Below are 56818 nucleotides of genomic sequence, written 5' to 3'. Positions count from 1 at the left end.
GGTGGCGCCGTCGAGCATCGCCGCCTCATAGAGCGAAGGCGAGATGGTCTGCAAGCCTGCCAAGAGCGAGATCGCGACGAACGGGATGCCGCGCCAGATGTTGGCCGCGATCAGCGAGAACCGCGCCGGCCACGGCGTGCCAAGGAAGTCGATATTGCTGGAGCGCAGGTGCAGCACGTCGACCAGGAGATAGGAGATGATCGAGAACTGCGGATCATAGATCCACCAGAACGCCAGCGCCGACAGCACGGTCGGCACGATCCACGGCAGCAGCACGATGGCGCGGAGCAGGCTCTTGAACGGAAAATGGTTGTTGAGCAGCAGCGCGAGCCAGAAGCCGAGCGCGAATTTGCCGAAGGTCGCGATACCCGTGTAGAAGATCGAGTAGAACACCGCGTTCCACCACAGCGGGTCCTTCAGGAGATACTGGAAGTTCTCCAGGCCGATGAAGATGCCGCGCTGGCCGATCGTGGTGTCGGTGAAGGCGAGCCAGATGCCGAGCCCCAGCGGATAGGTGAGGAATACCGCGAGCAGGCCGATCGCGGGCGCCAGGCACACCACGATCAGGAACGGCTTGTAGTCGAACAGCCGCGCGATCCAGCCCGGTTGCCGGAGCGCCGCGCCGCGCGAGGGGAGGGTGGTTACAGACATCAACGTTGTCTCGATGCGAGCTGCAAGAAACCGTCATTGCGAGCGAAGCGACTTGTCCGCCGAAGCCTTTGGCGAAGGCGGAAGCAATCCACCTTCGAGGTCTCGTCGCTTCCGCCTTCGCTCGTTGAGCTACGGCGGACAAGTCGCTCCTCGCAATGACGGCTGTACTGTTTGTTGTTACCGGCCCTGCCGCCGGAAATATCGCTTGCAACGCTGCTCGGCTTCCGCGGCGGCGGCCTCCGGCGTCGCTGCGCCGGTGGCGACCGCTGCGCACATCTGAATCAGCACGTAATCAGCACTGACGGCCCCGGTCGCGGTCGAGATCGGGCCCTTGTAGCCGTCATAATAGGTGCTGTTCATCGTGTCCTTGAAGATCTTGACTTTGGGATCTTCCGACCACACCGCGGCGTCGGCATAGGCGGACAGCGGCTGCGCCCAGTAGCCGGAGTTGGCGTTGAGCCACGGCTCGTACTGTTCCTTCTCCAGCATGAATTGCAGGAATGCTTTCGCGGCGTTGGGATACGGGCTGTGCTTGAACGCCATCGCGTTCAGCGTCAGGCCGGCCATCGGCGAGATCTTGGCGAGGCCCTTCGGCAGCAGCTGATGCTCGCTGTCCTCCGCGATCGCGCGGGTCGCCGGGTCGTTCTTCAGCGAGAAATACAGCGACACGCCGTTGGCGGTCAGCGAGATTTCCTGCGAGGAGTAGGCGCGATTGTTAGAGACGTCGTTCCACGACGGCGTGCCGGCGATAAAGGTCGGGTACAGCTCCTTGACCCACTTCAGCGCGGCGATGGTTTCCTTGCTGTTGATGACGACATTGCCCTCCTCATCGAGCAGCGAGGCGTTGTGCGACCACAGCACCCAGTTGGCGAAGCCGTTGCCGTCGCCCTTGGCGTTGCCGAGCGCGAAGCCGGCGGGCTTGCCGGCCTTGTGCAGCTTCTGGCACAGGTCGAGGAATCCGGCATGATCTTCCGGGACCTTGTCGAAGCCGACCGATTGCACGATCGATTTGCGGTAGATCAAGGGGCGCCGGCGGTGGCCCCGAACGGCAGTCCGATCCAGGCGTCGCTCTTGTGGCGCTTGCCGTAGCGCTGCGCCAGCGGCAGCCAGCCGCCGTACCTCTTGCCGAGATAGTCGGCGACGTCGGTGAGCTCGATCAGCTTGTCGATGTAGATGTGCGGGGCGTCGGAAAAGCCGATGATGATGTCGGGGCCGGCGCCGGAGTTCGAGGTCACCGCGGTCTGCTGGTTGATGTCCTCCCAGCCGACGAAATCGACCTTGACCTCGACGCCGGTCTTGTCGGTGAATGTCTTGGCGTTGGCGCGGAACACGTCCTCATCGGCCTGGACGAAGCGCACCGGGCGCAGCATGCGCAAGCTCGCGCCCTTTTCGATCGCAAGCTTCGGCGCGGCCACATCGGCGGCCTTCACCTTCGATGCATCCTGCGCCGAAGCGCCGGTTGCGGCGAGTGCGGCCGCGGATAGGCCCAGCGCCAACGCATCACGACGGGTGAGGTCGTTCCTCATCAATTCCTCCTGGTTTCTTGTTGCCTTCCCGGCGTTGATCGCCGGTGAAGGAGTTTCCGGTCATGTCGCGCGTATCGAGGCGAACCTGCCGCCATCGCGCAGACCGCGTGGGACAGGCTCGCCTTCGATAACGCGTCGCCGCCTAGCTGTTCGGACCGCGATCCATGCTGACAGGCTGCCAGCGTCGCAGCGCGGTGGTTTGCAGCACCGACGGGTTGACGCAGCTTACCGGCCACATGCCGGAGAGGACCAGTGACAATTCGTAGCCCACCCGGCGCTTGCGTGCCTCGTCAAAACGTGCCGAGGCCGAGGCGACGTGGGCGGTCAAGGTAACATTATCCATCCCGAGCATCGGATTGTTGTGCGACGGCGGCTCGGTCTCCAGCACGTCGAGCGCGGCGTGCGCGATCCAGCCCTCCTGCAGCGCCTTGATCAGCGCCTCCTCGTCGACGGTGGCGCCGCGGCCGGTGTTGATGAAGATGGCGGATTTTTTCATCTGGCGGAAATGCTTCTCGCTCAGCATGTGGTGCACCTCGGGGCGGGCGGGCGCGTGCATCGAGACGAAATCCGACCGCGACAGCACCTCCGACAGCGTCGCCGGCATCACGCCGTGGTCGTACATCAGCGTTTCCTGGATGAACGGATCGTAGGCCATCATGCGCAGCCCGAACGGCGCCGCGCGCTTCGCCACCGCGCGTGCGACGCGGCCGAACGAGATGAAGCCGAGCGTCTGTCCCATCAGCCGCGGAATCTTCAACAGCGCGGGCCGCCCCTCGGCCCAGCGGCCGGTGCGCACGATCTTGTCCTGCTCGACCAGGCGACGGAAGCCTGAGAGCAGCAGCATCATCGCGTGATCGGCGACCTCCTCGATGAACGTGTCGGGGATGTTGGTGACGGGAATGCCGCGCGCGGTGGCGGCCTTCACGTCGACCGAGTCGACGCCGACGCTGCCGAGCGTGATCACCTTGCAGTTCTCGAGAGCGTCGATGATCGTCTTCGTGATCGGCATGCCCTTGGCGTAGATCGCATCCGCGGTCTTCGCGGCGGCGATGAACTCGGCCTCGTTGGCCGGCGCCTCGACGATCTCGGCGCCGATCGGGTCGAGCGCCTCGCGTTCATAGTCGTAACCGCCGCCGGCAACCGTGAAGCTCGCGCCCTTCGGCGTCACCACCTTGAATTTCGACATTCGGCTCTCCCAACGTTGAGTTTGATTTTGTGTTCTTGCTTCTTGCTCGTTTGATTCTTGCTTGGGCTCGCGGACTTGCGCGACCAACGTATGCTTCTACGCGACCTCCGATGCGTTCTCTACAATCGCTGGTTGGTGATGAGGCGCAGTCCTCCGGTCTTCTACGGTGGATGGCCGTAACCAACGGGTAAAACGTCTCACATTACCGTGAGCGGAATCAATCCGCCTATCGCCTCGCGTTCCCCACCTCCGGAGATCCCCGTGAAGCTGTCCAACATGAAGATCACCCCCAAGCTCGGCATTCTGGTGGGGGTGACGCTCCTCGGCCTGTGCACGGCCGGCCTTCTCGCCGGATATCTGATGCAGCGTGCCATGCTGGAGGGCCGCATCGCGCAGACCAAATCGATGGTCGAGATGGCGAAGAACATGGCGGCGAGCCTGAAGAAGGATGTCGATGCCGGCAAGATGACGAAAGAGGCGGCGCTCGCCGAGTTCGGCAAGCGCGCCAACGCGATGACCTATGACAACGGCTCCGGATATTTCTTCGGCACGTCCTATGACGGCATCACGGTGCTGGCGCCCGATCCGAAGCAGATCGGCACCAACCGCATGGACGTCGTCACCAATGGCCGCAAGCTGTCGATTGAGCTGATGGACGGCGTCAAGGCCAAGGGCGAGACCCTGCTGTTCTACGAATACATGAAGCCCGGCCAGGAGACGCCGATCCGCAAGCTCGGCTATGCCGTCGCTGTCCCCGGCTTCGACATGTATCTCGGCACCGGCGCCTATCTCGAAGATATCGACGCCAAGATGCGCCCGATCGCGTGGCTGCTCGGTCTTGCGATCCTCGGCATCGGCATCATCTCCGGCTCGGTCGCCTGGCTGATCGGCCGCAGCATCTCGAAGCCGCTCGGCCTGCTCGGCAGTCGCATGCGCGAGATCGCCGACGGCAAGCTCGACGGTGATATCCCGGGCGTCGGCCGCGGCGACGAAGTCGGCGCGATGGCGTCGACGGTGCAGATCTTCAAGGACAATGCGGTGCGGATGCGCGGTCTCGAACAGGCCGAGGCCGAGACCCAGGCCCGCGCTGCGACCGAGCGCCGCACCACGATGGAGAACATCGCCGGCGACTTCGAGCGCAGCGTCAACGGCATCGTCCGCTCGGTGGCGTCGGCCGCGGCCGGCATGCAGACCACCGCGCAGTCGATGACCACAACCGCGAGCGACGCCAGCGCGCGTGCCGCGACCGTCGGCGCGGCCTCCGACTCAGCCTCCAACAATGTCGGCACCGTCGCCGCCGCGGCGGAAGAGCTCTCCTCATCGGTTGCCGAGATCGCCCGCCAGGTGGCGCGCTCCAGCGAGGTCGCGAGCAAGGCGGTAGCCGATGCCGAGCGCACCAATGCGACCGTGCAGGCGCTCTCCACTGGCGCCGAGAAGATCGGCGAGGTGGTCAAGCTCATTCACTCGATCGCCGCCCAGACCAATTTGCTGGCGCTGAACGCCACTATCGAGGCGGCGCGCGCCGGCGAATCCGGCCGCGGCTTTGCGGTGGTCGCCTCCGAAGTGAAGGCGCTCGCCAACCAGACCGCGAAGGCGACCGAGGAGATCTCGGCGCAGGTCGCGGCGATGCAGGCTTCGACCGGCGAGGCGGTGACCTCGATCGGCGGCATCACCGAAACCATCGCCCAGATGAGCGAGATCACCTCCTCGATCTCGACCGCGATCGACCAGCAGGGCGATGCGACGCGCGAGATCGCGCGCAACATCCAGCAGGTCGCGGCCGGTTCGAGCGAGATCTCGGCTCATATCGGCGGCGTCACCACCGCGGCCGCCGCCACCGGCACCGCGGCGAGCGACGTGCTGGCGAATGCCCGCGAGCTCGACACCCAGTCCGGCATGCTCCGCGATGCGGTCGACGGCTTCCTGCAAAAGGTGCGCGCGGCGTAAGACGCTTTGTAGGGTGGGCAAAGGCGCCTCTTGGCGCCGTGCCCACCACTTCTTGCCTCGCTCTTGATGGTGGGCACGCTTCGCTTTGCCCACCCTACGATTTCACGCTGCGATCAGAACCGGTAGCATGGGTAGAGCGCAGCGAAACCCATCACCTTAGCCGAGGCGCGAGACGGTGGGTTTCGCTTCGCTCTACCCACCCTACGCACTTACTGCTTCTCGATCCCGGCGTCGGTGATCAGCCTTTCCCACAGCACGAGCTGCTCCTTGAGGAAGGCGTCGAACTCTTCCGGCGTGCCGGAGAACGCCTCCATGCCGCGCTCGGCGAGCTGGCTCTTGATGTCGGGCCGCTCGACAATCTTGCGGATCTCCGCGTTCAGGCGGGCGACGATCTCCTTCGGCATGTTGGCGGGGCCGAAATAGCCCTGCCACGAGGTGATGTCGAAGCCCTTCACGGTCTCGTCCATCGTGGGCAGCTCCGGCAGCAGCGCCGACTTCCGCTTGGTGGTGACGGCGAGCGCCTTCAGCGCCTTGGCGTTGACATGCGGCAGCCCGGTCGTGACATCCACGAACATCATCGAGACGCGGCCGGCGATGACGTCGGTGAGCGCCGGCGGCGAGCTCTTGTAGGGCACGTGCAACAGGTCGATGCCGGCGAGGCGGGCGAAGGTCGCGCCGGAGACGATCGCCGACGACGAGCCGCTGGCGTAGGAGTACTTGCCCGGCTCCTTCTTGGCGAGCGCGATCAGCTCGGCGACCGAGTTCGCCGGGATCTCCGGATTGATGACAAGCATGAACGGCAGGTCGCCGGTGCGCGCGATCGGCGTGAAGTCCTTGACCGGGTCGTAGCTCAGGGTCTTGAGCAGAAAGGGATTGGCCGAATGCGTCGTGTTCGTGGTGACGAACAGCGTATAGCCGTCGGCCGCGGAGCGCGCGACATAGCTCGCCGCGATCGAGCCGTTGGCGCCGGCCTTGTTGTCGATCACCATGCCGACCCCGAGCGCGACGCCGAGCTCCTTCGAGATCAGGCGCGTCGTGGTGTCGGTGCCGCTGCCGGCGGCAAACGGCAGCACCAGCGTGAGGTTGCGGTTCGGATAGGGGGCCTCTGCGGCGGCGAATGAGGTCGGCGCGAAAATGATGAGCGCCGCGGCTGCGGCGCGTGCAATGAGCTTGAACAATCCGATCATACCGGTGGCGTCTCCCCTGGCGCATTTGGACATATTGTTGGCCGGCAAGCTAGCCGGTCCGCGCCGAAAGCGGAAGCGCCGGCAGCGTCGCATTCAACCTTTGGCGGCCGACGCCTGCCGCGAGGCGATCACGACGCCGGCGAGCACCAGGGCGTAGCCGATCAGGTGAAACAGCGCGAGCTTCTCGCCGAGCAGCAGGATCGCCATCGCCGAGCCGAACACCGGCACCAGATGGAAGAACGGTGCGGCGCGGTTCGGGCCGATCAGCGCGACGCCGCGGTTGAAGAAGAGATAGGCGAGCGTGGAGGGGAAGATCAGCACATAGGCGAGCGTCGAGATGGTCAGAAGGTCGAGCTTCAGCGTCAGGCCGGCCGAAAACTCCCAGGCCGCAAACGGCAGCAGCATCAGCGCGCCGCAGCAGGTGGTGAACGAGATCAGCGAGAGCTGGTGGATCTTCGGCCGGCGCGGGATCAGCGCCGAATAGAGCCCGAACGACACCAGCGAGGCGCCGAACATCAGGTCGCCGCGGTTGAAGCCGATGCTGGCGAGTGCCGAGAAATCGCCGCGCAGGATGATGGTCAGCACGCCGGCGAGCGAGATCGCGATGCCGGCGAGCTGCGCGGGCGTCAGCCGCACGCCGAACAGGATCAGCGACCACAGCGCCACGAACAGCGGGCCCGCCGACTGGATCAGCAGCGCGTTCAGCGCCTCGGTATATTGCATGGCCCAGTAGGAGATCGCGTTGTTGAAGGCGAAGCCGACCGCGGACAACAGCAGCATCAGCGGCAGCGCGCGGCGCAGCTTCGGCCAGTCCTGCTTCAGATGCGGCCAGGCGAACGGCAGCAGGATCAGGAAGACGCCGAACCAGCGGATCGTGGTCAGCGTGATCGGCGGCACATGGCTGCCGACGTGCCGCGCCAGCACGATGTTGGCGGCCCAGAACAGCGACGTCAGGCTGAGCAGCAGATAGGGCTGGTTGTTGAGCCAGCCCAGCGGCGATCGATGCGTCGTCGGGACGGGTGCGGGCAAGGCGCGGAGATCGGTCATTATATTTGCGATGTTGCGCCCGAATCCGGTGCCGCGACAAGACGAAAGAAGGGATTGGTGCCATGCGCGCGGCCCCCGCTGCCAATCCGGCCAAGGCTGTCGTCACCCGCGAAAGCGGGTGATCCAGTATTCCAGAGACGCTGGTGACTCACTGAGATGTCGCGGCGTACTGGATACCCCGCTTTCGCGGGGTATGACGCCTGAGGGTGTGCGCCAGCCCGTCTATTTCTGCGGTCCCGACAACGAGATGTCGCGCTCGGCGCGGAACACGTTGCCGTAGAGATTGGCGATCCATTGCCGCCCCGCGGAGGTGACATTGAGATAGCGGATCGCCTTCGTCACCTGCGGCGCGACGCTGTTCCAGTAGAACTGGGGATAGAGGTTGACGATGTCGGCGGGCGATTCGTAGCCGAGCTGGCGGTTCAGCCCGGCCTCCTCGAACTCGTAATAGAGCGCGTTCGCCTTGCGGATGTAATTGGGATCGCCGAGTTGGCCGATCAGGTCGGCGGCGCGCAGCAGCGCGGCCTCCTCGTGGAATTCCTCGTCTGCGCTGGGAAAGCTCGCCGGGAAGCGCGTGCCCTCGATGGCGCGCGCAATCCGGCTCCGGTCGAGCTGGGCGATGCCCTTGATCCGCTCCATCACGAACATCTTCGAGCGGTCGACGTGATAGGGCAGCAGCGCAGCGTCCGACGCGCCGCGCGACAGCGTCACCTTGCGGCCGCTGGCATCGACCAGATAGCCGCCCTCGTCGTCGGCCTCGAACAGCCCGCGGACATAGCCGATGTCGTGGGTCAGGCAGGCGATGATGACATGCGCATAGTCCTCCGCCGTCATATGCGTGTGCAGGGCGCGGCCGCGCAGGATGTCGTGGCCGGCGAGCGTCACTAGCATGGTGTGCTCGACATTGTGATAGAGCGCGTCGCTGTTGCCGATGCATTCGAGCGCGATCCGCGCGATCGAGGGCACCATCTCGACGAGCTGAGTCTGCGAGGTGCCGAACCGGCGCTGCATGTAGTCGCCGAGAAACTTGCCGAGCGTGTCGGCCGCAAGTTCGGGCAGGGTCATCATGGCCTGGACCTCCGAAGGATCGCGTGGCTCAGCAAGCGTGAGGCCCGCAGCTCATTTCAGGGTAGCGGCGCGATGTGACATAATCTTTGCGGCCGGACCTTGTCCGGTCTTGCAGGGGAGTGGTGATGGGCGTCGATCTCTTGAACGTGAAGGGCCTGAGCGAGCTGGATCTCCAGGCGCCGGTGGTGATGGTCAACCTGATGCGGTTTCGGGAACGCTCGCTCGATGGCGACGGCTCCGGCTGGGACGCGTATCTGCGCTACAGCGCGCTGACCGTTCCAATGATCAGGGCGCGCGGCGGCACGCTGTTGTGGACCGGCAACGCCGAGACGATCGCGCTCGGCGATCCCACCAACCAGCAATGGGACTATCTCGCGCTGGTCTATTATCCCACCGTCTCGGCCTTCATCGACATGATGACCTCGGCCGATTACGAAAATCTCTGCGACCCGCACCGTCGCAACGGCTGCGCGGAGCATGTGATCATCGCGACCCGCGAGGCGTACAGCAAGTTCAAGCGCGGGTGAGCAGGGGCCACAGCCCTCGCCACGTCATTGCGAGCGAAGCGAAGCAATCCATGCCTCCACGCGCGCGGAGAGATGGATTGCTTCGTCGCTGTCGCTCCTCGCAATGACGGCTGGGCAAGGCACCCGCGCTCAGGGTGACGCCTTTGACAGCGGCGCAAGCGCCGCGTGGCAGGCCGTCTGGATCAACCGGCAGACCTGATCCCTCGACCGCCCCGCGCTCAGCGCGGCGAAGGTCGGATAGCTCGTCAGCGCGAAGATCAAATCGACCGCATCCCTGCGCGCCTGGCGCGATGCGGTCTTGTCTGCAATGCGGTCGACCAGCGCGGCGAGGCCCTTGCGGCGGCGCTCGTTGCGCTCGCGCACCGCTTCGGCGAATTCGGGATCGGTTGCCATCGCCTCGTTGAGCCGGGCCACCGCCGGGTCGCGGCCCCAGAATGCGCAGAAGATCTCGACCAGGCGGTCGAGCGCGGCGCGTGGATCGGCCATCGTCATGATGTCGGCGAGTTGAAACAGCCCGCCCTGTTGCGCGATGCCGTCGAACACCGCCTCCAGCAGCCCGCGCCGTGAGCTGAACTGGTTGTAGACCGTCAGCCGCGTCACGCCGGCGGCCTTCGCCACCGTCTCCAGCGAGAAGCGCGCGATGCTGTCGCCCTCGCGCAAGATCTTGGCGGCGGCCTCGATCACGCGGTCGCGCGTCTCGGCGGCGGCGGCGCTGCGCACCGAACTCACATAGGCGCGCGGCGGCATCCGCTTGCCTTCCTTTCGTCGAATTGATTATACATATTGTATATCTAATTTCCAGATCCCGTTTGGAGCCTTCTCATGCAAACCGTCCTCATCATAGCCCTCTCTTTCCACATCCTGTCATCGGTGTTTTGGGCCGGCTCGAGCTTCACGCTGGCACGTACCGGCGGCCTCGGCGGCGAGAAGCTGCTCGCCCCGCAGATCGGCGCCGCGACGGTCGCGATCGTGACCGGGGCCACGCTGTGGCAGCTCGTTCACGAGGGCTCGTTCGCGCTGGGCGAGAAGCTTCTGGCCCTCGGCGCAGTCGCCGCGCTGGCGGCCGCAGCAATCCAGATCATTGTCGGCGGCGGCGCGGTGCGGCGCCTGCGCAACGGCGCGGCCGACGAGGCCGGCGCCCGCGCGCGGCTCGCGATCGCGCAGCGCATCGCGGCCGCACTGCTTGCCATCACCGCGCTCTGCATGGGTGCGGCGCGCTACGCGTGAGCGCAGTCCCGCCATGGCTATCACGCGCGCGCCTAGAACTTCCGCACCAGGTCCGGCGTGATCTCCCTGAGGCTGCGGATGCCGAGCAGGGCGAGGTCGCGGTCGATCTCGGCATGCAGCAACGCGATCGCACGCGCCACTCCGGCCTCGCCTGCGGCCACGGCGGCATAGAGGAAGGGGCGGCCGATGAAGACGAAGTCGGCCCCGAGCGCGAGCGCCTTGATCACGTCGGTGCCGCGGCGGATGCCGCCGTCCATCATCACGGTCATGCCGCCGGCCTGCGTCGCGATCTCCGGCAGCGTCCGCAGCGCGGAGACGGCGTAGTCGAGCTGCCGGCCGCCATGGTTGGAGACGATCACGCCGTCGCAGCCGTGCTCGCGCGCCAGCCGCGCGTCCTCGGGCGAGATCAGCCCCTTGACCACGAGCTTGCCGCGCCAGCGCTTGCGGATCAGCTCGACATGCTTCCAGGCGAGCTGGTCGCGGTTGCCGATGTTGCGCATCAAATTCTTCGACAGCACCGGCGGACCCTGCTTGGCGTCCATGTTCTCGAAATGCGGCATGCCGTGGTTGAACAGCGTGCGCGCCCACGTGTTGAACAGCCAGTCGGGATGCGTGACCGTGTCCCAGGCGACGCGCGGCGTGATCGCGAGCGGCACCTGGAAGCCATTGCGGATGTTGTTCTCGCGGTTGGGCGGTACCGGCACGTCGGCGGTGACGACGAAGGTGTCGTAGCCGGCCGCCGCGACGCGGTCGACCAGCGGCTCGATGCGCGCATCGACGCCGGCGAGATAGGCCTGGTACCAGGCCTGCGGATTGGCGGCGCGGACCTCTTCCAGCGTGATCAGCGAGGACGCCGACAGGATCATCGGCACATTGGCCGCCGCCGCAGCCTTCGCCAGCACGATATCGCCGCGATAGGCAACCAGCGCGGACGAGCCCATCGGCGGAATGCCGAACGGCGACGCGTAGGTCTTGCCGAGCAGCGTCGTGGTCTGGTCGCGGCCGGAGACGTCCTTCAGCACCCGCGGCACGAAGCCGTATTCGTCGAACGCCTTGCGGTTGTCGGCGCGCGCCGCATCGGTCTCGGCGCCGCCGGAGACGTAGCCATAGAGGAATTTCGGCAACAGCCGCCGTGCCTGCGGCTCGAAATCATCGAGCGTGAGGTAGCGCCGCAGGCGCCGCGGCACCGCGCTGGCGGCGCGGGTCACGGTTGCGGGCGGAGGGGAGGGCGCAGCGGTTCGGTCGTGCACGGTCGCGTGTTCCGTTGTTCTTGGTTCTTGCTTTTACGTTAGCGCCTGCGCGGCGTTCCGCCAAATCTTGCGTTGAACCCATTGACGGACTCGCTGACGTCGCCGAGCATCCTGCGCGCCTCGATCATGGTGGTGCGGGACTTCTTGTCGAAGCTCTCGATCAGCTCGCGCAGCGAGATCACGGTCGGCAGCAATTCGCCGCCATATTTGTCGCTGCCGAGGCTTTTGAGAAACGTCTCCGTCGCGGTCATCTTGGCGTCGACCGCGTCGACGCCGGCCTCGGCGGCGTCGACGAAGCCGGCAACCAGCTCGCCATTGCCCGACAGCGAGTTGGTGAAATTCTCGAAATTGCGCAGCGTGTCCTTCACCGCGGCCTCGTTCTCGGTGATCGCACGGTCGACATTGCGCAGCGCGACCCGCAGCTTCTCCTGGATGCCCATCGTGCCTTCGGGGTCGGCGGTCAGTTCGGGAATGCCGTCGGCGCCGGCCGGCGGCGGCGGCGCGTCGTCGGTGCCGCCGGTGAACGAGATCGCGGCGATCCCGGTCAGGCCCTGGAATTCGAGGCCGACCTCGGTGTCCTTCCGGATCGGCGTGTTGGCCTCGATCCGCGTCATCGCGACGACGCGGTGGTGGTCGAGCCGGATCGACACCACCTCGCCGACGCGGACGCCAGCAAAGTTGACGCTGCCGCCGCGGCGCAGGCCATAGGCCGAGCCCTCGAAGATCACGCGGAACGGCACCTGGCGCTTGATGCCGGCGTAGCGCTGATAGCCCAGCCAGCCGCCGAGCGAGCCGGCGAGCAGGGCCAGCGTCAGGGTGCCGATCATCACATTGCTGGCGCGCGCCATTCAGAGACCTGTTCGCGAAAACAGGCCTAGAGATAGCGGATTTGCCGCCGATAGTCACCGCGGTGGCGGGCGCCGTTCACGCCGCCTGCTTCCGCGAGGCCGCGAACACGCCGGCCAGCACCAGCGCAAAGCCGATGAAGTGGAAGGCCTGCGGATGCTCGCCGAGGAAGACGATCGACATGATGGTGCCGAACACCGGAACCACGTGGAAGAACGGCGCGGCGCGGTTGGCGCCGATCAGTTGAACCCCGCGGTTGAAGCAGAGATAGGCGACGGTGGAGGGGAACACTGCGACATAGAGCAGCGACAGAACATTGTTGACGTCGAGCTCCATCACCGGGCGGGCGATCAGCTCCCAGATCAACAGCGGGATCAGGCAGAACGCGCCGCAGCCGAAGGTGAAGGCGACGAACGAAAGCAGGTGGATGCTGGGCCGCTTCAGCATCAGCACCGAATACAGCCCGAAGATCGTCAGCGCGACGAGGAAGATCAGGTCGCCCTTGTTGAAGTCGATCTTCGACAAATTGGTGAGGTCGCCATGCAGCAGGATGACCAGGACGCCGGCGAGCGACAGCAGCACGCCGAACGCCTGCGCCAGGGTCAGCCGCACGCCGAGCAGGATCAGCGACCACACTGCGACGATCAGCGGCGCCGCCGACTGCAACAGCAGCGTGTTCAGCGCCTGGGTGTGCTCGAGCGCCCAGTATTGCATGGTGTTGAAGACGCTGATGCCGATCACCGAGAGCAGGATCATGGTGCCGAGCCGCTCGCGGATCGTGCCCCGGTCCCGCACCAGATGCTTCCAGGCGAACGGCAGGATGATCAGGAACGCGATGCCCCAGCGCAGGAACGACAGCGTCACCGGCGGAATGTGGCCAGCGGCAAGCCGGCCGACGATCGCATTGCCGGCCCAGCACAGCGCGGTGATGCAGAGCAGGAGATACGGCTGGTTGGCGATCCAGGAGCCGGACGCAGGCGTGGTGGCGGATTCGGAGGCAGACATTCAAAGGCCCGGTTCACGACGCCGCGGCCCGCCCGGCGCGGGTGCCGCCGGGCCGGAAATGACACGCCCGGCGCCTCTCACAGACACGGATTTTCGTGCCCTATCAATGGCAGTGGACGCATCGCGACCATGCGCCAGGCTGCCCTTGTGGCGCCGCGGCGGAACTTTCGCGTCAGGGGACGCCCCCCCGGTTTTTGGAGGTACCCCAACGAATGACCTAGTCGGCACGTGAACCAATGACCTAGTCTACACGTTATTGCAGAGCTAGAGTGGCGTTGCAATCAGAGGGCGAAAACGTGCGGCGAACCCAACCCGGCTATATGGCCTCGGCCTGCATCGAAGCGTTTCCGCTGGTCGCTGATCTCGCGACGAAAAGTGAAAGCCTGATGGACGTCCTGAAAATGCCGGCGCCGGGCGATAACGGCGATGACCGGCGCGAGCGCTTTGCCGCGCGCGCCAATTCGATCCTGGCCTTCGTCGAATGCTCCGAGCAGCTGCGGCCGAAACTGCGCGAGGCGATCGTCGAGGCGATGCTGTGGGCGCGGAAGCAGCCGTGAGTTACGGAAGCAGCCGTGAGTTGAAGCTGCCGGCCGTCGGTCTCGCTCTCCACTTCGCCTCTCCCGCTTGCGGGGGGAGGCCGACGCGCGTAGCGCGGCGGCTCTCTCCACAATGCGACTCGTGGAGAGAGCCCCCACCCCAGCCCTCCCCCGCAAGCGGGAGAGGGAGCGCAGTCGTTGCGCGGATGTAATTCAAAATCTCTCTAACCCTCGGCCGTCAGCGCCTTGATCTTCGCACCCGCCGCGAGCGCGGCGTCGTTCGGATCGATCTCGATCTGCAAGCCGCGCTGTCCGCCATTGACGAACACAGTGACATGGGTGAGCGCGGATTCGTCGATCGCGGTCGGCACGCGCTTCTTCTGACCGAACGGGCTGATGCCGCCGACATGGTAGCCGGTCAGCCGCTCGGCATCCGCCGGGCGCAGCATCTTCGCCGACTTGCCGTCCATCGCGGCGGCGAGCTTCTTCATGCTGACCTCGCAGTCGGACGGCACCACGGCGCAGACCGGTCTGCCGTCGACCTCGGCCATCAGCGTCTTCAGCATCCGGTTCGGCTCGACGCCGAGCGCCTCGGCGGCCTGCAGCCCGATGCTCTCGGCCGCGGAATCGTAGACATAGGTGTGGAGCTTGAAGGCGATACCGAGCTTCCGTAATGCCATCGTCGCTTGGGTCGAATTGGGCATCGCTGGGGCCTGTCTGGTAGCGGTCGACGATCATCGCAACATCTGTAGGGATCAATCGCCCACGGGGGTTACTCCGGGACCTCACAACATTAATTCTGCGAAGGCTATGCCGCGGGCCCCGGCCCATGGGGATTTTCAGGGGATATCAAAGGGTTGGAGCCCGTCCAAAAGGCCTAAAACGCCCCCTTCTTGCTTGCGCAGCCGACCCGCTTCCTTTATCCGATGGGGGGCCATGCGAGCGGCTCTGAGGCCGTGATGTCGGCTGGGCAAACGAAAGCATGATCGCCAACATGATCGTCCGGGCGGACGCGTTTCCGCCGCGATCGTGGTCTGAAAACACCTGAAGGGAACATCTTCGAAATGGCCAATGTTGTCGTCGTCGGCGCCCAATGGGGCGACGAAGGGAAGGGCAAGATCGTCGACTGGCTGTCGGAACAGGCCGACATCGTCGTGCGCTTCCAGGGCGGCCACAATGCCGGCCATACGCTCGTGATCAATGGCGCGACCTACAAGCTCGCGCTGCTGCCCTCCGGCGTGCTGCGCCCGCACAAGCTCGCCGTGATCGGCAATGGCGTGGTGTTCGACCCGCAGGCCTTCCTCGACGAGGTGACCAAGCTGAAGGGGCAGGGCGTCGCCGTCGGCCCCGAGAACCTGCGTATCGCGGAGAACGTCACCCTGATCCTGCCGCTGCATCGCGAGCTTGATGCCTTGCGTGAATCCTCCAACGCGGTGACCGCGATCGGCACCACCCGTCGCGGCATCGGCCCGGCCTATGAAGACAAGGTCGGCCGCCGCGCCATCCGCCTGATGGACCTCGCCGACCTCGACACGCTGCCGCACAAAATCGACCGCCTGCTGGCGCACCACAACGCGCTGCGCCGCGGCCTCAATCTCGAGGAGATCGACGGCAAGGGTATCCTGGCCGAGCTGACGGCGCTGGCGCCGCAGCTTTTGCCCTATGCCGAAACCGTGTGGCGGCTTCTGGACCTCAAGCGCCGCGAGGGCAAGCGCATCCTGTTCGAGGGCGCGCAGGGCGCATTGCTTGATGTCGACCACGGCACCTATCCCTATGTGACGTCGTCCAACACGGTGGCGGCGCAGGCCGCGACCGGAACCGGCATGGGCCCGGGCGCGGTCGGGTATGTCCTTGGCATCTGCAAGGCCTACACCACCCGCGTCGGTCAGGGTCCGTTCCCGACCGAGCTGAACGACGAGATCGGCGAGGAGATCGGCCGCCGCGGCAAGGAATTCGGTGTCAACACCGGGCGCAAGCGGCGCTGCGGCTGGTTCGACGCCATGCTGGTGCGGCAGACGGTCCGGACCTGCGGCATTGCCGGGCTGGCGCTGACCAAGCTCGATATTCTCGACGGTTTCGACACCATCAAGGTCTGCATCGGGTATAAGCTGGACGGCAAGGAGATCGACCATCTGCCGGCCGGCGAGGGCGCGCAGGCCCGGGTCGAGCCGATCTACGAGACCATCGAGGGCTGGAAGCAGCCGACCGCCAATGCCCGGTCCTGGGCGGACCTGCCGGCCCAGGCCATCAAATATGTGCGCCGGGTCGAGGAACTGGTGGGATGCCCAATCGCTCTTCTTTCCACCAGCCCGGAACGTGAGGATACTATTCTGGTACAGAATCCGTTCGAGGCTTAACGGGATATTACCTATATCCCACCAATTGTGTGGAAATGGCTGACTACTACCCGCTGATTGCCCGTGCCATTGCCGGACTGGATCCCAACGCCCCCGGCGAGAGCCGTCGTGCGCTCTATGAGCGGGCGCGGGCGGCGCTGATCCAGCAGCTCCGCAGCGTCCAGCCGCCGCTGTCCGAATCCGAGATCACCCGCGAACGGCTGTCGCTGGAGGAGGCCGTCCGCAAGGTCGAATCGGAGGCTGCCCAGCGCGCCCGCGAGGCCTCCCGCCCTGGCGGCGGCGCCCCCCGCGGCGGCGATGCGTTCCGCCGTGCCAATGCCCGGCCGCCCGAGGTCGCCGGCGCGGCTCCTCGTCCGCCGCGGCCGTCGACGCCGCCGCGCGAGACCGAACCCCGTCCGCCGCGCAACCTGCGCGCCGATGCGCCGCCGGTTCCGCCGCGCGGCCCGGCGCCACAGCCGCCCGTCCCGGATCCGCAAGGCGCGCCGCCGCGCGCCGGCGTGCCGCGTCGCGGTGCCGACAACGGCCCGCCGCCGCCGCTGCCGCAGGCACCCGGCGTGCGCGGCTTCCGCGACATCGCCGCCGACGCCGATGATCTCGGCCGTGCCGCGGCGCAGGCCAGCCGGAACGCGCGCAAGACCTACGCCAACGTGCCGTCGCCCTCGCCGGAATTCGACCGGCTCGAGCCGAGCATGGAGAACCGCGGCGCCGATCCCGACGTGCCGTACTCCTACGACGAGTCGGTCGAGGAGGCCGAGCGCTACGCACAGCAGCTCCCGCAGATGCCGCCGCCGCCGCGCTCACGGATCGGCAGCGCCGAACGTGAGCCGAAGAAGCGTGTCCGCACCGGCTCGATGTTCCCGTTCAAGAGCGCGATCGCGATCGGCATCATATTGATCCTGGTCGGCGCCGGTATCCTCTGGGGCAAGCAGGCCATGACCTATGTCAGCGGCCTCCTTAAATCGTCGCCGGCGGTCGAGGCGCCGAAGGATGCGGCCGCGCCAACGACGAAACCGAAGATCGCCGACCGCGTCGGCCAACCGTCGAGCGAGCAGGTTGCACCGGTCGCGCAGCGCGTCGTGCTCTATGACGAGGATCCCTCCGATCCCAAGGGCAAGCAATTTGTCGGCTCGGTGGTGTGGCGCACCGAACCGATCAAGGCGTCCGGCAACCAGAAGCCTGATATCGCGGTGCGCGCCGACATCGACATTCCCGACCGCAAGTTCAAGATGACGATGTCGTTCCGCCGCAACACCGATTCATCGCTGCCGGCGAGCCACACCGCGGAATTGACCTTCATCCTGCCTCAGGATTTCGCCAATGGCGGCGTCGGCAATGTGCCGGGCATCCTGATGAAGTCCAACGAGCAAGCGCGCGGCACGCCGCTTGCGGGCCTTGCGGTCAAGGTCACCGACGGCTTCTTCCTGGTCGGCCTCTCCAATGTCGACGCCGACCGCTCGCGCAACCTGCAGCTCCTCAAGGAGCGCTCCTGGTTTGACGTGCCGCTGGTCTACTCCAACCAGCGCCGCGCCATCATCGCGATCGAAAAGGGCGCGCCCGGCGAGCGCGCGTTCAACGAAGCATTCGCGGCGTGGGGGGAGTGAGGGGAGAACTCCTCGCCCTCTTCAGGCTTAATCCTCTGCTGCACTCCATGACAGCGTTCCCCGGATGCTGCGAAGCGCGCCGCGCGAGCGGCGTGATACGCTGCTGATCCGCGGTCCATCGGTATGAGGCGCCGCTGTGCGTTGCAGCGTTGTACGCTGCACCGCGTCGAGCACGCGCGTGCGGGATCAACCGATGCAACCCTCGCCCGATTTTCCCGTAGAACCGCAGCAGGACTTGGCTACACTGTTGTGGTGCTAAACAAGGGCGCGCCATGAAACGCTATGTCATCTTCGCAGCCATTGGGCCGTTCGTCGGCGGCTTCCTGCTCCTGCTCGCGACCACCTATCAGTCGGGCTACTGGAGCGAGACCAATGGCGGCGAGGTGGCGAAGCTGTTTGCGGTGTTCGGTAAGTCGCTGCCCTACAGCTACATGATCGGCATCGTGCCGGCGCTGATGTTCGGGGCGATCGACGACATCCTGATGCATATCAGGCGGATCTCGCCGGTGCTGCGGATGCTGATCATGGGCGCGGTGGGGTTCATCGCGGCGGCGCTGGCCTATGCCTCGCACGGCTCCGAGAGCGGGGCGAAGCAGTTCATCCTCTACGGGCTGGTCGGCCTCATCCCGGGCGTGATCTCGTCATGGCTGTCGCACCTCTATGCCGAGGGGCCGCAGCACGCGGTGACGTCGGCGCAGCACTGACCGACGGCATGCTGTGTTCTGTCTTGCCACCTCCCGGGGAAGGCACTATGGCCATTCGACGGATCGCGCGCGACCGCGGCGGCCGCTGCAATCTGCATCCCCGTGTTGTTTGTCGACGACTTTGAATGGCATCCGAGCTGAGCCCTATCGAGCGTGCGTCCCAGGACATCGGCCGCCGCCTTCGTCTGGCGCGCACCAGCGCCGGCATGAAGCTGTCGACGCTCGCTGAAAAGACCAAGCTGTCGGAGGCTTTCCTGTCCCGGCTCGAGCGCGGGCAGGTTTCAAGCTCGATTGCGAATTTGATCCAGATCACCGAAGTGCTCGGCCTCGGCCTGCACGATCTCTTTGCGGCACAGGATACGCCGGCCAAGACATCCGTGGCCGTGCATCACGCCGACACATCCGACATGGCCGAGATCGCGGCGACCGGGTACCGCTGGCGTCATCTGGCCGGCGGCGCGCCGCTCGATCGCATGGAGATGTTTCACCTGATCCTGCCGCGTCGCGAACGCATGCAAACCATGGTCTCGCATCCCGGGCAGGAATATTGCTACGTGATGGCCGGCGAGGTCCTGTTCTATGTCGGCGAGCAGGAGCATCGGCTGCGCGCCGGCGAGGGCATCTTTCTCGATTCGGCGTTGCCGCATCGGGCCGAGAACGCCGGCAAGGGCGAGGCGCACATCCTGATGGTGGTGTCGAAGACGCCGCATGACCCGGTCGCGTTCGACTGGTGGCGACCGCCGGACGTTCCCGCGAGCCGCGGCACCTTGCCGGGGCGGCCGCACGCCCCTGCCCGGACGGCGCGCCACCGTCGCGCAAAGACGAGCAAATAGCCGGCCGTCGCGTCGCTCGATGCGGCCATCATTGCGACATAGCGTTCCTTGATCCGACAACCCTCGATGTGAGGTGAGCACAATCGTCGGGCTCCCTCTCCCCTTGCGGGGGAGGGTGGGGAGAGGGGTGGCCCCGGGCGCTGGAGCGCGTGACGTCGCGATGCCAGATCAAGCGAGCCGGTATGAGTCGGCGCATCACTGCATCGATCGCGCAATTACTGGCAGCAGAGCAAGCGGCACCCCTCTCCCTAACCCTCTCCCGCAAGGGGAGAGGGAACCCTGACGCCGGTGCATCCCTTACGTGGACGCATCGTCATTACCCCGCGCGTTTGCTTCGGATCGTTCGCGCGGGCACGCGTCGCGACGCCTTCCGTCCGCAGGATCACCTAACTTGCATTGTTAGCAATTTTACTTTACTGTAAAGCAAGTCGGTCGGGCTGCGCTGATCATGCGGTGGCGGGTGTCACGCGACCCGGAGCAGCAGCAACGATCACTGAGTAATAAGGGAGGCACGAGCATGAGCCAAGCCCAAGGGCTGCCGCGACAGGATGGCGATCATCACTACGAAGCCGTGCACCAGGACGAGCGCGAGTGGGAAACGCTCCGCTTCGAGGGGGTTGAAAGCAAGATGCTGTTCCACCCGCGTCCGGAGCGGCCGACCGAACCCAATGCGGGGTTCGTCCGCTACGCGCCCGGCACCGGCTATCCGATGCACCGCCACGGCTTCGCGCAGATCTGGTACATCCTGGAAGGCGAGTTCATCATCGCCGGCAAGACCTACGGTCCCGGCACGATGGTGTTTCATCCGGACCCGCACTACGAAGACGAAATGCACACCAAGACGGGCGGCGTCTGGCTGCTCGTCCAGTATCCCGGCCCGACGACCGGCAGCCCGGCGATCTATGAAGGCCGCTTCAACATGAAGGAGCGCAAGTCCCTCGCAGAGGAACGCCTCGACGTCTGATGTGAGGGGCGTCGATGGGGCGCTGTTGGTGGTCAGGAAATGACCGGCGCGCGCCCGGTTGGCCCTTGGCACTGATTTGCCCGACGGCGCAAGGGCCGACGCGAAAAATATTTCGGTTTTTCGGAATGGCAACTCAGTGTATGAATCCGCCCGTCTCACCCGCTTGAGGGGCGCGTCGCGATCGTCACGAGTGTTGCGGTGAGATGCGGTGGACGCTGACGGCTGCATAAGACGAACGCAGCTCGGAGCGGACGGCGAAGTCGTGTGGTCCTGACGCCCCAGTGGCAGGTGTCTCCTCGCAAGACGCGAAAGCGTCTTTGCGAAGACGGTGACAAAAAAGCCCGGTCTCGCCGGAGAGAGCACGAAGCAAGCCGTAACACCATCGCGCAGGGAAGGCCGGGATGTTTCACCTGTGGTCCTACCCCCGTGCTTTTTGTTGCACGGGACCCATGGGTGCAATCGGCACCCGGCTTTCCCTGCGCCCTCTGCTGATTGAGAGGGCGGAACGAAATGCAAAACTCGGACAATTCACGTCGCGAGAATGCGGACTCGCATCCTCCTCGTTGTTTGAAATGTGAATCAAGAACCAGCCCCACGTCGTCCCGGCGAAGATGGATGGCGCGCTGCAAGGCAACGCGGCACCGCCTCACACCATCTCCTTCACGAACCGGTTGCGGAGTGTGCCGATGCCGGTGATGTCGATCTCCACGACATCGCCTGCCTTCAGGTCGGGGGAGGCACCGTCGGTGCCCATCCAGATCACGTCACCAGGCCACAGCGTGAAGTATTTCGTCAGCTCGACGATGAACGGCACGATGCCGAAGATCATGTCGTTGGTGTGGAAGCGGCCGGTCTCCTTGCCGTTGACGCGGATCACGGTCTCCATCGCCGCGAGATCGACATCGGTTTCGATCCACGGGCCCATCGGCTTGAAGGTGTCGGCGTTCTTGGAGCGCCACAGGCCGCGATCGGCCTTCTGCCACGAGCGTTCGGAGACGTCATTGCCGATGGTGTAGCCGAACACGCAATCCATCGCGTTGGCTTCGGTCAGGTGCTTCACCTTCTTGCCGATCACGACGACGAGCTCGCCTTCGTAATGGATCTTCTCGGTCGCGCTTGCCGGGATCACGACGTCCTCGTCATGGGCGATCAGCGCGTTCTGCGCGCGGTAGCCGATCTCGGGACGATCTGGCACGTTTGGCACGGTGCCGGCCTTGTCGGCCGCCTCCTTGAGGTGCTTCAGATAATTGAGGCCGACGCAGTAGAAGGTGCGCGGAATCAGCGGCAGCTCGATCTTGACGTCATCAAGCGCATGCGTCTCGCGCGTCCGCGTCCATTCGCCGAACGGGTCGCCGCTAACGGACGTGACCGTGTCGCCCGCGACGATGCCCCAGGATGTGGCGCCTCGGGTGGTGAATTTGAGCCAGCGCATGAAATGTCCTCTTGCCTATTCCGCCGCCGCTGCGGCCTTCGTCTTCCACGCGCCAGAAGCCGGACGCTTGAGCCCGAGATTTTCGCGCAGCGTCGTGCCGGCATAATCCTTGTGAAACAGCCCGCGGCGCTGCAGCTCGGGCACCACATGGTTGACGAAGTCGGCGTAAGAGCCCGGCACGTAGCTCGCCGCGATCACAAAACCGTCGCAGCCGCGGCCGACGAACATCTCCTCGAGCTTGTCGGCGATCTCCTTCGGCCCGCCGACGATTGCGTCCTGCACCTGGCCGCGGCCGGAGAAGGTGATGAAGTCGCGGGTCGAGGGATTGGTCTTGCCCGAGGTGCGCAGCACGCCGTCGCGGATGCCGAGCATGCCCTGCATGCCCTGCAACTCCTCCGTCGTCAGCGGCTCGTCGATGCCCTTGGCGCCGAAATCGAAATTGAGACCTTCGGCGAGCAGCGACAGCGCGTCGATCTCAAGCGGCAGCTTCTGGATCAGCGCCATCCTGTCCTCGGCTTCGGCCTTGGTCGCGCCGCAGACCGGCGTCATCAGGTTGCAGAGGAACATCTGGTCGGGATCGCGGCCGGCCTTGGCGGCCTCGCCGCGGATCGCATCATAGCCCTGCCTGGCATTGGCGAGATTGCGCGCGGCGGTGAAGATCACCTCGCCCCAACGCCCGGCAAAGCGCTGGCCGCGGCCCGACGCGCCGGCCTGGATCACGACAGGATGGCCCTGCGGCGAGCGCGGCACCGTGAAGGGGCCGCGCGACTTGAAGAACGCGCCCGCATGGTCGAGCCGCTTCACCTTGGTCGGGTCGGCAAAGCGGCCGCTTGCCTTGTCGATGATCAGCGCGCCGTCTTCCCAGGAGTCCCAGTGGCCGAGCACGACCTCCATGAACTCGTCGGCGCGGTCGTAACGCAAATCGTGCTCGAGATGGTGCTCCCTGCCCATGTTGAGGGCTTCGCCGTCGTTGACCGAGGTCACCACGTTCCAGGCGGCACGGCCGTTCGTCATCAGGTCGAGGGTGGCGAAGCGGCGAGCGACATCGAACGGCTCGTAATAGGTGGTCGAGCAGGTCGAGGCGAGGCCGAGCTTGGTGGTCACCATGCCCATCGTGGTCAGCACCACGATCGGATCCATCTTCACGCAGCGGATGCCGTATTCGACGGTGTGGGCGTGGTCGTTGCCGTAGCGGTCGGGCATCGCCAGGCGGTCGTCGAAGAACGCCATGTGGAACTTGCCGGCTTCCAGGATGCGCGCGATCTCCTGGTAGTAATCGGCCGACATCGAATCGTCGCGCGACTCTGGATGGCGCCACGAGCTCGGCAGGTTGGTGCAGTTCTGCGCCTGCAGGAAGCCAACCAGCGCCATTTGCCGTGTCATGTCGTTCTCCCCATGGTCAGGCGATTGCCGTCAGCGAAGGTCGAGCTCGTCGGCGAGCTTGTAGTCGGTCGCGAGGGCCTTGAGCTTCTCCCAGGTCGCGTCCTCGATCTCGATACCGTCCCGGCGCCGCTCAAGCTCGCGCAGATATTCGACCTCGCCCGGATAGAACACGCCGCGAGACCCTTGCGAGGGCGGCGTCGATTTCAGATAGCGGGCGAAGTCGGCGACCTCTTTCTTGAAATCCTGGAGCGGACGGAACGCGGCGACGTTGAATACCGCCATGAAGCAGCCGTCGTTGTGCCGGCCGGTCGGCTCGACGCCGAAGCCGAGGCCGGTCAGGAGGCCGCACAGCACCTCGACCATCGCGGCAAGGCCGCTTCCCTTGTAGCCCTCGCTGCCGCCGAGCGGCAGCAGCGCGCCACCTTTGCGGTAGTCCCTCGGATCGGTGGTGTCGCGGCCCTCGGCGTCGATGATCCAGCCCTTCGGGATCTCCTCGCCGCGGGCGACCGCGAGCTGGATCTTGCCGGCGGCGACCGCCGAGGTCGCCATATCAAGATAGAACGGCGCGTCGAGATCGGAGGGCACCGCGATCGAGATCGGGTTGGTGCCGAGCCGGGCCTCGCGGCCACCGAACGGGGCGACGTGTTTCGGCGAGCGGCCGGAATCGGCGGCGGCAATGCCGATCATGCCGGCCTTCATCGCCATCAGCGGATAATGCGCAAGGCGCCCGACATGGCTCTGCCGGAACACGGTGCAGGCCGCGACATTGGCAGTCTTCGCCTTCTCGATCGTCAGCTCCATCGCCTTGGCGTTGACGTGGAAGCCGAACCCCCAATGGCCGTCGATCACGGTGGTGGTCGGGCTCTCCTGCACGATGGTCCATTTGGCGCCGGGCACGATGTGGCCGGCTGTGATGCGGTCGATATAGGTCGGGATCGCGATGACGCCGTGGGAGTCGTGGCCGGCGAGGTTGGCGTTGACGCTGCCGCTGGCAACCGCGTTCGCCTCCTCGTCCGATGCGCCGGCGGCCTTCAGCAGCGCCGCGCCGATGCGGATGAGACGGTCGGCCTTTACGATCGGCATGGTGCTTCCTCGTCATGCCCGCTAGGTGAGCGGGTCTTGCTTGTTGTCGCAGGTGGCATGCTCTCAAAGCGCAGCAGGGCGAGCAAGGGCAGAAAATCCGGTCCGCCATTCCGGGAGCAGGGTGCTGGGCGCCGCTGTTTCACGTTGCGGAACAGGATGGGGCGCGGTGCGGAATATGACCCGGCTGACGGCGTCCGGCCGGGCTTCGGCGGGGTCGGCGGCAGTGGCGCCCCAGGCTGGCACAGCCGGGACCGTAGTTCTCCTGATTCCGGGGCGGGGCGTTCGTCAGCCGTTTACTCTGAATTGCAACTTGCCGGATTTCCTAACCGAGACTTAGGCCTCTCGCGGGCAATGCTTCCGGTCAGAAAGAAGGGGGCGGCCCCGGCGGGGGTCTCAAGGACTGTGCAGTCGACCATCGGACGTACATTCGCGGCGTTGAATGCCACCAACGAAGCGATCCTGTACGCAAAATCGCCAGACGAATTGTACGGCAAGGTCTGCGAAGCCGCCTTTTCCAGCGGCGACTTCCTGGCCGCGACCGTCTTTTTGCTCGAGCCGGACACCAGCCTTTTGAGGTTTGCGGCCGGCTTCGGCGACGATCTCGCGCGCCTGCGCCGCATCAACATCTCGATCATCGCCAGCACCCCGGAGGGCGAGGGCGTCTGCGGGCGGGCGTTCCGCGACCGCAAGGCCTGTGTCAGCAACGACTATCTCAACGACCCCTATTCGGCGGCCTGGCGCGAGAGCGCGACCGTGGCCGGTGTCGGCGCCGCGGCGGCGATGCCGCTGGTCTGCAACGGGCGCAGCGTCGGCGTCTTCATGGTCACGCGCCGCGAGCCGCACTCGCTCGGCGACGACGTCGTCATGCTGCTGGAGCGCATGGCGGCCAACGTGTCCTTTGCGCTCGACAATTTCGACCACGAGGCCTCGCGCCGGCATGGCGAGCGGGCGATGCGCCGGCTGAACCGCATGTTCGGCGCTATCAGCGCGACCAACGAAGCGATCCTGCGCGCCAAGACCGAGCACGATCTCTATCAGCGGGTTTGCGACGCCGCGGTGTTCAGCGGCAAGTCCTTCGCCACGGTGGTGCTGCTGGCCGAGCCGGACACGCACTGGCTCGAACCCGTCGCCGGCACCGGCGAGGCGATCGACCTGATCACGCAGACGCGCTTCTCGACCGACCCGGACAATGTCTACGGCAAGGGCATCTGCGGCGAGGCGTTCCGGACCCAGCGACCCTGCATCAACAACGACATCCCCAAATCGCCCGGTTCCGCGTCGAACGGCCGTGGCAGCGGCCTGATGGCCTGCGTCGCGCTGCCGCTGACCCGGTTCGGCAAGAGCATCGGCGTCCTGATCTTCTTCATCAGCAATTCCTGGGCGACCGATGAGGAGATCATCGCGATGCTCGCGGGGATCGCGGAGAACGTATCGGTCGCGCTCGACAATTTCGGTCGCGCCACCGAAAAGGCCAGGGCCGACGCCGAGAAGGAGCGGCTGTCGCGGATGTTCGCCGCGCTGAGCGCAACCAACGAAGCGATCTTGCGCGCCCGCTCGCGGCTCGAGATGTTCGAACTGGTCTGCGAGGCCGCGGCCAAGGGCGGCGGCTTCAATTCGACCAGCATCCTGATGGCCACGCCGGTCGACGACCTCCTGCAGATGGTCGCGGTCGCCGGTCCCACCGAGGACAATGCGCGGCGTCTCACGGTTTCCCGCAGCGAAGCCCGCCCCGAAGGGCACGGCGTCTGCGGCCAGGCCTTGCGTACCCGGCAGGCCTGCATCAACAACGACTTCCTTCGCGACGTCGCCAACAGCGCGTTCCGCGACGTGATCGACCGCGAGGACTCGCGGTCGGGCGCGGCGTTTCCGTTGCTGGTCCGCGACGAACCGGTCGGCGTGATGCTGTTCATCTCGGCCAAGCGCAACACCTTCAGCGAGGAATTCGCCGAATTGCTGCAGCGGCTCGCCGACAACGTCTCCTTTGCGATCGGCAGCTTCGATCGCGCCGACGAGAAAGCGAGGGCCGAGGAGCAGAAGGAGCGCGTGACGCGGATGTTCGCGGCGCTGAGCGCGACCAACGAGGCGATCATGCGGGCGAAATCCCGCAGCGAGATGTTCGAGCTGGTCTGCGATGCGGCGGCCGTCGGCGGCCAGTTTGTCTCGGCCACGATCAGGCTGGTGCGCCTGGGCGAGATCTTCCTGGAGAACGTGGCGGCCTCGGGTCCCGACCGGGTGCGCGCCCGCGAGGTCCAATTGTCGGCCGATGCGTCGCGTCCGGAGGGACAGAGCCTGACCGGCGCCGCGATCCGCACCCGCAGGCCCTGTATCAGCAACGACTATCTCAGCGACTTCGGACCCGAGACGCACGTCTATCAGGCCGTCCGCGACTCCGGCAGCAAATCCGGCGCGGCGCTGCCGTTGCTCAAGAACGGCGAGGCGATCGGCGCGCTGGTGTTCCTCTCCGGCGAGGCCGGCACGTTCAGCCCGGAGATGATGGCGCTGTTGCAGCGGCTCGCCGAGAATGTGTCGTTTGCGCTCGACAATTTCGACCGGGCCGACGAGAAGGCCCGGGCCGACGAGCAGAAGGAGCGCCTGTCGCGGATGTTCGCGGCGCTGAGCGCGACCAATGAGGCGATCATGCGGGCGAAATCCCGCAATGAGCTGTATCAACTGGTCTGCGAGGCGGCAGCGACCGGCGGCAAGTTCACCTCCACCACCATCGCGCTGCTGCAGCCGGGCAGCGACTATCTCGAGATCGTTGCGACCGCCGGGCCGACCGCGGAGGGCGCGCGCCAGGTGACGCTCTCGATCAACGAGGCGCATCCGGAGGGACGCGGCGCCTGCGGCCGGGCTTTCCGGTCGGGCAAGGCCTGCATCATCAACGACTATTGCGCCGATCCGCAGACGGCGGCGTTCCACGAAAGGGCGAATCTCGACGGAACCAAATCCGGCGCTTCGTTTCCGTTGATCGTCGGCGGGTATGTCGTCGGCGTCATGATCTTCGTCGCGATCGAGAAGGACACTTTCACGCCGGAGTTCGCCGAGCTATTGCAGCGGCTCGCCGACAATCTGGCGTTTGCGCTCGAGAGTTTCGATCGCGCCGACGAGAAGAGCAGGGCGGACGAACGGATCGAGTATCTGGCTTCGCATGACGGCCTGACCCATCTGCCCAACCGCGAGATGTTCAACGAGCTCTTGCGTCACGCGATCGAGATGGCGGACCGCCACCAGCGCCAGTTCGCGGTGCTGTTCATCGATCTCGACCGCTTCAAGGTGATCAACGACTCGCTCGGCCATGACGCCGGCGACATGTTGCTGGTGGCGATCGCCGACCGCCTGCGCACGTCCTTGCGCGCGAGCGACGTGGTGGCGCGGCTCGGCGGCGACGAATTCGTCGTCATCCTGGAAGAGACGGGCGACCGCGGCGGCGTGGAGCATGTCGCCGCCGAGCTCCTGGCCGTGCTCAGCCAGCCGATGCAGCTCAGCGGCCATGAATGCCATACCACGGCCTCGATCGGGATCGCGATGTACCCGGACGACGGCGCGGACGTGCAGACGCTGACCAAGAATGCCGACATGGCGATGTACCTCGCCAAGGAGGACGGCAAGAACGGCTTCCGCTTCTTCTCCAAGGAGATCAAGGCGCAGTCGATCGAGCGACTGACGCTGGAGAGCGCGCTGCGCCGCGCGCTCGAGCGCGACCAGTTCTCGCTGCACTATCAGCCCAAGGTCGATATGGCGAGCGAACAGATCAGCGGCGTCGAGGCGCTGCTGCGCTGGACCCATCCCGAGCTTGGCGCGGTCTCGCCGGGCCAGTTCATCCCGCTGGCCGAGGAGATCGGGCTGATCGTGCCGATCGGCCGCTGGGTGCTGAAGGAGGCGTGCGCGCAGAACATGGCGTGGCAGCGCCAGGGCCTGCTGCCGGTGACCATGGCGGTCAACCTGTCGCCGCGGCAGTTCGCCGATCCGCATCTGCTCAATGACATCGACGAGGCGCTGCTCGCGAGCGGCATGTCGCCGGCATTGCTGCAGCTCGAGGTCACCGAAAGCATGGTGATGCGCAACGTGACACGGGCAATCCGCGTGCTCGACGCGATCCAGAGCCGCGGCATTCGCCTGGCGATCGACGACTTCGGCACCGGCTACTCGTCGATGTCGCTGATGAAGCAGTTCCCGATCGACACCATCAAGATCGACCGCTCCTTCGTGCGCGACTTGCCCGATGACTCCGAGGATGTCGCGATCGCGCAGGCGATCATCAGCATGGGCAAGGCACTCGGCATGACCATCGTCGCCGAGGGCGTCGAGACCTCCGAGCAGCAGCAGTTCCTGCGGGCGCATGCCTGCGACGAGATGCAGGGTTTCCTGTTCAGCAGGCCGCTGCCGCCGCGCGAGCTTGCGGAATTGTTGAAGTCGACGCCGGTGCTGGCCTCGCCCTCGCTGCAGCCCGTGCTGGACGATGAGGTCTTCGACGAGGCCGAACCGGACTCAAGGCGGAAACGCGCTGTCGTCTGACGGCTGCACGTGGAGGTCCCGTACGTCGGAATCGGCGGAGGCGACCTTGCGGGAGAAGTCGTAGGGCCAAGGCAAGAAGGTCTGGCCGGTCAGCGACCGGCGCAGTGCCTCGCCGCCGTCGGCGTAGGTCGCGCCGTCCGGCAGCTTGAGCTGGCGACACCAGCCTGTTGGCAGCGTCTCGCCGCTCCCGTGCATGTCGAGCGCCGGCCCCCACCACCATGCCGGCGCCGGTGGCCGCTCCGGTTCGGGAATCGCGCGCCAGCGCGCGAATTCGTCAACAATGCGCGCAAATTGCAGTTTGGCGGCCGGGTGCATCGAGAGCCCTTTCTCGCCCACGATGATACAAGCGCCGCCGATCCTTGCAACGCACCGGACAAGACGCGCTGGCGCATGCCTGATCTCCCGGATGCGACGTCAGGACGTCACACAACGCATATGCAACATGAAAATCGGGATTTACCCGGCGGCGAGCAATGCTAGGTTGCGCGCCAACTACAACAAACTGGGAGGACCACCTTCATGAAGTATGTGTCGACACTTGCGGCCGGCCTGTTGATCGGCGCCGCCGGGCTGCAGTTTTCTTCAGCCGCTTCGGGGCAGGGCGATGGCTGGATCACGCTGCTCGACAGCTCCAAGATGGGCGACTGGGACGAGGTCGGCAAAGCCAATTGGGCCATGAAGGACGGCGCGCTGGTCGCCGACAAGCTTGACGGCAAGGAGCTCTCCTATCTGGTCAGCAAGACCACCTACAAGGATTTCCAGATCAAGGCGGAGTTCTGGACCGATGAGGACGCCAACAGCGGCATCTTCATCCGCTGCGAGGTGAACAAGCCGATCGACGCCAAGGTCTGTTACGAGGTCAACATCTTCGACAAGCGGCCGGATCCGACCTATGGCACCGGCGCCATCGTCGATGTCGCCAAGGTCGATCCGATGCCGAAGGCCGCCGGCAAATGGAACACCTATGAGATCACGGCGCAGGGCCCGCACTTCGTCGTCGCGCTGAACGGCCAGAAGACGGTCGATGCGCAGGACACCAAGCACGCGAGCGGGTACATCGCCCTCCAGTATGGCTCGGGCGTGGTCAAGTTCCGCAAGGTGCAGATCAAGCCGCTCTGACTGCGGGAGCCGAGAGAGGCCCGGTCGCGGCGCGATCGGGCCCTATTGTTCGTTGTCAATCGGAGGCCTTCCGACCGTCGCCTTGCGTGCGCAAGTGATGGCCGATCACGAGCCCGGTCAGGCACAGCAACAGTCCGAGTGCCGGTGGCGCAAACAGGGCCTCCTCCTGGAATATGCCGTTCACCAGTACGACCATCGTGCCGAAGGCGGCGAGCCCTTGCGTGAGAATCCCGGAGGAGGCGTAGAGGCGCCACGCCTTCAGCGCCATGGCCAGGAAAAAGCCGAGCGGCACCAGGGACCCGATACCCATCTGGTAGAGCAATACGCCGACGGCGCTCTCCACCGCGCCTTCGATACTGCCGGCCTGCTGCGCGGCGTTCCAGTCGATCGAGAAGTAACCTTCGGACAGGTTGCCGCCAACGCCAAGTCCGCGGCCGATCGGGTTTTGCAAGAAGCCGCTCCAGCCACCCATGAAGCCGATCACGTGAAAGTCGCCAATTTGCATTCCGACGTAGATTGCCACGATGGCGTACAACATCAGCGCAATGAGCGCGCCTGCGAGGGTGATGAGCGGGCCGAGCAGCCAGGTTGACGTCCAGGCGAGCGCCACGAAGACGGCCAGGATGAGCGCGCCTTTCACACTGCAGAAGATCAGCAGTGGTATCGCGGCCAGGGCCAGCCAGCGATATCCGACCGCGAACAGGAACAGGATGGAGAAGGCTATTCCGTAGCCGAAGCTGATCGGGCTCATGTTCGGTCCGAAGATGCGCAGCAGATTCGACAGCCCGAGATCCTCCAACAACGGGGTGTTGAAGAAGCTGAAGCGGAAGCGGTCCAGCAGATCCACCGGGACGTTGCCGGTTTCGCGCATCTGGGCTTCCCAGGCTCCGGAACGGGTCGCCTTCAGTTCGTCAAAGTGCCAGAACGTGTAGCCGTTGGTGATAGAGAGCCAGAAGTCGCGGAACAGGAGTTCGACATATCCGCAGACGATCAACAGCGTGGCAACGGCCACAAGGAAGGGCGTCGTGCGGATTTCGAACGTCGCAGCTGTGAGCAGCGATAGCTGAAAAAGAAACAGCGGCAACGCAATGTTGCGCAGATAGACGAGTGCCGCGCGCGAGTCTTGCGTGGCGCCGATCACGAAATACGCCGTCACGGTCGCGAGCGTGATCAACCCCCATTTCATGATCCGGTCGATGTCCGGAGAATGCTTGCGCTCGCGCAGGGCATACAGCGCCAGCGTGACCAGCCACATGACCGCGCAAACGAGGAAGTTGTAGCCCTTGACGAACTCCACCTCCGACTCGGTCGCTATGTAGGACGACAGAATCGAGACGAAAAGATTCTGGAAGAAGATGATGAAGATGGCGATCGACGGCGCATAGGCAGGCGCCGCGAGAATGATCGCGCAGCCGACCAGCGCTTCGACGAGGATGGCGAGGGCGGAGTTGGCCGCCTGCAGGATCGGCGCGAATGCGATCGATGCCACGGCGATGCCGAGTGCCGGAATCACATCGCCGGCCATCAGCGGCCGCTGGGCTATGCCTGCTTGCACGAGCTCTGACCTAATGACCTGATGTGTGGCGCCACACTCGCCTGGTCGATCTAGCCGCCCAATGTGTAAGAATTGGTTAACCAACAAGAGGGCTAGCGCGTCCCGAGCAGCGCCCTGAGGGCATCGGGGTCGGCCTTGCCGGTGATTGCATCGGCCAGGCCAAAGCCCTGCGACATCTCCCAATGGGTCCAGCCCCAGCAATGCTGCCGGGCGTAGGCCGTGACTGCGGCGAGCCAGCGCAACCGGCTGTCGCGCGGGGCTCCGGCCTTGAGCACACCGAATTCATTGATGATGATCGGACGCGAATATTGCTGCTGCCAGGCGGCGGCAGGCTCGAGCCACTTGTCGATGCCACGGTCGGGGGTGGCGCTGTCCAGGATCGCGAGTGCCTTGCGCTTGTTCAGAGCAGCGAGTTGCTCCCGCAACCGCTGCACCTGCGGATCGTCGGCGCGGACCGGGTAGGGCAATCCAGTGATGTCATGGAGCGGCTCGCTCGGATCCCAGTGGGCCTGATGGGTGAATGCCATCGGATCATAGAAGTGAATGGCGTAGACGACGTTCGGGTCGTCGAGCGGTTTGAAACCCGGCAGCGCATCCGCGCGCTGCCAGTTGACCGGACCGGTGATCAGCGTGGTTTGCGGCAGCAGCCGGCGAATGAACCCGGCGAGTTCTTCGACCTCGCGCTGCCACTGCGCGGCGTCGACCTCCGGCTCGTTCAGCAGTTCCGCAAAGACCCGATCGGCCGGATAGTGCCCCATGACTCCCGCGAGCCCGCTCCAGGCATTCTTCATTTCCGTCATCGCACCGGGCGGATCGTCCTTGTGCAGCGCGTTGAAGTGTTCGCCCGAATGCAGGTCGACCGACACGGCATAGCCAAGCGCGAGCAGGGTCTTGAGTGCGGCATCGACTGTGCGCAGGCGGTTGTCGATATCCGCCTTCGCAGCGAAGCGCGGCATGACATGGTCGGCGGGCACCGGCAGCCGGATGTGTGTCATGCCCGCCTTGCGCAGTTCGAGGAGGAGACTGCGGGGCGGCGCCGAAGGCGGCTCGGCGATCCAGCCGTCGGCATTGACGCCGCTCGACAGGGCTTTGATCCGGTCCGCCGGGACGCCTTCGATCAAGGCCGGGCATGCCGGCGCGGCGGCGGACAGCAGCAGGGATGCGGCGGCGGCAATGGCAAGGATCGACGGCCGGGCCATGGACGATCAGCTCGCGATGGCCAGTGCCGGCGCGGGGCGCGGGGCGGCCTCGTTGATCACGACGCCGATCGCGGCCGACGTTCGTTTTGAGAGCGATGCGATAGCGCCTCGGATCGCGGTGGCATCGCTGGCGCCCTCCCGCTCGACCAGAACGATCAGGTCGGCATGGGTCGCCAGCGAGGCGACCTCGGGCTGCTCCGCAAGCGACGGCGCATCGACCACGATCAGGGCGAACTCGGCGCGGATATCCTCGCCGTCCGGCATCGAGTCGCGCCCGGCACCGAGCAGCAGCCCGACCGAGTGCAGGGCCGCACGCGAGGTGCGGGGACCGGTCGGCGCGGTGCTCTGGACCGTCGCGTCAGCGGGGCGTGCCAGACTGGAGCCGTTCTGCACCTCGATCACAGCGCTCATCATCCCGGTGTTGACGGCGCAGAGGTTCAGCGAATGGGCAATCGCCTCGGCGCCGGAATCCGGTTGGAGCGAGGTCACGAGGACGATCTTGCCGCGCTGACCAGATGCGGCGGCAACCCGCTGCAGCAGCCGCTGCATATGGGGACGCATGTCGGCCTCTGCGGGACCGCCAATCGGCGTGTGCCAAACGGTCATTCGACCATCGCGCCGCGCTGCGGTCGGAATGCGAACCCAGACCGGCAGGTCCACGGGTGCCGCGCCCGGCGCCGCACCCGTGGCCGGCTTTGCCGGCGGCGGCTCCGGTGCCTTTTGCGGCGGCGATGTCTGCCGCGCGTCCAGCACTGCAATCGCTGCCGTCGATGTCAGCGTCGAGGCGATGGCGACGGCGACGAGCAGAAGAGCGAGCGGCGGGCGAGCCGGGCGGGTTGGTGGAGTTGCGGCCGAGGCGAGCCTGGTCTGCGAACTCTGCAGCCGCCGCTGCTCGTTGGTCGTGTTGAACCGCGCCAAAAACTGCTCGTAGATGTTCTTGTTGGCATCGGCGATGCGCTGCAGCTCCTGCAGCTTGACCTGCGACTGCGCGTCCGTCAGCGCTTCCGCCTCGGCGGCCTTGAGTTGGCGCTCGAGTGTGTTTTGCTGGTCCAGCAGCGTCTCATATTCAGACTTCGCGGTGTCGATGTTGCGCTTCCGTTCGGTCTCGATCTGCTTGTTCAGCTCGGCGAGCTGGCTGAGCGCAATCACGAGCTCCGGATGCCGGTCACCCAGCACCGCGCGCTTCTGCGAAATCTGGTCGTTGAGTGCAGCACGCTGGGCACGGAGCGCGGTGAGCAGGTCCTGCTTCACGGGAGCCTCGACATGGGCTTTCAGGTCGCGCTGGGTCTGTTCGTAGCGAGTCTTCGCGTCCTCCGCTTTCAGGCGCGCGGCAGACACCTGCTGGTTCAGGTCGATGATCTTCAGCTGCTGCGTTGTGGCATCCTTGCCGGCATAGACGATCTTGTGGTCGTGCTTGAACTGGGCCACCGCGTCCTCCGACGCGCGCAGGCGGTCGCTCAGCGTCTTGAGACGGCCGTCGAGCCAGTCGGCGGCGTCATCGGTCGCGGTCGCGCGGTCCTGCACCTGACTTGCGACGAAGGCTTCGGCGACGGCATCGGCATAGCGCGCCGCCTTTTGCGGCGAGTTGGAGACGAACGTGACGGAGACGACGTAGGTCAGACCGCGGCGGGCGATGTCCAGGCGATTGCGAAACCGGTCTACAATGCGGGCCCGGTCGGTCTCGGAGCCGGCGATGTCGGGGTCGTTCTGAACATCGAGCTGCTCGATCAACGGCCGCAGGAACTTGTCGGACTTCGCGATCTCGATCAGGCTTTGCAGCGCGGCGGCATCCTGGCCGAATCCGGGCAGGACATCCTGCTCATTGGTAACGTGTTGCTCGCGGGGATCGACCACGACGAGCGCGGTTGCTGCATAGCGTACCGGCAATACCATCAGCACACCGACACCTGCTGCGAACAGGGCAAGCGACAGCAGCGCGATGCGCAGGCCATTGCGCCGAAAGAACGCGATGATGCCGGGAATCGTGAGCGTGGCCTTCAGGAGTTCTGGGCGCTCGCCGCGACGCGCCAATGGCCGGTCAGGAGATTCCCACGAGGCGGCGTCCTCCACATGATCTGGAGCCGCCTGGGTTGCCTGGTGACTGTACGTCATGCGCTTGGACTTGACCCGAAGCTCGCTCTACGTGGCACATGACGCGGCGCGCCGCTCATGCGTATTGTCTGTCGCGACGATGATCGATGGCCGCGGGATTGAGCTCGCTCAGGACGACACCGACCAGCTTGCGCTCCATCCCGCCGAGCCCGGCGATGATGTCTTCCATGCAGTCATTGATATCGAGATCGACGGGCAGGACCGCGACGAGGCCATCGACCGTCTCGAACAGGTTGTGGTCCGTAGTCGCCCACGGGATCGCGGGGCCATCGAGGATCACGAGGTCGTGGCCGCGCGCGGAGCCCGCCTGGGCGATCGCCTTGCGGATCGCCTCGGCATCGGCGCCCTTGACCGCGGGCAGGATCGCGATGCCGTTCGCGGTGTTGACGACGCGGGCGGCCTTGCTGCCGATCGTCAGCCAACCGAGCCGACCCGGTTCGCTCTTGCCGAGATGTGCGACCTTGTCGGACAGGGCGTGGGTCGTTGTGTCAGCGTCGATCATCAGGACCCTGACGCCGTCGCGCGCGGCCGATAGCGCGATGTTCAGCGCGACGACGCTGCGACCGGTGCCGTCGCCGATCACGGAAAGCACGATGGCACCGTCGGTGCCTGCGCGCTTGGCCAATGTCGCGCGGATCTCGCGAATCGTGTTTGCGAAAGCGGTCCGTGCGGCGCCGGTGCGCAACGTCGGCCAGCCGAACCGCGTGACGTCGGCGGTGTTGCCGCCGGTCAGGATTCCGCCGAGCGTCCGCATGACGTCGGATTCGTGCAATTGTGCAATCAACGGTTTGTCGATCGCGCCGGCGGCCGGCTGCGGCTGGGACCGCGCAACAATGGGCTGCTTCACTGTCTCGACGACCACCTGCCGCTCGGAGGCCGCGTCTTCCTTGGGCTGAACCTTCGGACGGATCGGGTCGGCGCCCGGCGCCAACTGGCTGGCGGCGACAATCCAGGCGGCTGCGGCAAGCCCGCCGAACACGAAGCCGATCATCGCAAGCAGGCTCATCGCCGGCGGGAAGGTGCGACGCTGCGGAATGGTGGCGTCGCCGATCACGCGCGCGCTCGAGGTGTTGAGGCTCTCCTGCTCCTCGGTTTCGCGCGAGCGCTTGAGGAACGACTGGTACACGTCGCGGCTGGCTTCGACGTCGCGCTCGAGCTCGCGCAGGCGCACCGATGCCTGGCTCATCTGCACGCTCTGGCGCTTCTGCACGTCGAGCGCCTTGTTCAGCGACGCTTCGTAGTCGCGCGCGCGGGTCAGATCGTTCTTGGCGGCCTGCGCAAAGCGGTCGACCTCTTCCTTGATGGTGCGGTGCAGGTCCTCGACCTGCTGCTCGACCTGGCGCAGTGCCGGATGGCGCGGACCGAGCTCGCCCTGCAGCTCGGCCTGGCGCTTCTTCGCATCGGCATATTGCGCGCGCAGATTGGCGATGGTCGGTGATTGCAGCGCCTCGGGAATCGCGCCCGGATCGCTCGCGCTGCGGCGACTGGTCTCGATCTGGTCGTACTTGGCCTGGGCGTCGAGCGTCAGCGCGCGGGCCGCGGCCAGCCGCTGGTTGCTGGCGGAGAGCTGCTGGTCGCCGATCAGATTGTCCTGCGAGCCGACGAAATTGTTCTGCGCCTTGTAGGTCGCCAGCGCTTCTTCCGCGTTGCGGAGCCGCTGCTGCAGCTCCTTCAAGCGGCCGGACAGGTCGGTTGTCGCGCGGCGGGCGGCGGCTGCCTGCGACTGCTTGGACTCGGCGAGATAGGCCTTCGTGATCGCGTTGGCGAGCATCGCCGCCTTCGCCGGCTCATACGACCAGACGTCGATGTCGACGATGAAGGTGCGATCGGTCTTCTTGACGTTGATGTGGCGGTTGAGGGCATCAAGCGTGCCCATCTCGATCTGCTGCTGCTGTTCCGGCGTCGGTTTGGACTCGATCCCGAACAGGCCGAGCAGCGAGGCAGAGATGCCCCTGCCGGCCGCGCCGCCGCCGAACTCGGGATCCTTGTCGAGATTGATATCGCGGATCGCCTGCAGCAGCACGTTGTTGGAGGTGATCAGGCGCGACTGGCTCTCGACCACCATCGAGAGGCCGGAAATGTCCTGGGCGCGCGGCGTCAGCTCGCGTTCGACGAGCTGAAGCTCGCGCGGGTCGACATAGAGCTGGGCGCTCGCGGTGTATTTCGGGGTCAGGGTCTTGCCGATGGCGACCGCGACGCAGGCGCAGAGCAGCGCCGCCGATACGATCGCGACCTTGCGCTCCCAGAGCAGCCGGATCAGGTCGAGCACGTTGAAGCCCGCCGCAGTTCCGGCGGGACGGGGCTCGGGCTTCGTCTGACCTATCGGCTGGTCATAGTTAAGCATCGACCCCAGCTTCCATTCGAACGGCCGCACGCATCGGCTGAGGGGTTACTTCTCGAGTCACGCGACATGCGCGAGAAAACAACGCGGGCACAACGCAACAGGGAAAATTAACCATACTCATTGATGGACTATTCACCAGAAAGGCAAACAAAGCGTTTAAGCGCGGGCGCATTGGAACGCCTCCGCCATGGTCAATGTCGGGATGTTCCGCCGCGCCGCGGCCTCCAGTGCGTAGATCATGAGGTGGGGCGTGCAGCCATAGAGGCTCGGCCGCTCGGCGACGTCGTGGCCATAGAAAATTAACCAACCGTTACCGGCCTCTGCCTCGTCGAAGGCGCGGTCGATCCGGTCGTGGCTGAGCTGGCGGTCGATCAGCGGCATGGCGCGCAGGAACTGCGGGTCGACTTCGCCCGCGTTGACGCCCGGGACGATGCTGCGGCAGGTCCGGAATTCGGACTTCAGCAGGTGCTTACGGGCGTAGGAGCCGTAGCCGAACGGATAGGCGAAGGTCTCGATCGCCATCGACGGATTGAGCGAATTGAAATAGGCGCGGTTGCGCGCGATCTCCGCGGCGAGCGAGGCCTCGTCGAGATCGCAGGCACGACGATGCGAGAAGGTGTGGCAGCCGACCTCGTGGCCGCGCCGATGCAGCGACACCACGTCATCAGCGGTGCCGGTGGTCCAGTTCGGGGTGTCCGACCCGACCAGGCCGCCCGACACGTAGAATGTCCCGCGCGCGCCGTAGGACTCCAGGATGTCGGCGCCGACCGTCGCCGCGCTCTTCGCCAGGTCGTCGAAGGTGAAGCTGACCATCGGCGTCGCATTGTGCAGGCGGAAATATTCGACCTGCACATGCATCGCCAGCCGATGGCTGACCTTGACCCTGGCCTCGGACCACAGCGCGTTCATCGCTAGAGCTTTCGCAACATCACATGATAGTCGCCATGCCGCATGTCGATCTTGCCCGGCAGCAACGCATTCATCGTTCGCGCGGCGAGGTCGATCAGCGCGGCGAGCATCGGCTTGCGCTTGCGCATTTCGGGATAGCGCGGGCTCTCGTATTTCCTGCGGTAGATCACCTGCAGCCCGTGCACGGCGGCAAATGCCTCGAGATTGCTGAGCGTGACCAGCGGATGGAAATGGGTCGGGAACGGCGCATGGCCCGGCAACCCGGCTTTCTTGTCGCCGCGGATGTGGCGATAGAACCAGATGTGGAACCAGTGCGGGGAGTATTTGGTGACGACGCCGGACAGCGACTTCGGGTTCGGCGCCCCGATCAGCAGGAGGCCGTTCTGCTTCAACGCCGCGCTGAAGCCGGCCAGCACCGCCTCGACGTCGGGCACGTGCTCGATCACATTGTAGCAGATGATCAGATCGAAGCTCTGCGACGGGAAGCGATAGGTCTGGAGGTCGCCGAGGATCGCCTCCTGGGCATAGTCATTGTTGCGGATCTGGTCCTCGTCGATATCGACCACGGTGACATGGGCGCGGCGCAGCACGCCGAGCGGCAGGAAGCTGGTCGAGCCGCCGCCGGCCTCGTAGACCGCAAGCGGGCCGGCCGGCAGCTTGGCTTCGAGGATGCTGTGCACCGTCAACAGGCTTTGCTTGGCTTCGCCGGGCGGCAGATCCAGCAGCGCTTGCGGGTGGATCGGTATGGCCGACGTTGCCGGTTCGACGAGCTTCTTCTGGATCGTATCGAGCGCAAAAGTCTCGGTCATTGGGGCATTCCAATATTGCTGCTTGCGAATTTGGCGCGGAATAGCGCCAGGCCTTGCTTCAACCGCTGGCGGAGGCGGGCGATATCGAACAGCCAGCACAGCCCGGCGTAGACCGTGAGGCCGGCGCCGATCAGCACGATGCTGGCAGGGAGGTCGGCGATGTGCAGTCCGCGATCGATCGCGCCGACCGTCAGCACCATCGCCAGCGCGGCAATGACGATCAGGGCCAACCGTCCGAGCGGGAACGGGACCGCGAAGGCGAACCGGCTGAGGACGAAAGCCGTGGCAAAGCCCACGACGTCGGCGCCGAGCCGGGCCCAGGCCGCGCCGATCGTGCCGTAGTGGCTCACCAGCACATAGGACAGGGTCAAATTGGCCGCGATGATCGAGGCGGTGTTGATCAGGTAGAAGGAATTGCGGCCGGAGAGCAGGAAGCTCGCATGCAGATATTGCTGGGTCAGCACCTGGAACACGACGGCGAGCGCAATGATCGGCATGATCTGCGCGGCAAGCTCGCGGAAGTCGGCGCCGAGGATGATATTGGCGACATGCGCTGCGATCGCGGCAAAGCCGAGACAGGCCGGCAGCGTGACGCCGGCGAGCAGCTCGAGGCATTCGGCGAGATGGGTCTTCACCGCGGCGTTGCCTTGCCGGGCGTGGATCTGCACCGCCATCGGGAAGAAGGCGGTCGCGATGCTCATCGCCGGCATCATCAGGGTCTGGCGTACGAGGTCGAGGGCCGCGACATATTTGCCGGCGTCGGCGGCGCCGACCAGGTTCGCAATCATGAAGCGGTCGGTGACGCTCGAGATCGCGAGCAGCGTGAGCGACAGCGTCAGCGGCAGGCCGGTGCGCGCAAGCGTCGTGAGATCGGTGCGGTCGAAGACGATCGTCGTGCCTCGCCACGCGCGGCGCGACTGCACGAGCACCGCGACGAGATAGGCCGCCGCCGCGGCGAGCAGCAGCAGGAAGCCGCTCGGGCCAGTCAGCGCGACGATGACGCCGAAGCCGAGCAAGGCGGCCGCGCGGACCAGCGTCGCCTTCATGACCGACTGCGCCATCAGCCGGGCGCGCAGCAGGTCCTGCGTCAGCTCGAACAGGCCGATCGCGACCGACAGCACGACGGCGGCCAGCGCTGCCATGGCATCAAGGCCGACCAGGCGTGCGAGCACATAGGCGATCGGCGCGGTGAGGCAGCAGATCAGATAACCCGACGCCACGAGGCTGCGGACGTCGGTGCCGTCATTGCGGGCGTGTCCGCTCAGGATCAGGTTGCGGAACCAGCCGACCAGGAAGACCGAGATGACCGAGGCGAAGCCGACACCAAGCAGATAGACGCCATAATCATGCGGCGCGAACAGCCGCGTGAAAATGAACACGCTCAACAGCCCCAGCAGTGCCGAGAGGATGTTGGCGGTCAGATTGATGCTGGCCTGTCCGATCAGCATAATGCGGCGAGCCCCGCTGCTTGGTCGACCATGTCCGGCGCGAGGATGGCGTCGCTCTCGGCGACCACCTCGCGGATCGTGTCGACGGGCGTGCCGGAAAACGAGGCGATCGAGAAGGCGACATCGTCCCTGTCGGCGCGCATCAGCAGGCGGTTCAACTCATCCTTGCTCAGTGTCGGGTCGTCCCAATAGCTGATGCAGGGCGTCTTGGGCACGACGCTGTGGCGCAGCGCGGAGCCGGCGTCGTTCTCGACGAAGAAGCCGTAGAGCAGGTATTCGGAGAATTCGCGGGTTCTGCAGAGCGCCTCGACCCAGCTCACGCCGGTGGCGGCCTCGATCCGTTCGGCCAGCGCCCGGGTGGTCTGCTTGTCCCACAAGATGATGTGTCCGATGAAGTCGGGTGCCGGGAAGGGAGGCGTTGGCAGGCCGAGCAATTGGTGGCTGGTATCGAGCCAGCGCGAGTGACGCGGCTGGTCGGCGGTCACCGCGTCGTCCATCCTCAACAGCGGGATCGTGTTCGGATACGCGAAACGCGCGAGATCGAAATCGCGAAAGAACACGATGTCGGAATCCAGGATGCAGAAGCGCTCATAGGGCAGCGCGATGGTGGCCGCGATCTTCAGGATCTGCTGGACGTGCCAGCCGTTGACCGGTTTGGCGCGCAGCGACCACCAGAATTGCCGCCGCTTGCGCTGGATCATCCGCGGCAGCGGCCGCAGCCAGTCGGGCAGGAACGTCGAGGCCGGAATGATGATGCGGCGCTCGCTCGCCAGCGGGGCGAACAGCGGCAGGTCGCAATCCGGAACCAGCAGGTAATGCTTGGAGAAGGAGGTGACGTGGCGATCCACACTTTCGCAAAGCAGAGTGCAGATTTCCAGATCGCGCCCGTAGGTCGGGGTCAACAACGCGACAGGGTTCATCTCGTAGCTTTCTCCGCCAACACCGTGTCAGGGCGGTACGTCGCGGCCGCCAAATGTCCGTGGTTTCCCGGTTCAGCAAGATCGATGCCGGACGGTGTACCGGCTGCCTGGGGCAGCCTGTCGTGGTTAATTCTCGCGCGGGTCAAACCGTGGCGGCGGTGAAGCGGCGCGAAGTAACCATGCGAACGCGCGAACTGCGTGCCGTACCGCAGATTTGCCCGGATATTGCAGAGCCCGTGTCTGCGTCGCCGACACTGCTCGGCGCAGGTGAGAATGAATGCGAATTGACCCTATTCCCGGCGCGGGAGCGTCGCGGACGGCGCCGATGTCGTGCCCGTTTGTCATTTCGGCACAGCGCCGACGTCCGCGCTGTCCGCTTTCGGGACCGTCGACGCGGTAGGCTTGTCGGAGCATGCGATGCGAGCTGATGGAAACGAGGGGATCACGCGGCGCGCGGCGCTGGCTGTCGCGCTGTTTGCCGCAGGCGGACTGTCCGCCGCGAAGGCTGCGCCGTCGGGAACATCGCGGCTCGGTCCTGATACGGCCCGGTTCGCCGGCGCGTTCGTCAATTGGGGCCAGACCGGCCGCGAGCACATGCTGCAGGCGTGGGAGAAGTGGCTGAAGCAGCCGCGTTCATCGGTGATCGGCGTGGACTTCTACGGTCAGAACACCTGGGAGGATTACCACACCTACGACTGGGTGCCGGGGATCTGGAAGAAGCTCAACCCCGCGCGCAACGTCGTCTGGTCGGTGCCGCTGACGATATCGGGCACACCGCTGGCCGATGTCGCCGGCGGTCTGCACGATGCCGATTTCGACGCCGCCGCCCGTGCCATCGCGGAAGCGCATCCCAAGGCGATCATCCGGCTCGGCTGGGAAATGAACATCGCCAACATGGGCTGGTTCACAAAAGGGCAGGAGGATGACTACGTGCAATCGTTCCGCCGCGTGGTCGGGATCTTCCGTAGTCGTTCCGGCCGCTTCAGGTTTGACTGGTGCCCGGGCTGGGGAGCGCAGGACACGCCCGCGGATGCCGCCTATCCCGGCGACGATGTCGTCGACTACATCGGCCTCGACGTGTACGACTTCAAATCCGAAGGCTCGCCCGCGGAGCGCTGGACGAGCCGCTATCTCAAGGCGCCGTTCGGCCTCGAATGGCAGCGCGAATTCGCCGCCGCGCATCGCAAGCTGATGAGCTATCCGGAATGGGGCGTCGGCCAATCCGGCGACAATGCCGATTTCGTCCAGCAGATGCACGACTGGTTTGCCGCCAACCGGGCCGCGATCGCCTATGCGGCCTATTTCGACGTCGATGGGCTCTGGCCGACGCAGATCGACAATGGCCGCTTTCCGAACTCGGCGCGGCTGTTCCGGAAATTGTTCGCGGGCTGATCGACCGGCCGCGCTGGCTTGTCCCGCGGAAATGCAAAAAGCCCGATCCGCCGTTCGACGGATCGGGCCGTGCTTCATCGCTGCGCTGAGGCGTCAGGACGCCTGCGCGCCCGTCAGCAGCGTCAGGCCCATCTTCATCTTGTCCTGGATCGTGCGTTGCGCGAGGCAGGTGAACAGGCAGAGCTTGTCGCAGCCGACGGTTTCCTTGCGGCGGGCGCGGGCCTCCTCGCTGTACCAGATCTCGCGCGCGGTCTGGGTGCGGACGTTGCCGATCGGCTTGAAGAACCAGCACACTTCGAGGCGGCCGTCGGAGCGGATGAAGTAGTTCCGCATGCCGACCCGGCACGGCATCACTTCCTTGGGCGCCTTCTCGCGGCGGAAATGGTTCGGCCAGGCCCTGAGCACGGCTTCGCCATTGAGGATCGGCGCGCCCTGGCGCTTCAGCCGCAGCAGCTCGTCGCGGACCTTGATGAGATCGTCCATCTCGTTCTCACCGATCCACAACTCGTCCTCGACCTCCTGCGTTCCCTGCTCGACCGGCTGGAAGCTCAGCGCGGTGGCGCCGATCTTCTGGATCCAGTCCACCATCTCGGGCAGGCGGCGGAAGTTCAGCCTGTGCACGACGGGCTTGATGATGATCGGGAAATCCAGCCCCTCGGCGCGGCGCGCCTCGGCGACGTTGCGGATGCCCTGCACGATGTCGTTCAGCGAGTTCTCGACGCCGCGCGAATAGTTGTGGATCGCCGGATCCGTCGAGTCGATCGAGATGTTGATGTTGAACGGGCGGGCCTCGACGGTCTGTGCCACGATCTTCTTGTTCAGGTAGGCGCCGCCATTGGTGGTGGCGCCCCAGTGGATGTCGTTGTTGCGGCAGAACCGCAACAGATCGAGAAAGCCCTTCTTGATATAAGGCTCGCCGCCGGCGAACTCGACATGATAGGCGCCGATGAATTCCTTGAGGCTCGCAAGCGCGCGTTGCCATTCCGCGATGCTCATCTCCTCGCGATAGTTCGGACGGCGCCAGTAGTCGCAGTAACGGCATTTGTAATTGCAGCGCTCGACCACCTCGGCAAAGATCGCGGCCGGGCGGGTGATGTCGCGTCCGGTGCGGAGGTAGAGCTCCTCCGAAAGGGCATTCCGGACATGCTTGGTGCCGAGCGAGACGAGGTCGAGCGCTTTCAAGGTGAACCTCAGACGTGAATTGTTGTTGTTGCGAACTGGGGCGGGATCGTTGCGTCGCCGGGACAACAGCAAATTGGATGCCAGTGCGATCGGGCGCCTAATACGATCGCCTGCACGCGGCCCTTAACCCTAAGAAAGCGTTGCCGATACCGGCCGACGGCCGATCTTGCGGACCGGAGGGCGCTTGATCGTGGCAAATCCGGCCGCTCGCGCGCAATTAACCTTGCGGTGGAAATTGCCGGGCTGCGCGCGGTCCGTGGATCGGATTTTGCCATGAGATGGCCGTAGCGTTTGAACTGCGTCCGTATCGCATTCTGTGGCGGCCATCGCGGGACGAAGATGTCCCACCGTGAGGCCGTGCCCCGTCCTGGGACGATGCGTGTCGTGGACCGGGATTGGCAGGAGGCCATGAACCCATGTCGACCGAGCTTGCCGCGCCAGAGCGCGCCTGGGTTGCGACGTCACCCGAGCTTGATTGCTCCATCGAGACCGTGATCTGCATACCGAGCTTTCGCCGGCCGAAGCATCTTCGGTTGACGCTGGAGTCGGTCGTGGCGCAGCGGACCGAACGGCGCTTTGCCGTTGTTGTCGTCGAGAACGACGCCGCACGGTGTGAAAGCGCGCCGGTCGCCGCCGAATTCCTGACCTCCGGCCGGCTGCGCGGCCTCTGCATCGTCGAGCCCCGCCAGGGCAATTGCCGCGCCATCAATGCCGCGTTCGAGACGGCGCTCGAGATCTTCCCGCAGGCGCAGAACATCCTGATGATCGATGACGACGAGGTCGCCTCGCCGGATTGGCTGGAGCATATGGTCGAGGCCGCCGAGACGACCGGTGCCGCTATCATCGGCGGGCCGGTATGGCCGAAGTTCGATGACAAGCACAAGCGCGGCCTCACGCGCCATCCGGCGTTTGCGCCGGCCTATCACGAAAGTGGCCCCGTCCCGGTGATCTATGGCTGCGGCAACTGCCTGATCCGTCGCGCGGTGTTCGATGCGCTGGGCAACCCGGCCTTCGATCTGCGCTTCAACTTCCTCGGCGGCGGCGACCATGATTTCTTCGCGCGCGCCCGCCGCGCCGGCTTCGGCTTCTTCTGGGTGACGGAAGCGGCGATCATGGAGACGGTGCCGGAGAGCCGGACCAATCTCGGCTGGATCGTGCGGCGCGGCCTGCGGATCGGCGCGATCAACTATCACATCGAGCGCAAGGCGGCGCAAACGACATGGTCGCGCGCCGCCGTCAAGGCCAAGATGTTCGGCCTGGTGCCGTTCTCGCTGTTCCGTTTCACGCGCATCGTGCTGAAGGAGCAGCAGGCCGTGATCGCGATGCACCCGATGGTGGTCGCGATCGGCAGCGCGCTCGCGGTGCTCGGCATCGAGCCGCAGCCTTACGCCGCCTCCAAGATCGCGTCGTGACCGACCTTCCCATCACCGCGCAAAGCCGGGCGCTGATCGCCGAAGCGTCGCGCCGGCCGGTGATGGATGTTGTCCGCGGCACGATGTTCATCGGCATCCTGCTCTTGGTCTGGATCTCGCTGCATCCGTTCGAGGATCTCGGCGACCTCAGGGTCGGCGAAGTGACCTCCGGCAAGGAGGCGTTTCTCTACGGGCTGTTCGGCGTGCTCATGGTGGCGATGCTCGCGCTGACCGTTCAGGACAACACTCCGGCGCTGAAGTCGCTGTTGACGCCGGCGTTCGTGCTGTTCGCCGGCTGGATCTGCGTCACTGTCGTGCTGTCGGTCGATCCCGCCACGTCGGTGCGCCGGCTGGCGCTCTCGGTCTTCGTCGTCGTGGTCACGGCCACCATGATGCTGCTGCCGAAATCGCAGGACGAATTGATGCGCTGGTTCAGCATTGCGGCCCTCGTGCTGCTCGCGACCTGCTATCTCGGCATCCTGCTGGCCCCGCATCTGTCGATGCATCTGGCGACCGACCCGCAGGAGCCGGCGCTCGCCGGCAACTGGCGCGGCGCGTTCGGCCACAAGAACGTCGCCGCCGCGATGATGGCGATGATGCTGTTCATCGGCATCTATTTGATCAGGGCCGGCGGATGGATCTCGGGCGTCCTCGTGGTCGGCCTTGCGTCGCTGTTCCTGCTGTACTCGGCCGGCAAGAGCTCATTGTCGCTGTGTGCTGCGGTGCTGCTCCTGACCTCGGTCACCTCTGCGGTCCGCTCGCTCTGGGGCCGCGCGCTCATCCTGCTGCTGCCGCTGGTACTGCTCAATCTGTTCAGCATCGGCACCGTGATGAGCGACACGCTTGCGACGATCGCAAAGTTCCTGCCGCTCGACACATCCTTCACCGGCCGCTCCGACATTTGGGTGTTCGCGCTCGATTCGCTGCACCAGCGGCTGTTCACCGGCTACGGCTTCGAGTCGTTCTGGGGCAGTGACGCGATCCAGAACCTGCGCGAGGGCAAGGAATGGGCAGGCTATGCCTCGCACAGCCACAACGGCTATCTCGACACCGCGCTCGGCACCGGCCTGCCGGGCCTGGTGCTGCTGATCGCGGCGATCGTGGTGAAACCGTTGCGCGACTTCCAGGCCGCGGACATCGGCGGCAACCGGGGACCGCTGACGATGCTGTTCCTCCGCATCTGGCTGTTCGGCCTCTATCTGTCGTCAATGGAGAGCTTTTTCCTCGATCGCGCGGATACGATCTGGGTGACGTTCCTGATCGCCGTGTTCGGGCTGCATTATCTCGCGCGCTTCCGCGCGGCGAGCTGAGGATAGCCGTCTAGAGCTGCGCGCGGACCGCGTTTGCGACGTCCGACCACCAGCCGTCGAAATCGAACGGCACATGGACCGGCGGCCGCTTCAGCGCCGAGTCGATCCTGTCGGCATAGGCGGCGCTGTCCGAGCCGCGCGGCACCAGCACGATGGCGCCGCGGTCGATCAGTTCCTTGAAGCGCGGATGATGGTCGAACTCGTCCGGCAGCGCCGGGCCGGTCACGATCAGCGGCCGGCCGGACTGCACGCAGGCCAGCACGCTGGAGCGGCGCGCGGTGAGGCCCTCATCCAGCGGATAGCAGAAGGCGCTGGCCTCGCCGAGCAGGCCGAACACCTCGTGATCGGAGGCGACGAAGCCGGAGACGATCACGTCGCCCTTGAGATCGAGCTCGGCGACGCGGGCATGGAATTTCTCCTCGACCTTGTCGACGCCGCGGATGAAGGAGCCGATATAAACGATCAGCGGCTTCAGCCCGCGTTGCTTCAGAACGGCACCGATCTCGAGCAGCGCGTTCGGCTGCTTGCCTGGGTAGATCGAGCCGAAATGGCCGATGATGAGCTGGCCGTTGCCGCGCGCGGCCACGAGTCGGTGTCGCAATTTCGAATTCTCGATCCCGGCCGGCGCGGCAATGTTCGGCGGCAGCGGCGCCAGCACGCATTTCCGCACCATGCGGCGCGCCCAGCGATCATCGGCGAGTTCTTGCCGCACCAGCGGCGAGAACATCACAATGGTATTGGCGAGCCACAGCGCCGGCAGATAGGTGATCCGGCGCATCCAGTTGAGGCCGCCCCATTCGTGCTGAATCAGGACAACCCTGCGCCGCCTGAGCCGCGCCATCGCGAGCGCGAGCAGTGGCCGCCAGATCACGCGTTTCCAGGCGACAATCGGGAAGTTGCAGACAACACTTTGCGCCGATCCGATCGCGCGCCAGATCTCGCCGATCGTGCCGTCGGTCCGTGTCAGGGTTAACGTCGCGCCGGCGCCGGGCTCGATCTTGTCGACCGCCTCCTGCAGCAAGCGGGTGAAATACCCGACGCCGCAATTCATCTGCGGTCCGGCGCTGAGGAACAGCGCCCGGTATCGGGATTGTTCGGTCATCGTGCCTTGGTTCACATGCCCTGGCGGCCGGGTCGGCGCCGCGTTAGCCATACAGGCGAGACATTACTTTCGGTTAAGCGGCCGGCTCGACAGAGCGGCACCCTTCTTGCCAATCCCTGCCCAGAGGCGGTCCGATCGTCCCGGAACGGGACATCGGTCGAGGCGGCATGCCGCGAACAGCCAGCAGGAGTGCGACGATGACGACAGGCAAGGTCTTCACGAACTGGGATGACACCCATTCCGAGCTCTGGAGCCATCAGCCGATCCGGCTCGATCACAGCATGCATCAGCAGCCGGCGTTCTCGATGGACGATCTCGCCCGCCTGATCGAGACCTATCCGCGAGAGCATTACAGCCTGGTCAAGACTGGCGCGAGGGGCGCGAGCCGGGTCTGGCGCGAGGGCGAGATCGGCAAGCTCTGCGGCCGCCAGGTAATCGAGGCGATCTCGCGCGGCGGGTTGTGGCTGAACCTGCGTAACGTCACCGCCATCGACCACCGCTACCGCGACATGATCGACCGGATGTTTGCCGAAGTCGCGGCCAAGGTGCCGGGCTTCGAGGCGCCGACCCATCAGGCCGGCATCCTGATCTCCTCGCCGGACGCGCAGGTCTATTATCACGCCGACCTGCCCGGGCAGGGCCTGATCCAGATCGCCGGACGCAAGCGCGTCTATATCTATCCGAACACGGCGCCGTTCATCCGCCCCGAGCATCTCGAGGACATCGCGCTGTTCGATGTGGAGGTCGATATCCCCTATGCCGCCTGGTACGACAAGCACGCGCAGGTGATCGATCTCGAGCCCGGCCAGATGCTGAACTGGCCGCTGAATGCGCCGCATCGCGTCGAGAACCTCGGCACCGTCAACATCTCGATGACGGTGTCCTATGTGAACGACGACATCCGCCGCTCCCAGATTCTCCATCTCGCCAACGGCATGCTGCGCCACCGCTTCGGCTATGCGCCGAAGAGCCGCAACATCCGCGGCCCGTCGTTCTTCGCCAAGCAGGTGATGCAGAAGCTGTTGCGCGACGGCACATGGGTGAAACGTGAGCGCGCGGTGCGCCGCCCGATCGACTTCCGCCTCGACGAGGCCGATCTCGGCAAGATCGTCGATCTGCCAAAGGCTGCCTGAGCGTCGGGCTCTGCAATGACGGTGCTGACGACATCGGCCGGGAAACTGAGCGCGCAGGCACCGTCTCGCGCGGTCGGCTTTCGTGTCGAGCTGTTTCCGGATTGGGCGCAGGCCGTGGCGCGCTGGGGCGCGTTCGATCCGCCGACGGCCTTCCAGCACCCGCAATGGTATGCGTCGTGGTATCGCGCCTTCGCAACGACGGCCGGGATCGATCCCCTGATCGCAGTTGTCACCGACGCCGTGACCGGTGAGCGCGCCGCACTGCTGCCGCTGATCCGCCGCCGGCAGAGTGGCATCCGCATCGTCGAGTTCGCCGATCTCGATCTCACCGATTACAACGCGCCGCTGTTCGGGCCGGCCGCACCGCGCGACGCCGCCGCAGCGCGCCGGCTGTGGCGAGCCTTGCGCGCGGCGCTGCGCAAGGCAAACGGCGGCGCCGATCTCATTCGGCTGCGCAAGGTGCCGGCCGAGCTCGACGGTCGCGCCAATCCGTTGGCCTTGCTCGATGCCGCAGGGCCGTGTCCGCTCAACGGCAACCCGGTCCTGACAGGAGAAGACTACGACGCCTGGCGCTACACGCTGGAAAAAACCGTGCGCAAGGAGCTGGAGCGGAGCTGGCGCGTGTTCACGCGCGATCCCTCCGCCGCCTTCACGATCGCCGCCGGTGCCAACGAAGCGCTGAAGATCTTGTCGACCACGGAAACGCAGCAGGGCTCGCGGATGGCGCGCCTCGGGCTCAATTTCATCCTCAATGACGCAAATTGCGCCGCGTTCTATCGCGGCCTAGTTCGCGACGGCGTCGGCCAGGGCTATGCGCTGGTGACCGCGCTCACCGCCGGCGACGAGGTCGTGGCAACGCTGCTCGGCATCCGCACCGGTGCGCGTTACGTGATGATCCGCATCAGCAATGCCGGCGACAAATGGGCGAACTGCTCGCCGGGCCGCCTGATCATCGAGCGTACCATGGCGGCGCTGCACAAGGACGGCGTGCGCGAGTTTGATTTCTCGATCGGCAACTACGCCTACAAGCGCCGCTTCGGCCCGCGGCGGATGCCGCTGGTCGACCTCTCTGCGTCGCTCAGCTGGCGCGGATGGCCGCATGCGCTGCGCGATCGCGCCGTGCGCGCGCTGCGGCGCTATCCCAAGCTCGATGCGCGGTTGAAGCAGGCACTTGGCAGGCCGCCGTCGCGGGAAGAGGGTTAGACCTTCCTCACCACGTCCGGCTTGCCCAGAGCACATTCAAGCGCATCGCGGTTCCAGCTTGCGTTGATGGCCGCAGCCTCATAGCTCGACTGCAGGAAATCGAGCAGCACGCTCTCGGGATCGGGAGCGGTGCGCACGGCGTCGTAGGGCAGGATGAATTCGCCGAGCGCGTCGCTGAAGAACGCCGCGTCGGGTCTGACCGTCGTGGTGCGATAGCCCGCCGGCTCCGGATAGGCGTAGGAGTAGAACGCGGGGTAATCGATCGCGCCACCGCCCGGCCAGAAGCCGGCACTGCTGACCTCGTGCGAATAGGCTTCTTGGACCACGTCATCGGGCAAATGCGGCACGCCGCCGGGATGGCGCGGCGCCTTCCTGCCGGAGAAGCGGGTGACTGCGAGATCGAAGCTGCCCCAGAAGAAATGCACCGGGCTCGCCTTGCCGAGGAATCCGGTGCGGAATTGCTTGAACACGCGGTCGCAATTGACGAGGATCTGGTGGAAGCGCTGCACGGCGTTCGCATCGTAGGAGGTGTGGCGCGTGTCCTGCGAGAAGCGGATCGGGTCGGGCAGTTCGTTCGGCATCTCGTCGATTGCGACGTCGACGCCAAGGTCCTTCAAATTGGCCATGACGGCTGCGTAGAAGCTCGCCACCGATTGGCCGGCGAGCGCGAAGTGCCGCCCGGCGCCGTCGCTGGTCGATATACGCAAGACGTGGTCGATGAAATCGAAGTCGATCTGGAACGTGCGGTCGCCGTCTGGAATCGGCGACGTCGTTAGCCCGCGTGCGGTGACGTAGAGCGTCACATGCCAGGAATGATTGAGCCAGGGCGTTTTCGTCAACCGGATCTTGCCGACGATCTGGGTCCAGAGCTGAAGCGCTGCGCTGGTGTCGCGCCATTCGGCGGTCGGCAAGTCCGGCCAGCGGGTCTTCGGGGTGCTGCTCATGCCAAAACCTCGGCGCTGCTCGACGTGAATGCCTATGGGCTTATCACGAATTGGTCATGATGACTTCGGGAACCAGTCTGTAGATTCCCTGGAGCGGTGAGCGTGGCCTTTCCGGCAGGTTTGGGTTTCCACACTCGGCCATTTCGGGCCGAATGAACGCGCAATCATGAATCCGTCACGGCGTCGCTACGACGCGGTGCTTTCGGGGCAGCGGTGTTGCCCGCGCGTGGCGCGGAACAGGCTCGCGCACCACCAGCGCCGTGCGAACACCTGTGCCGGGCGCCGCACATATTGAGCCATCAAAAGAAGTTCGACCATCGCCATATCTGTCGTCTCCTGAGACAGCAGATAGGGCGGCATTCGCATTGGAGAATGCCGCCCTGATCGCATCAGCCATGCAGTTTGTTGGCGGTCTCCGCGATCACGCGTCCCTGATAGCGCGCACCGGCGAGCTCGTTTTCGCTCGGCCCGCGGCTGCCGTCGCCGCCGGTGATCGTGGTGGCGCCATAGGGTGCGCCGCCGGTGACCTCGTCGAGCTTCATCTGGCCGGCGAAGCCGTAGTTGAGTCCGACCACCGTCATGCCGAAGTGCAGGAGGTTGGTGATGATCGAGAACAGCGTGGTCTCCTGGCCGCCATGCTGGGTCGCGGTCGCGGTGAAGGCGCCGCCAACCTTGCCGTGCAGCGCGCCCTTGGCCCAGAGGCCACCCGCCTGGTCGAGGAAGTTGGCCATCTGCGACGACATACGGCCGAAGCGCGTGCCTGTGCCGATGATGATGGCGTCGTAGTCGGCGAGCTCTTCGACCTTGGCGATCGGTGCCGCCTGATCGAGCTTGTAGTGCGACGCCTTGGCGACCTCGGCCGGCACCAATTCGGGCACGCGCTTGATGTCGACGGTGGCGCCGGCTTCGCGGGCGCCTCGTGCAACGGCATTCGCCATTGCCTCGATGTGACCGTAGGCGGAGTAATAGAGCACGAGAACCTTGGCCATGATGGCTTCCTTTGAGTTTGCTGGGGAGTTTTGCGGGGAGAGACATGCGCCGACATTCATCCGCGCATGTGAAGGGCGTCAGGCCGCGTCGACGAGCACGAGCTCGGAATCCTCGAGTGCGGTGATCTTCAGCTTGGCCTCGTCGCGGATCGCGGCACCGTCGCGCGCATTGACGCGCACGCCATTGACCTCGATGCTGCCGGCCGCCGGCACCAGATAGAGGTGACGGGCCTTGTCGGCGGCGTATTCTGCGCTTTCGCCGGCCTTCAGCGTGGTGGCGAGCACCCGTGCGTCGGCGCGGATCGGCAGCGCGTCGTTGTCGCCTTCAAGCCCCGAGGCGATGGTAACGAGCTTGCCGGAGCGGTCGGCCTTCGGGAAGGGCTTCGAGCCCCAGGTCGGATGACCACCACGCGTTGTCGGTTCGATCCAGATCTGGAAGATCTTGGTCTTGGTCGGCTCGAGATTGTACTCGGAGTGGCGGATGCCGCTGCCCGCGCTCATCACCTGAACGTCGCCCGCTTCGGTGCGTCCGTTGTTGCCGAGCGAGTCCTGGTGCGTGATCGCGCCTTCGCGGACATAGGTGATGATCTCCATGTTGGCATGGGGATGCGCCGGAAAGCCGGTGTTCGGCGCGATCTCGTCGTCGTTCCACACCCGCAACGCGCCGTGGCTCATGTTGTCGGGGTTGTAGTAGCTCGCAAACGAGAAGTGGTGCTTGGCCTTCAGCCAGCCGTGATCGGCGCCGCCAAGCGTTGCATATGGTCTCAGTTCGATCATTGGAATACTCCGTTCAATTCGAATGTTGCCAGGAGAGGAGCGGGGCGTTCCGCGCCCGGTATCTGCGAAAGTCTTGATCAGGCGCCGAAGCCGCCATCGACATTGAGCACTGTGCCGGTGACAAAGGACGCTTCCGGGCTTGCCAGGAAGACGACGCCGGCCGCGATTTCTTCCGCCGTCCCGAAGCGTTGCAGCGCGTGCTGCTTGCGCTGGGCGTCGGCGAATTCCCGATCATCGTCGGGGTTCATGTCGGTGTTGATCGAGCCGGGCTGCAGCACGTTGACGGTGATGCCGCGCGGGCCGAGATCGCGCGATGCGCCTTTGGAGTAGCCGACGATCGCGGCTTTGGTGGCGGCGTAATCGGCGAGGCCCGGGAATGAGGCGCGGGTGGCAATGCCGGAGCCGATCGTGACGATGCGGCCGCCGTCGCCCATCAGCTTCGACGCGGTGCGGATCGCGGTGATCACGCCATGCACGTTGATCTCTTCTTGGCGGGCGAGCGCGGCGGTGTCGGTATTTGCGTCGTCGATCGGGCCGCCGACGGCAACGCCCGCGTTGTTGACGAGGATGTCGAGCCGGCCAAAATCCTTGGCGACGGTCTTCACCAACTGGTCGACATCGGCCGAAGATGCCTGGTCGGCCTTGTAGGCGCGGGCGTTGACGCCCTTTGCCTTCAGTTCGGCGACAACGGCTTCCGCCTTGTCTGATGACGCGACGTAGCTGATCGCAACGTTGGCGCCTTCCTCGGCGAGCGCGCGGGCGCTGGCCGCGCCGATGCCGCGCGAACCGCCGGTGACGAGGGCGACCTTGCCGGAGAGCTTCTTGGTCATTGGATTTCTCGTTGCTTGAATTTCGATGGCTCTTGGATATGCCTCCGGCTGTGGTATAGAAATAGAAACTATTGAAACTCATTGTTTCCCAATATGAGCAAGCGGGATGATTGCCAATGTCGAAACTGCCGGACTTCGAGGCGCTCGCGATTTTCGCAAAAGTCGTGGAATTACGGTCGTTTGCGGCGGCCGCGACCGAGCTTTCGCTGTCCAAGGCGACGGTCTCCAAGGCGGTCAGCCGCCTAGAGGAGCGGCTGGGCGCGCGGCTGTTCAACCGCACCTCGCGGCGGCTGGCGCTGACCGATGCCGGCCAGAAATTGTCGGAGCGCGCGGCGCGGCTGCTCGCCGACGGGGAGGCCGCCGAGAACGAAGCGCTGGCGCAATCGACCACGCCGCGCGGGCTGGTGCGGCTCGCGGTGCCGATGACCTTCGGCGTCAAGACGGTGGCGCCGCTGCTGCCCGAATTCCTGGAGACCTATCCGGAGGTGTCGATCGACCTGCATTTGAGCGATGCGACGGTCGACCTGATCGGCGAGGGCTTTGACGCCGGCCTGCGCATCGCGCGGCTGCCGGATTCGTCGCTGATCGCCCGGCGGCTGTGCGGGATGCCGCGCTACACGGTGGCCGCACCCTCCTATCTGAAGCGCTACGGCCGGCCGACGCATCCAATGCACCTCGCCGAGCACAAATGCTTCGGCTACGCCTATCTCTCGACGCAGGGCGTCTGGCACTACACCAACGCCTCAGGCGAACAGGCGAGCGTGCGTCCCGCGGGCCAGCTGCGCGTCAACAACGGCGAGGCGGTGATGCCGGCGCTGCTTGCCGGCCTCGGCATCGCCGACCTGCCCGACTTCATCGTCGGCGATGCGATCGCCCGCGGCGAGGTCGAGGTGATCCTGAAAGGCTGGAAGCAGCCCGAAGGCGCGGTCCACCTCGTCACCCCGCCCGGCGGCCCGCGTCCCGCCCGCGTCGAGGTGCTCGCGGATTTTCTCGCCAGGCATTTTGCCAAGGGGAAGAAGCGCAATTCGTAGGGTGGGCAAAGCGAAGCGTGCCCACCATTCTCGGGGATAGTCGGCGTCATGCCGCAATATCGACGCGCAAGGATCGAAGCCAGCACATTCTTCTTTACCGTCGTCCTTGCCGATCGATCGAGCACGTTGCTGGTCGATGAGGTGGATCGCTTAAGGAGTGCTTATCGAATCGTCCGCGAGCGTCGTCCCTTCGAGACGATCGCAATCTGTGTCCTGCCGGACCATATCCACGCAGTTTGGGCATTGCCCGACGGGGATACAGATTTTTCAGGTCGGTGGAGCTTGATCATGAGCAGCTTCTCGCGTGGCCTCGAGGAAATGCCGCGATCTCCGAGTAAGATCATCAAGCGCGAGAAGGGGATCTAGCGTCGGCGCTTCTGGGAGCACGCTATTCGTAATGATGCCGATCTAGAGCGACACGTTAACTACACTCATTTCAATCCCGTCAAACATGGACACGTCGCGCGCGTCGCGGATTGGCCGTACAGCAGCTTCCATCGTTACGTCGCGCGCGGTCTGCTTGATGCGGATTGGGGTGGGGACATGAAGGAGGTCAAAGGATCGTTCGGAGAGTGAATGGTGGGCACGCTGCGCTTTGCCCACCCTACGAATTGCGGCTAGGCTCTCGCCACAAAACAACAAACTACTCGGGGAGATACTCTCAATGAACCGCCGCGACATCTTGCGCGCCGCTGCCGCACTTCCGCTCGCGCACACCGCGCTCGCGACCTCCGCCTTTGCGCAAGCTCCCTATCCCAATCGCAACATCACGATGATCGTGCCGTTTCCGGCCGGCGGGCAGGCCGATCTCGCGGCGCGGCCGGTGGCTGTCGCGCTGGAGCGGATCCTCGGCAAGCCTGATCGTCGACAATCGCGCCGGCGGGGCGGGCGGATCGATCGGCAATGCGCAGGCCGCGCGCGCGGACGCGGATGGCTACACGCTGTTGATGACGCTGTCGTCGCTTGCGGTGCTGCCGGAGGCGGACCGGCTGTTCGATCGTCCGGTTGCCTATGAGGTGTCGCAATTCGCGCCGATTGCGCGCGTGCTCGCCGATCCGACCTTGCTTGCGGTACCGGCCTCGGCGCCATGGAAGACGCTGCAGGATTTCGTCGACGACGCGAAGCGGCGTCCGGGGCAAATTCCATACGGCTCGTCGGGTCCCTACGGGACGTTGCATGTCGCGATGGAGATGTTTGCGGCAAGCGCGGGCATCAAGCTGTTGCACGTACCGTTCCGCGGCGCCGGCCCCGCGCTCACCGCGCTGCTCTCGGGCACCGTGCAGGCGCTGGCGTCGGCGCCGGGCACGTTGAAGCAGCAGGTCGACGACGGCAAGATGCGCGTGCTCGCCAATTGGGGCGCCGTCGAGTTCTACATCTGGGCTGGGCTGTTCGCGCAACGCGCGCTGCCCGCGCCGATCATGACGCGGCTGCGCGAAGCGATGGCGCAAGCGGTGAGGGCACCGGAAGTGATCAAGACCTTCGAGACCGCCGGCAGCCCCGTCGCCTATCTCGATGCGCCGGAGTTCGCGGCGTTCGTCGCCAACGACAGTGCGCGGCTGATCGCTGCGGTGAAGAAGATCGGCAAGGTTGAGTAGGGAACTGCTGTTACAACAAATCGACATTCACATTTTGTTGTCCGCGCGAACGATCCTTGGCCGTATTCATTTGCAAGTTTGGAGCACATCGGAGCGCGGAACTTTCGCGCGCTCATTGAAATTTGAATTTGACGTAAGGGAAGCCGGACATGCGAATGCAGCGGATCGTCCTGAGCCTGGCCATCGCGATCGGCGGCGGAGCTGCCGCTGCAACCGCCGCGTTCTCCGAGGAGTATCGGGGAACCTGGGAACAGCAGATGGCGTGCACGCCTGACGTCTGGCGCCTGTGCAGCGATCAGGTTCCCGACGTCCAGCGCATCGTCGCGTGCCTGCGGCAGAACACACCGCAACTCTCCAACGGGTGCCGCGCCGTGTTCGAGTCGAGCGCGCAACAGCAGCAGCCGGTGGCACGCGCGCCGCAGCCGCCGACGGTGCAGCAGCGGCCACACGCGGCGCAGCCGATGCAGCCCGCGCCGATCGCGCCGCCGCGGTCTTCGTTTGACGATGATGACTAGAGCTCGAGCGAAGTGGATACCGGTTCGCGTAAAGAAAACGCGTCAAAACAAGAATCTAGCAGTCTGCTGAAAAACCTCTCGCCGTAGCGAGAATTTGCTGATTCAATTTTTTA

General features: G+C 65.3%; 47 protein-coding genes and 3 pseudogenes (1 of these 50 cut by a window edge). 20 read left to right on the top strand and 30 right to left on the bottom strand.

Going from position 1 to position 56818, the window contains the following annotated elements:
- The 3 genes and pseudogenes from ACFFWD_RS10785 to ACFFWD_RS10775 form a co-directional block, all read right to left on the bottom strand.
- A protein-coding gene (locus ACFFWD_RS10785; RefSeq protein WP_376964748.1) for a carbohydrate ABC transporter permease crosses the window boundary here: on the bottom strand, positions 1-651 show its 5' portion. Its footprint begins 306 nt before the window's first position; only the first 651 of its 957 coding nucleotides appear in the window; the start codon lies at positions 649-651; its stop codon lies beyond the left edge, outside the window.
- A gap of 177 nt (positions 652-828) precedes the next feature.
- A pseudogene (locus ACFFWD_RS10780) lies at positions 829-2177 on the bottom strand (ABC transporter substrate-binding protein).
- Positions 2178-2319: 142 nt separating this feature from the next.
- Complete coding sequence (locus ACFFWD_RS10775; RefSeq protein WP_376964746.1) at positions 2320-3363, bottom strand: C-terminal binding protein; 1044 nt, start codon at positions 3361-3363, stop codon at positions 2320-2322.
- A 261-nt stretch (positions 3364-3624) separates the two neighbouring features.
- Here ACFFWD_RS10775 and ACFFWD_RS10770 point away from each other — a divergent pair, with 261 nt between their 5' ends.
- A complete protein-coding gene (locus ACFFWD_RS10770; RefSeq protein WP_376964744.1) occupies positions 3625-5310 on the top strand; it encodes a methyl-accepting chemotaxis protein in 1686 nt (561 codons plus the stop codon).
- Positions 5311-5519: 209 nt separating this feature from the next.
- Here ACFFWD_RS10770 and ACFFWD_RS10765 read toward each other — a convergent pair whose 3' ends face one another.
- The 3 genes from ACFFWD_RS10765 to ACFFWD_RS10755 all read right to left on the bottom strand — a co-directional run bounded on the left by ACFFWD_RS10765 (position 5520) and on the right by ACFFWD_RS10755 (position 8612).
- Positions 5520-6497 (bottom strand): Bug family tripartite tricarboxylate transporter substrate binding protein, encoded by a 978-nt coding sequence (locus ACFFWD_RS10765; protein ID WP_376964742.1) that lies wholly within the window; start codon positions 6495-6497, stop codon positions 5520-5522.
- A gap of 93 nt (positions 6498-6590) precedes the next feature.
- On the bottom strand, positions 6591-7544 hold the full coding sequence (locus ACFFWD_RS10760) for a DMT family transporter (protein WP_376964740.1): 954 nt from the start codon (positions 7542-7544) through the stop codon (positions 6591-6593).
- Between the two features lie 222 nt (positions 7545-7766).
- Complete coding sequence (locus tag ACFFWD_RS10755) at positions 7767-8612, bottom strand: metal-dependent phosphohydrolase (protein WP_376964738.1); 846 nt, start codon at positions 8610-8612, stop codon at positions 7767-7769.
- 125 nt (positions 8613-8737) lie between these two features.
- On the opposite strand from ACFFWD_RS10755, the gene ACFFWD_RS10750 reads away from it, so the two are divergent.
- On the top strand, positions 8738-9139 hold the full coding sequence (locus ACFFWD_RS10750; protein ID WP_376964736.1) for a DUF1330 domain-containing protein: 402 nt from the start codon (positions 8738-8740) through the stop codon (positions 9137-9139).
- 129 nt (positions 9140-9268) lie between these two features.
- On the opposite strand, the gene ACFFWD_RS10745 is transcribed toward ACFFWD_RS10750, so the two are convergent.
- Complete coding sequence (locus ACFFWD_RS10745; protein WP_376964734.1) at positions 9269-9886, bottom strand: TetR/AcrR family transcriptional regulator; 618 nt, start codon at positions 9884-9886, stop codon at positions 9269-9271.
- Between the two features lie 75 nt (positions 9887-9961).
- Here ACFFWD_RS10745 and ACFFWD_RS10740 point away from each other — a divergent pair, with 75 nt between their 5' ends.
- Positions 9962-10366, top strand: a complete 405-nt coding sequence (locus tag ACFFWD_RS10740) for a hypothetical protein (protein ID WP_376964732.1) — start codon at positions 9962-9964, stop codon at positions 10364-10366.
- A 32-nt stretch (positions 10367-10398) separates the two neighbouring features.
- On the opposite strand, the gene ACFFWD_RS10735 is transcribed toward ACFFWD_RS10740, so the two are convergent.
- The 3 genes from ACFFWD_RS10735 to ACFFWD_RS10725 all read right to left on the bottom strand — a co-directional run bounded on the left by ACFFWD_RS10735 (position 10399) and on the right by ACFFWD_RS10725 (position 13467).
- Positions 10399-11553, bottom strand: coding sequence for an alpha-hydroxy acid oxidase (locus tag ACFFWD_RS10735; RefSeq protein WP_376964816.1), 1155 nt, complete (start codon positions 11551-11553; stop codon positions 10399-10401).
- Between the two features lie 101 nt (positions 11554-11654).
- A complete protein-coding gene (locus ACFFWD_RS10730) occupies positions 11655-12464 on the bottom strand; it encodes an MlaD family protein (protein ID WP_376964730.1) in 810 nt (269 codons plus the stop codon).
- Positions 12465-12540: 76 nt separating this feature from the next.
- A complete protein-coding gene (locus ACFFWD_RS10725; RefSeq protein WP_376964728.1) occupies positions 12541-13467 on the bottom strand; it encodes a DMT family transporter in 927 nt (308 codons plus the stop codon).
- Between the two features lie 296 nt (positions 13468-13763).
- Here ACFFWD_RS10725 and ACFFWD_RS10720 point away from each other — a divergent pair, with 296 nt between their 5' ends.
- Positions 13764-14024 (top strand): hypothetical protein, encoded by a 261-nt coding sequence (locus ACFFWD_RS10720; protein ID WP_376964726.1) that lies wholly within the window; start codon positions 13764-13766, stop codon positions 14022-14024.
- A gap of 203 nt (positions 14025-14227) precedes the next feature.
- On the opposite strand, the gene ybaK is transcribed toward ACFFWD_RS10720, so the two are convergent.
- On the bottom strand, positions 14228-14707 hold the full coding sequence (gene ybaK / locus ACFFWD_RS10715; protein WP_376964724.1) for a Cys-tRNA(Pro) deacylase: 480 nt from the start codon (positions 14705-14707) through the stop codon (positions 14228-14230).
- Between the two features lie 360 nt (positions 14708-15067).
- Between ybaK and ACFFWD_RS10710 the strand changes: the two genes are divergently transcribed.
- The 5 genes from ACFFWD_RS10710 to ACFFWD_RS10690 all read left to right on the top strand — a co-directional run bounded on the left by ACFFWD_RS10710 (position 15068) and on the right by ACFFWD_RS10690 (position 20462).
- Positions 15068-16360 carry an adenylosuccinate synthase gene (locus ACFFWD_RS10710; protein ID WP_376964722.1) on the top strand — a complete coding sequence of 431 codons (1293 nt, stop codon included), beginning with the start codon at positions 15068-15070 and terminating at the stop codon, positions 16358-16360.
- 35 nt (positions 16361-16395) lie between these two features.
- Entirely contained in the window at positions 16396-17961 is a 1566-nt protein-coding gene (locus tag ACFFWD_RS10705) for a hypothetical protein (protein ID WP_376964720.1), read from the top strand.
- Between the two features lie 272 nt (positions 17962-18233).
- Complete coding sequence (locus tag ACFFWD_RS10700; RefSeq protein ID WP_376964718.1) at positions 18234-18665, top strand: DUF5413 family protein; 432 nt, start codon at positions 18234-18236, stop codon at positions 18663-18665.
- A gap of 125 nt (positions 18666-18790) precedes the next feature.
- A complete protein-coding gene (locus ACFFWD_RS10695) occupies positions 18791-19498 on the top strand; it encodes a cupin domain-containing protein (RefSeq protein WP_376964716.1) in 708 nt (235 codons plus the stop codon).
- A gap of 517 nt (positions 19499-20015) precedes the next feature.
- Positions 20016-20462: a cupin domain-containing protein gene (locus tag ACFFWD_RS10690; protein ID WP_376964714.1), complete on the top strand. Its 447-nt coding sequence runs from the start codon at positions 20016-20018 to the stop codon at positions 20460-20462.
- A gap of 646 nt (positions 20463-21108) precedes the next feature.
- Here the strand turns inward: ACFFWD_RS10690 and ACFFWD_RS10685 are convergent.
- Genes ACFFWD_RS10685 through ACFFWD_RS10675 form a run of 3 tightly spaced genes read right to left on the bottom strand, consistent with a single transcriptional unit; the run spans position 21109 to position 24360 of the window.
- Positions 21109-21894: a fumarylacetoacetate hydrolase family protein gene (locus tag ACFFWD_RS10685; RefSeq protein ID WP_376964712.1), complete on the bottom strand. Its 786-nt coding sequence runs from the start codon at positions 21892-21894 to the stop codon at positions 21109-21111.
- 15 nt (positions 21895-21909) lie between these two features.
- Positions 21910-23277 (bottom strand): LLM class flavin-dependent oxidoreductase, encoded by a 1368-nt coding sequence (locus ACFFWD_RS10680; RefSeq protein ID WP_376964710.1) that lies wholly within the window; start codon positions 23275-23277, stop codon positions 21910-21912.
- 30 nt (positions 23278-23307) lie between these two features.
- Positions 23308-24360 (bottom strand): Ldh family oxidoreductase, encoded by a 1053-nt coding sequence (locus tag ACFFWD_RS10675; RefSeq protein ID WP_376964708.1) that lies wholly within the window; start codon positions 24358-24360, stop codon positions 23308-23310.
- A 402-nt stretch (positions 24361-24762) separates the two neighbouring features.
- Here ACFFWD_RS10675 and ACFFWD_RS10670 point away from each other — a divergent pair, with 402 nt between their 5' ends.
- A complete protein-coding gene (locus ACFFWD_RS10670; RefSeq protein WP_376964706.1) occupies positions 24763-28875 on the top strand; it encodes a sensor domain-containing phosphodiesterase in 4113 nt (1370 codons plus the stop codon).
- On the opposite strand, the gene ACFFWD_RS10665 is transcribed toward ACFFWD_RS10670, so the two are convergent.
- Complete coding sequence (locus ACFFWD_RS10665) at positions 28849-29211, bottom strand: hypothetical protein (protein WP_376964704.1); 363 nt, start codon at positions 29209-29211, stop codon at positions 28849-28851. The genes ACFFWD_RS10670 and ACFFWD_RS10665 overlap by 27 nt on opposite strands.
- Before the next feature lie 183 nt (positions 29212-29394).
- Here ACFFWD_RS10665 and ACFFWD_RS10660 point away from each other — a divergent pair, with 183 nt between their 5' ends.
- Positions 29395-29994, top strand: a complete 600-nt coding sequence (locus ACFFWD_RS10660; RefSeq protein WP_376964702.1) for a 3-keto-disaccharide hydrolase — start codon at positions 29395-29397, stop codon at positions 29992-29994.
- A 55-nt stretch (positions 29995-30049) separates the two neighbouring features.
- On the opposite strand, the gene ACFFWD_RS10655 is transcribed toward ACFFWD_RS10660, so the two are convergent.
- From ACFFWD_RS10655 to ACFFWD_RS10620, 8 genes are all read right to left on the bottom strand, one after another.
- A complete protein-coding gene (locus ACFFWD_RS10655) occupies positions 30050-31732 on the bottom strand; it encodes a hypothetical protein (protein ID WP_376964700.1) in 1683 nt (560 codons plus the stop codon).
- Entirely contained in the window at positions 31642-32748 is a 1107-nt protein-coding gene (locus ACFFWD_RS10650) for a glycoside hydrolase family 5 protein (RefSeq protein ID WP_376964698.1), read from the bottom strand. Before ACFFWD_RS10650 ends, ACFFWD_RS10655 begins: the two co-directional genes overlap by 91 nt.
- A 6-nt stretch (positions 32749-32754) precedes the next feature.
- On the bottom strand, positions 32755-34860 hold the full coding sequence (locus ACFFWD_RS10645) for a GumC family protein (protein WP_376964696.1): 2106 nt from the start codon (positions 34858-34860) through the stop codon (positions 32755-32757).
- A 55-nt stretch (positions 34861-34915) separates the two neighbouring features.
- On the bottom strand, positions 34916-37204 hold the full coding sequence (locus tag ACFFWD_RS10640) for an exopolysaccharide transport family protein (protein ID WP_376964694.1): 2289 nt from the start codon (positions 37202-37204) through the stop codon (positions 34916-34918).
- 156 nt (positions 37205-37360) lie between these two features.
- The gene (locus ACFFWD_RS10635; protein ID WP_376964692.1) at positions 37361-38113 is read right to left on the bottom strand and encodes a polysaccharide deacetylase family protein; all 753 of its coding nucleotides are present in this window, start codon (positions 38111-38113) and stop codon (positions 37361-37363) included.
- Between the two features lie 2 nt (positions 38114-38115).
- A complete protein-coding gene (locus ACFFWD_RS10630) occupies positions 38116-38922 on the bottom strand; it encodes a class I SAM-dependent methyltransferase (RefSeq protein WP_376964690.1) in 807 nt (268 codons plus the stop codon).
- Positions 38919-40370, bottom strand: coding sequence for a lipopolysaccharide biosynthesis protein (locus tag ACFFWD_RS10625; protein ID WP_376964688.1), 1452 nt, complete (start codon positions 40368-40370; stop codon positions 38919-38921). The genes ACFFWD_RS10630 and ACFFWD_RS10625 overlap by 4 nt, the downstream gene beginning before the upstream one ends.
- Positions 40364-41290 (bottom strand): DUF6492 family protein, encoded by a 927-nt coding sequence (locus ACFFWD_RS10620; protein WP_376964686.1) that lies wholly within the window; start codon positions 41288-41290, stop codon positions 40364-40366. The genes ACFFWD_RS10625 and ACFFWD_RS10620 overlap by 7 nt, the downstream gene beginning before the upstream one ends.
- Positions 41291-41707: 417 nt before the next feature.
- Here ACFFWD_RS10620 and ACFFWD_RS10615 point away from each other — a divergent pair, with 417 nt between their 5' ends.
- Entirely contained in the window at positions 41708-42682 is a 975-nt protein-coding gene (locus ACFFWD_RS10615) for a glycoside hydrolase family 26 protein (protein WP_376964684.1), read from the top strand.
- 93 nt (positions 42683-42775) lie between these two features.
- On the opposite strand, the gene ACFFWD_RS10610 is transcribed toward ACFFWD_RS10615, so the two are convergent.
- Complete coding sequence (locus tag ACFFWD_RS10610; protein WP_376964682.1) at positions 42776-43864, bottom strand: radical SAM protein; 1089 nt, start codon at positions 43862-43864, stop codon at positions 42776-42778.
- Between the two features lie 416 nt (positions 43865-44280).
- On the opposite strand from ACFFWD_RS10610, the gene ACFFWD_RS10605 reads away from it, so the two are divergent.
- Both ACFFWD_RS10605 and ACFFWD_RS10600 read left to right on the top strand, forming a co-directional pair.
- Complete coding sequence (locus tag ACFFWD_RS10605) at positions 44281-45276, top strand: glycosyltransferase family 2 protein (protein WP_376964680.1); 996 nt, start codon at positions 44281-44283, stop codon at positions 45274-45276.
- A complete protein-coding gene (locus tag ACFFWD_RS10600) occupies positions 45273-46586 on the top strand; it encodes an O-antigen ligase family protein (protein WP_376964678.1) in 1314 nt (437 codons plus the stop codon). The genes ACFFWD_RS10605 and ACFFWD_RS10600 overlap by 4 nt, the downstream gene beginning before the upstream one ends.
- Before the next feature lie 10 nt (positions 46587-46596).
- Here the strand turns inward: ACFFWD_RS10600 and ACFFWD_RS10595 are convergent, their stop codons facing one another.
- On the bottom strand, positions 46597-47688 hold the full coding sequence (locus ACFFWD_RS10595; protein ID WP_376964677.1) for a glycosyltransferase family protein: 1092 nt from the start codon (positions 47686-47688) through the stop codon (positions 46597-46599).
- A gap of 197 nt (positions 47689-47885) precedes the next feature.
- On the opposite strand from ACFFWD_RS10595, the gene ACFFWD_RS10590 reads away from it, so the two are divergent.
- Both ACFFWD_RS10590 and ACFFWD_RS10585 read left to right on the top strand, forming a co-directional pair.
- Positions 47886-48821 (top strand): cupin-like domain-containing protein, encoded by a 936-nt coding sequence (locus ACFFWD_RS10590; RefSeq protein WP_376964675.1) that lies wholly within the window; start codon positions 47886-47888, stop codon positions 48819-48821.
- A 15-nt stretch (positions 48822-48836) separates the two neighbouring features.
- Positions 48837-50024 carry a GNAT family N-acetyltransferase gene (locus ACFFWD_RS10585; protein ID WP_376964673.1) on the top strand — a complete coding sequence of 396 codons (1188 nt, stop codon included), beginning with the start codon at positions 48837-48839 and terminating at the stop codon, positions 50022-50024.
- Here the strand turns inward: ACFFWD_RS10585 and ACFFWD_RS10580 are convergent.
- From ACFFWD_RS10580 to ACFFWD_RS10560, 5 genes are all read right to left on the bottom strand, one after another.
- Positions 50021-50968 carry a DUF5996 family protein gene (locus ACFFWD_RS10580; RefSeq protein WP_376964671.1) on the bottom strand — a complete coding sequence of 316 codons (948 nt, stop codon included), beginning with the start codon at positions 50966-50968 and terminating at the stop codon, positions 50021-50023. The genes ACFFWD_RS10585 and ACFFWD_RS10580 overlap by 4 nt on opposite strands.
- A gap of 186 nt (positions 50969-51154) precedes the next feature.
- Entirely contained in the window at positions 51155-51292 is a 138-nt protein-coding gene (locus ACFFWD_RS10575; RefSeq protein ID WP_376964669.1) for a hypothetical protein, read from the bottom strand.
- A 65-nt stretch (positions 51293-51357) separates the two neighbouring features.
- Complete coding sequence (wrbA, locus tag ACFFWD_RS10570) at positions 51358-51957, bottom strand: NAD(P)H:quinone oxidoreductase (RefSeq protein WP_376964667.1); 600 nt, start codon at positions 51955-51957, stop codon at positions 51358-51360.
- A gap of 78 nt (positions 51958-52035) precedes the next feature.
- Positions 52036-52734, bottom strand: coding sequence for a pirin family protein (locus tag ACFFWD_RS10565; RefSeq protein ID WP_376964665.1), 699 nt, complete (start codon positions 52732-52734; stop codon positions 52036-52038).
- A 77-nt stretch (positions 52735-52811) separates the two neighbouring features.
- A complete protein-coding gene (locus ACFFWD_RS10560) occupies positions 52812-53564 on the bottom strand; it encodes an SDR family NAD(P)-dependent oxidoreductase (protein WP_376964663.1) in 753 nt (250 codons plus the stop codon).
- A 116-nt stretch (positions 53565-53680) separates the two neighbouring features.
- On the opposite strand from ACFFWD_RS10560, the gene ACFFWD_RS10555 reads away from it, so the two are divergent.
- The 4 genes and pseudogenes from ACFFWD_RS10555 to ACFFWD_RS10540 all read left to right on the top strand — a co-directional run bounded on the left by ACFFWD_RS10555 (position 53681) and on the right by ACFFWD_RS10540 (position 56705).
- Positions 53681-54595 carry a LysR family transcriptional regulator gene (locus ACFFWD_RS10555; RefSeq protein ID WP_376964661.1) on the top strand — a complete coding sequence of 305 codons (915 nt, stop codon included), beginning with the start codon at positions 53681-53683 and terminating at the stop codon, positions 54593-54595.
- A 48-nt stretch (positions 54596-54643) separates the two neighbouring features.
- A pseudogene (locus ACFFWD_RS45255) lies at positions 54644-55171 on the top strand (REP-associated tyrosine transposase).
- A gap of 88 nt (positions 55172-55259) precedes the next feature.
- Positions 55260-56190 (top strand): annotated as a pseudogene (locus tag ACFFWD_RS10545) (tripartite tricarboxylate transporter substrate binding protein).
- A gap of 149 nt (positions 56191-56339) precedes the next feature.
- A complete protein-coding gene (locus ACFFWD_RS10540) occupies positions 56340-56705 on the top strand; it encodes a single stranded DNA-binding domain-containing protein (RefSeq protein ID WP_376964657.1) in 366 nt (121 codons plus the stop codon).
- The last annotated feature ends 113 nt before the right edge of the window (positions 56706-56818 follow it).

Source organism: Bradyrhizobium erythrophlei, assembly GCF_042430365.1.
Classification (GTDB): domain Bacteria; phylum Pseudomonadota; class Alphaproteobacteria; order Rhizobiales; family Xanthobacteraceae; genus Bradyrhizobium; species Bradyrhizobium erythrophlei.
The sequence above is the reverse complement of the archived record's forward strand: the minus strand, read 5'-3'. Positions and strand labels throughout refer to the sequence as shown.

What these genes read in the sequence shown, in the direction of transcription:
- ACFFWD_RS10775 (WP_376964746.1), bottom strand. Translation starts at nt 3,363, where the DNA reads ATGTCGAAATTCAAGGTGGTGACGCCGAAGGGCGCGAGCTTCACGGTT.
- ACFFWD_RS10765 (WP_376964742.1), bottom strand. Translation starts at nt 6,497, where the DNA reads ATGATCGGATTGTTCAAGCTCATTGCACGCGCCGCAGCCGCGGCGCTC.
- ACFFWD_RS10760 (WP_376964740.1), bottom strand. Translation starts at nt 7,544, where the DNA reads ATGACCGATCTCCGCGCCTTGCCCGCACCCGTCCCGACGACGCATCGA.
- ACFFWD_RS10755 (WP_376964738.1), bottom strand. Translation starts at nt 8,612, where the DNA reads ATGATGACCCTGCCCGAACTTGCGGCCGACACGCTCGGCAAGTTTCTC.
- ACFFWD_RS10750 (WP_376964736.1), top strand. Translation starts at nt 8,738, where the DNA reads ATGGGCGTCGATCTCTTGAACGTGAAGGGCCTGAGCGAGCTGGATCTC.
- ACFFWD_RS10745 (WP_376964734.1), bottom strand. Translation starts at nt 9,886, where the DNA reads ATGCCGCCGCGCGCCTATGTGAGTTCGGTGCGCAGCGCCGCCGCCGCC.
- ACFFWD_RS10740 (WP_376964732.1), top strand. Translation starts at nt 9,962, where the DNA reads ATGCAAACCGTCCTCATCATAGCCCTCTCTTTCCACATCCTGTCATCG.
- ACFFWD_RS10730 (WP_376964730.1), bottom strand. Translation starts at nt 12,464, where the DNA reads ATGGCGCGCGCCAGCAATGTGATGATCGGCACCCTGACGCTGGCCCTG.
- ACFFWD_RS10725 (WP_376964728.1), bottom strand. Translation starts at nt 13,467, where the DNA reads ATGTCTGCCTCCGAATCCGCCACCACGCCTGCGTCCGGCTCCTGGATC.
- ybaK (WP_376964724.1), bottom strand. Translation starts at nt 14,707, where the DNA reads ATGCCCAATTCGACCCAAGCGACGATGGCATTACGGAAGCTCGGTATC.
- ACFFWD_RS10710 (WP_376964722.1), top strand. Translation starts at nt 15,068, where the DNA reads ATGGCCAATGTTGTCGTCGTCGGCGCCCAATGGGGCGACGAAGGGAAG.
- ACFFWD_RS10705 (WP_376964720.1), top strand. Translation starts at nt 16,396, where the DNA reads ATGGCTGACTACTACCCGCTGATTGCCCGTGCCATTGCCGGACTGGAT.
- ACFFWD_RS10700 (WP_376964718.1), top strand. Translation starts at nt 18,234, where the DNA reads ATGAAACGCTATGTCATCTTCGCAGCCATTGGGCCGTTCGTCGGCGGC.
- ACFFWD_RS10695 (WP_376964716.1), top strand. Translation starts at nt 18,791, where the DNA reads ATGGCATCCGAGCTGAGCCCTATCGAGCGTGCGTCCCAGGACATCGGC.
- ACFFWD_RS10690 (WP_376964714.1), top strand. Translation starts at nt 20,016, where the DNA reads ATGAGCCAAGCCCAAGGGCTGCCGCGACAGGATGGCGATCATCACTAC.
- ACFFWD_RS10685 (WP_376964712.1), bottom strand. Translation starts at nt 21,894, where the DNA reads ATGCGCTGGCTCAAATTCACCACCCGAGGCGCCACATCCTGGGGCATC.
- ACFFWD_RS10680 (WP_376964710.1), bottom strand. Translation starts at nt 23,277, where the DNA reads ATGACACGGCAAATGGCGCTGGTTGGCTTCCTGCAGGCGCAGAACTGC.
- ACFFWD_RS10675 (WP_376964708.1), bottom strand. Translation starts at nt 24,360, where the DNA reads ATGCCGATCGTAAAGGCCGACCGTCTCATCCGCATCGGCGCGGCGCTG.
- ACFFWD_RS10660 (WP_376964702.1), top strand. Translation starts at nt 29,395, where the DNA reads ATGAAGTATGTGTCGACACTTGCGGCCGGCCTGTTGATCGGCGCCGCC.
- ACFFWD_RS10650 (WP_376964698.1), bottom strand. Translation starts at nt 32,748, where the DNA reads ATGGCCCGGCCGTCGATCCTTGCCATTGCCGCCGCCGCATCCCTGCTG.
- ACFFWD_RS10645 (WP_376964696.1), bottom strand. Translation starts at nt 34,860, where the DNA reads ATGACGTACAGTCACCAGGCAACCCAGGCGGCTCCAGATCATGTGGAG.
- ACFFWD_RS10640 (WP_376964694.1), bottom strand. Translation starts at nt 37,204, where the DNA reads ATGCTTAACTATGACCAGCCGATAGGTCAGACGAAGCCCGAGCCCCGT.
- ACFFWD_RS10635 (WP_376964692.1), bottom strand. Translation starts at nt 38,113, where the DNA reads ATGAACGCGCTGTGGTCCGAGGCCAGGGTCAAGGTCAGCCATCGGCTG.
- ACFFWD_RS10630 (WP_376964690.1), bottom strand. Translation starts at nt 38,922, where the DNA reads ATGACCGAGACTTTTGCGCTCGATACGATCCAGAAGAAGCTCGTCGAA.
- ACFFWD_RS10625 (WP_376964688.1), bottom strand. Translation starts at nt 40,370, where the DNA reads ATGCTGATCGGACAGGCCAGCATCAATCTGACCGCCAACATCCTCTCG.
- ACFFWD_RS10620 (WP_376964686.1), bottom strand. Translation starts at nt 41,290, where the DNA reads ATGAACCCTGTCGCGTTGTTGACCCCGACCTACGGGCGCGATCTGGAA.
- ACFFWD_RS10615 (WP_376964684.1), top strand. Translation starts at nt 41,708, where the DNA reads ATGCGAGCTGATGGAAACGAGGGGATCACGCGGCGCGCGGCGCTGGCT.
- ACFFWD_RS10605 (WP_376964680.1), top strand. Translation starts at nt 44,281, where the DNA reads ATGTCGACCGAGCTTGCCGCGCCAGAGCGCGCCTGGGTTGCGACGTCA.
- ACFFWD_RS10595 (WP_376964677.1), bottom strand. Translation starts at nt 47,688, where the DNA reads ATGACCGAACAATCCCGATACCGGGCGCTGTTCCTCAGCGCCGGACCG.
- ACFFWD_RS10590 (WP_376964675.1), top strand. Translation starts at nt 47,886, where the DNA reads ATGACGACAGGCAAGGTCTTCACGAACTGGGATGACACCCATTCCGAG.
- ACFFWD_RS10585 (WP_376964673.1), top strand. Translation starts at nt 48,837, where the DNA reads ATGACGGTGCTGACGACATCGGCCGGGAAACTGAGCGCGCAGGCACCG.
- ACFFWD_RS10580 (WP_376964671.1), bottom strand. Translation starts at nt 50,968, where the DNA reads ATGAGCAGCACCCCGAAGACCCGCTGGCCGGACTTGCCGACCGCCGAA.
- ACFFWD_RS10575 (WP_376964669.1), bottom strand. Translation starts at nt 51,292, where the DNA reads ATGGCGATGGTCGAACTTCTTTTGATGGCTCAATATGTGCGGCGCCCG.
- wrbA (WP_376964667.1), bottom strand. Translation starts at nt 51,957, where the DNA reads ATGGCCAAGGTTCTCGTGCTCTATTACTCCGCCTACGGTCACATCGAG.
- ACFFWD_RS10565 (WP_376964665.1), bottom strand. Translation starts at nt 52,734, where the DNA reads ATGATCGAACTGAGACCATATGCAACGCTTGGCGGCGCCGATCACGGC.
- ACFFWD_RS10560 (WP_376964663.1), bottom strand. Translation starts at nt 53,564, where the DNA reads ATGACCAAGAAGCTCTCCGGCAAGGTCGCCCTCGTCACCGGCGGTTCG.
- ACFFWD_RS10555 (WP_376964661.1), top strand. Translation starts at nt 53,681, where the DNA reads ATGTCGAAACTGCCGGACTTCGAGGCGCTCGCGATTTTCGCAAAAGTC.
- ACFFWD_RS10540 (WP_376964657.1), top strand. Translation starts at nt 56,340, where the DNA reads ATGCGAATGCAGCGGATCGTCCTGAGCCTGGCCATCGCGATCGGCGGC.